Consider the following 57,143-nt stretch of genomic DNA (forward strand, 5'->3'; position numbering starts at 1 on the left):
CCTGCGCGCCGACGCCCTGCCGGACGGCGTCGTGCGCGCCGACGTCCTGCCGGACGACGTCCTGCGCGAGGGCCTGCTGCCGGACGGCGACCTGCCCCGGGACCTGCTCGAGGACGACCGGACGGCCGCCGTCCGCCGGGAGCCGGCGCCGCTCGCCGTCCTGCCCGAGCTCCCGTAGCGCCGGACGCCACCCACACCGGGACCGACGCCCCGCACGATGTGCGGACCGGGCGCGGTACCCGTCAGAGCTTGCGCAGCCGCGCCCGCTGGACGGAGTGGTCCGCGCCCTTGGTGAGCACGAGGGTCGCGCGGCTCCGGGTCGGCAGGATGTTCTGCAGGAGGTTGGGCGCGTTGATGGTGTCCCAGATGCGCTCCGCCCGCTCGACCGCCTCGTCGTCGGACAGGTCCGCGTACCGCCGGAAGTACGACTCGGGCCGGGCGAACGCCGTGCGCCGCAGGGACAGGAACCGGTCCACGTACCACTGCCGCACGTCCGACGTGCGCGCGTCGACGTAGATCGAGAAGTCGAAGAAGTCGCTGACCGCGAGCTCGGACGACCCCTCGCCGGCCGGACGGGCCGGCTGCAGGACGTTGAGGCCCTCGACGATCAGCACGTGCGGCCGCCGGACGACGACCTCCCCGCCGGGGACGATGTCGTAGGTCAGGTGGTCGTAGACGGGGGCGCGGACCTCGGGACGGCCCGCCTTGACCTTCGACAGGAACCGGACCAGCGCCCTGCGGTCGTAGGACTCGGGGAACCCCTTGCGCTGCATGAGGCCGCGGCGCTCGAGCTCGGCGTTCGGGTAGAGGAACCCGTCGGTGGTGATGAGCTCCACGCGCGGGGTCTGCGGCCAGCGGGCGAGCAGCTCGCGCAGGAGCCGCGCCGTCGTCGACTTGCCCACCGCGACCGACCCCGCCACGCCGATGACGAACGGGGTGCCGCCGGAGTCCTCGCCGAGGAACGTGCTGGACGCCTCGTGCAGGTGGTGCGTCGCCTCGACGTACAGGTTGAGGAGCCGGGACAGCGGGCGGTAGACCGCGTCGACCTCCGCCAGGTCGATGGGGTCGCCCAGCCCGCGCAGGTGCTCCACGTCGCCGTCCGTCAGCGGCAGCGGCGTCGAGCCGGACAGCCGGGTCCACGCCTGCCGGTCGAGCTCGACGTACGGGGTGGACGGGGTCAGGTCGAGGCTCGGTGAGGCGGGGACGGGCACGTGGGCAATCCTGCCCGACGGCGGCCGGTGTCGCGGCAGGGGCCGTCGGGGGCGCCGGTAGACTCGGGTCCCATGTGCGGAATCGTCGGGTACGTGGGAAGTCGTCGGGCGGGCGGGCGTCCGCTCGAGGTCGTGCTCGAGGGGCTGCGGCGCCTGGAGTACCGCGGGTACGACTCCGCGGGCGTCGCGCTGGTGTCGCCGGAGGGCGGCGCCGGGCTGGTGACGGCCAAGAAGGCCGGCAAGCTCGCCAACCTGGTCGGGGAGCTGCAGGAGCGCCCGCTGCCGGACGCAACCGCGGCGATCGGGCACACCCGGTGGGCCACGCACGGCGTGCCGAACGACCTCAACGCGCACCCGCACGTCGCGGGGTCCCTCGCGGTCATCCACAACGGCATCGTGGAGAACTTCGCGACCCTCAAGGCCGAGCTGCTCGCCGACGGCGTGGAGTTCCTGTCCCAGACGGACACCGAGGTCGCGGCCCACCTGCTCGCCCGCGCCTACGCCGACAGCGGCGACCTCCCGTCCGCGATGCGCACCGTGGCGCGGCGGCTCGAGGGCACCTTCACGCTGCTCGCCGTGCACGCCGACGTGCCCGACGTCGTCGTCGGCGCGCGGCACGACTCGCCGCTCGTGGTGGGCCTGGGGGACGGCGAGAACTTCCTCGGCAGCGACGTGGCCGCGTTCATCGCCCACACCCGCGACGCCCTGGAGCTCGGCCAGGACCAGGTCGTCACGCTCGGCCCCGACGAGGTGACGGTCACCGACTTCGACGGCGCCCCGGTGCAGCCGCGCCGGTTCACCGTCGACTGGGACGCCGCGGCCGCCGAGAAGGGCGGCTTCGACTCCTTCATGGACAAGGAGATCCACGACCAGCCCCAGGCCGTGGGCGACACCCTGCTCGGCCGGACGGACGTGGACGGCCGGCTCGTGCTCGACGACCTGCGCATCGACGAGGCCGTCCTGCGGTCGATCGACAAGATCGTCGTGGTCGCGTGCGGGACCGCCGCCTACGCGGGCCACGTCGCCAAGTACGCCATCGAGCACTGGTGCCGGATCCCGGTCGAGGTGGAGCTCGCGCACGAGTTCCGCTACCGCGACCCGGTCGTCGGCCCGCGGACCCTCGTCGTCGCGGTCTCCCAGTCCGGGGAGACGATGGACACCCTCATGGCGGTCCGGCACGCGCGCGAGCAGGGCGCCAAGGTGCTCGCCATCTGCAACACGTACGGGTCCACGATCCCGCGCGAGTCCGACGCGGTGCTCTACACCCACGCCGGACCGGAGATCGCCGTCGCGTCCACCAAGGCGTTCCTGTCCCAGATCACCGCGGCGTACCTGCTCGGCCTGTACCTCGCGCAGCTGCGGGGCAACAAGTTCCCCGACGAGATCGTCGAGATCTTCGACCAGCTGCGCGAGATGCCGGGCCGGATCCAGCAGGTCCTGGACCGCGCCGACCACGTCCGCAAGGCGGCCCGCGAGATGTCCGACGTCCCGTCGGTGCTGTTCCTCGGCCGGCACGTCGGGTTCCCGGTCGCGCTCGAGGGCGCGCTGAAGCTCAAGGAGCTGGCGTACATCCACGCCGAGGGCTTCGCGGCCGGCGAGCTCAAGCACGGGCCGATCGCGCTGATCGAGGAGGGGCAGCCGGTGTTCGTCATCGTGCCGTCCCCGCGCGGGCGCGACTCCCTGCACTCGAAGGTCATCTCCAACATCCAGGAGATCCGGGCCCGCGGCGCGCGGACGCTGGTGATCGCCGAGGACGGTGACACCGCGGTCGAGCCGTTCGCGGACGAGGTGTTCTGGGTCCCGCAGTGCCCCACGCTGCTGTCGCCGCTGCTGGCCACCGTGCCGCTGCAGGTGTTCGCGTGCGAGCTGGCGACGGCGCGCGGGCTGGACGTCGACCAGCCCCGCAACCTCGCCAAGTCCGTCACGGTCGAGTAGCGGCCGGCGAGGACCGGTGATCATCGGGGTCGGCATCGACGTCGTGGACGTCGCGCGCTTCATCGCCACCTTGGAGCGCGCGCCGGGGCTGCGCACGCGGCTGTTCACGCCGGACGAGCGGCACCTGCCGCCGGCGTCGCTCGCGGCGCGGTTCGCGGCCAAGGAGGCGATCGCCAAGGCGCTCGGCGCCCCGGCCGGCATGAGCTGGCAGGACGCGACCGTGCGGCGCACCGCGGGCGCCCAGCCGGTGGTCGAGGTGGTCCGCACGGTCGCGGCCCGCGCGCAGGAGCTGGGGGTCGCCCGGTTCCACCTGTCGATATCCCACGACGCCGGGATCGCGTCGGCGGTGGCGATCGCGGAGGGCGACCCCGCGTAGCGACGCGGGGCCGCCCCCTGCTGCCGTCTCCTTCACGCACAGCAGGGACGGCTGGGGCGCAGCGGGTCCGGTCCCGGGCCCGCGGGGCCCGAGCGGGAATCAGCCGCGCAGGGCGGGGATCACCTCGCGCTCGTACAGCTCGATGCCGGACCGGTCGTACGCGGCGTCGGCGAAGTACGAGATCGCGTACGTCATCCCCAGGCCCTCGAGCTCGGTGAGCGTCTCGACGACCTGCTCCGGGGTGCCCACGAGCGGCCCGTTGCGGATGTCCTGGATCACCTCGTCCGCCTTGTCCGGGACGGTGCGGCGGTAGTGGTCGTGGATCCATGCCAGCTTGTCGTCGACGGCGGCCTGGTCCGCTCCGATGACGACGTTGTAGTTGGCCGAGCGGACGATCTGGGAGAAGTCGCGGCCGACGGCCTCGCAGTGCCCGCGCAGCACCTCGGACTTGTGCGTGAACACGTCCGGGGTGCCGGTGAAGTTCGTGTAGGCGGCGTGCTGGGCCGCGATCCGCAGGGTCTTCTTCTCCCCGCCACCGGCGATCCACAGCGGGGGGCCACCGGCCTGCAGGGGCAGCGGCGCCAGCTGGGCGTCCTGCACCTGGTAGTGGCGACCCTCGAACGTGGCCGTCCCCTTCTCCCAGAGCTGGCGGAAGATCTGCACGCCCTCGTCCAGCATGGCGAGGCGCTCGCCGGCGGTGGGGAAGCCGTACCCGTACGCGCGCCACTCGTGCTCGTACCAGCCGGCGCCGATGCCCATCTCGACCCGGCCGCCGCTGATCACGTCAACCGTGGCGGCGACCTTGGCGAGGTAGGCGGGGTTCCGGTACGCCATGCAGGTGCACATCTGGCCGAGCCGGACCCGCCGGGTGCTCGCCGCGTAGGCCGCCATGAGGGTCCAGGCCTCGTGCACGGCCTCGCCGTTCGGCTCCGGGACGGAGTGGAAGTGGTCGTAGACCCAGATGGACTCGAAGGCGTCGCCGTCGTCGGCGTGCTTCGCGAGGCCGTGCATGACGTCCCAGTGGTCCGCGGCGTCGATGCCGGTGAGGTCCTGGCGCCAGCCCTGGGGGATGAAGAGTCCGAATCGCATGCGCCGGAACCTACCCGCGGCCCGGGGCGCGCGCCGGGCGGCGTCCGCCCGCCGGCCGGGAGGTCGCGACGGACGGCACCCGGCATGATGGCCGCGTGATCGTCGGGTACACCGCCGCGCAGGTCCGGGCCGCCGAGCAGCCGCTGCTGGACGCGGGTCCGCCGGGTGCCCTGATGCACCAGGCCGCGTTCGGGCTGGCCGTCCGGGTCGCCCGGCTGCTCACCGACCGGCGCGGCGGCGTGCGGGGGGCGGACGTCGTCGCCCTGGTCGGGCCCGGGAACAACGGCGGCGACGCGCTCCTCGCCGGGGCCGAGCTCGCCCGTCGCGGTGCGGGCGTGACCGTGGTGGCGACGTCCGCGGCCGTGCACGACGGGGGCCTGGCCGCGCTGCGCGCCGCCGGTGGCACCCTCCTGACCGTGGTCGACGGCGGTCCGGGCCGGCGCGTGTGGGTGGGTGACGCGCTCGCGGAGGCGGTCAGCGCCGACGTCGTGGTGGACGGGCTGCTCGGCATCGGCGCCCGGGGCGCAGTCCGCGCGGAGGCGGCCGAGCTGGTCACGCTCCTCGCCGAGCTGCTGGCGCAGGACGTCGCTCCGGCGGTGCCGGACGTCGTGGCGGTCGACGTCCCCAGCGGCATCGGCGTCGACGACGGCGACCTGCCCGGGCCGGTGCTGCCCGCGGACCTCACCGTCACGTTCGGCGCGGTGAAGGCGGGCCTCCTGCTGCCGCCCGCGGCGGGGCTGGCCGGTGACGTGGAGCTCGTCGACCTCGGCCTGGACCTCACGGGCTCCACACCGGCGGCGGCCCGGCTGGAGGTGTCCGACGTCGCGGACCTGTGGCCGGTCCCGGCCGCCGCGTCGCACAAGTACACCCGGGGGGTCGTCGGCGTGGTGGCCGGGACGGCGCTGTACCCCGGGGCGGCGGTGCTCGCGACGACCGCGGCGGTGCTCTCCGGCGCCGGGATGGTGCGGTACGTGGGACCCGCCGCCGTCGGGCACGCGGTCCTGGCGGCGCGCCCGGAGGTCGTCGTGGGGCACGGCCGGGTGCAGGCGTGGGTCGCCGGCCCCGGCGTCGACCCCGCGGACGCGGAGCAGACCGGGCGGGTGCGGGACGTCCTCGCGGAGGCGCTCGCGGCCGGCCTGCCGGTCGTGGCGGACGCCGGTGCGCTGGGGCACCTGCCGGACCACCTGAGCCCGTGGGTGGTCCTCACCCCGCACGCCGGTGAGCTCGCCACCCTGCTGTCCGTGCGCGGCGAAGAGGTCGACCGGGAGCGCGTCGAGGTCGACCCGGTCCTGTGGGCCCGCCGTGCGCAGAGGGTGACCGGGGCCACGGTGCTGCTCAAGGGCCCGACCACGGTCGTCGTGGGCGCCGGTGGGGCGGTGTGGGCGCAGTCCGACGGACCGGCATGGCTGGCGACGGCGGGCTCGGGGGACGTGCTCGCCGGGCTGCTCGGCACGCTGCTCGCGGGGTGCGCCGACGAGGTGCTGGAGGACCCGCCGCTCGTCGCGGCCCTCGCCGCCGCGGCCGCGCTCGTCCACGGGCGGGCGGCGCACCGGTCGAACCCGGGCGGTCCGGTGCACGCCCTGGGCGTCGCGCACGCGCTGCCGGGGACCGTCGCCGATCTGCTGCGCGGCTGACCGTCCGGGCGCGGCGCGGACCCCGGGCTGACCGCGGGGCGGGGTGCAGGGTGGCGCGCGGCGGCAGGCGTCGCTGGTGAAGCGCTGCCGACCCGGTGCGAGACTGGCGCCCGTGAGCCGCTACCCCGCCCGCGCCGTCGTCGACCTCGGCGCGATCCGGTCCAACGTCCGTGCGCTCGCGGCGCACGCGCCCACGGCGCAGGTGATGGCCGTCGTCAAGGCGGACGGGTACGGGCACGGCCTGCTGCCCGTCGCGCGGGCCGCGGTCGACGGCGGGGCGACGTGGCTGGGCGCCGCGCAGGCCGACGAGGCGCTGGCCCTGCGCGCCGACGGTCTGACCTGCCGGGTGCTGACCTGGCTGCACGCGCCCGGCGTGCCGATGGAGGCGCTGCTGCACGCGGACGTGGACGTCGCCGTCGCCGCGCCGTGGGCGCTGGACGCGGTCGTCGCGGCGGCCCGGGCGACCGGCCGGACGGCGCGCGTGCACCTCAAGGTGGACACCGGCCTCGGACGCAACGGGCTGATGCCCGACCAGCTGCCCGCGGTGCTGGACGCGGCGCTGCGCGCGCAGGCCGAGGGGGCGCTGCAGGTGACCGGCGTGTGGTCGCACTTCGCGTTCGCCGACGAGCCGGAGCACCCGACGGTGCGGCGGCAGGCGGAGGTCTTCGCCGACGCCGTCCGGCTGGTCGAGGGCGCCGGGGCGACGCTGGAGGTGCGGCACCTGGCCAACTCGGCGGCGACGCTGACCAACCCGTCCGTGCACTACGACCTGGTGCGCCCGGGGCTCGCGATCTACGGGCTGTCGCCCGTGCCGCAGCTCGGCGGTCCGGGGGCGTACGGGCTCACCCCCGCGATGACGCTCGAGGCCGACCTGGCGACCGTCAAGCGCGTCCCCGGCGGGCACGGCGTCTCCTACGCGCACGCCTACACGACCCCCACCGACACGGTGCTCGGGGTGGTGCCGATCGGCTACGCCGACGGAGTCCCGCGGCACGCGTCGGGCTCCCTGCCCCAGCGACCGGGCGGACCGGTGCGGGTGGGCGGCCGGCGGACCGCGGTGGCCGGCCGGGTGTGCATGGACCAGTTCGTCGTGGACCTCGGGCCGGACGCGCGGGACGCCGCGGGCGACCGGGTGGAGCTGTTCGGCACCGGCGCCGACGGCGGCCCGACCGCGGAGGAGTGGGCGCAGGCGGCGGGCACGATCTCCTACGAGATCGTCACCCGGGTCGGGGCGCGGGTGCCACGGGTGTACGTGGGGGAGCGGGACGGCGGACCCGCCGACGACCGGGCCGGCGCGGTCGCCGCGCAGTCGGCGGGTGGTGCCGCGTGACCGCGGGGACGGTGAGCCGGGTCGAGCTGCCGGACGCCGCCGCGACGCGGGACCTCGGCCGTGCGCTCGCCGCGGTGCTGCGCGCCGGGGACCTGGTCGTCCTGACCGGTGACCTCGGCGCGGGCAAGACCACGCTGACCCAGGGGATCGGCGCGGGGCTCGGGGTGCGCGGCCAGGTCGCGTCGCCGACGTTCATCATCGCCCGCGTGCACCCGTCGGTGTCCGGCGGGACCCCGCTCGTGCACGTGGACGCCTACCGGCTGGGCTCGCTCGACGAGGTCGACGCCCTCGACCTGGACACCGGCCTGGACGAGTCGGTGACGGTCGTGGAGTGGGGCGAGGGCCTGGTGGAGGGCCTGGCGCAGGACCGGCTCGAGGTGACGATGCGCCGTCCGCGGGGCGGGGAGCCGGACCCGGACGACCCGTCCGCGGGGACCCGGGTCGTCGAGGTCCGCGCGGTCGGGGAGCGCTGGGCGCGCGTCGTCCTGCCGGGAGTGCCGGTCGAGCAGCAGGTCGGGGAGCCGGTCGAGGGGCCGGTCGAGCCGCAGGGTGGCCGGTCGTAGGCTGACCGCCGTGCCCGTCCTCGCCCTCGACACGTCCGCGGCCGTCGCCGTCTCGCTCGTCACCGACGACGGCGTCCTGCTCGCCGCACGCTGCGCGAGCGAGGACCGGCGGCACGCGGAGCTCCTCGGCCCGATGATCACCGGCGTGCTGTCCGACGCCGGCGTGGGGCGTCAGGACCTCACCGCGGTGGTCGCCGGCACCGGGCCTGCGCCCTTCACCGGGCTGCGCGTCGGGCTGGTCACCGCACGCACGCTCGCGCTCGCGCTGGGCCTGCCGGTGCTGGGGGTCCCGTGCCTCGACGCGCTCGCGCTGCAGGCCGCCCGGGACCTGCACCTCGCGGCGGGGACGGAGGTGCTCGCCCTCGGCGACGCCCGACGCCGCGAGGTCTACTGGGCGCGGTACCGCGTGACCGGCAGCGCCGGGGCGTCCGCGGACGCCGGGGACCCGGCGGCTGGGCCCGACGGCCCGGACGTGGAGCCGCTCGGGGGGCCGGGGGTCGAGCGTCCGGCGCAGCTCGCCGCGGACGGGACGGCGGACGGCGCCGTCGTCGTCGGTCGCGGCGCGACGCTGTACCCGGACGTCCTGACCGTCGCCCACGGCGCCCCCCTCGACCCCGACCCGGCCGTGCTCGCCCAGCTCGCGCTGCTGCGCCGGGCCCGGGGCCGGGAGCAGCCGTCGGAGCCGCTCTACCTGCGCCGGCCGGACGTGATGGAGCCGGCCGCCCGCAAGCGGGCGAGCGGATGACGGGCCCGACCCCGGCGTCGGCCCGGCTGCGCCCGCTGACGGCCGGGGACCTGCCCCGCGTCGCCGACCTGGAGCGGGAGCTGTTCGGGACGTCGGCGTGGTCGCCGGCGATGCTCGCCGAGGAGCTCGCGGCCGACGGGCGGTCCTACGTCGCCGTCGACGCCGCGATCGAGGGGCGCCGGGCGGACGTCGTCGGCTACGCCGGGCTGTGGTTCGACGGCGAGGACGGCCAGGTGATGACGATCGGCGTCGCGCGGCAGCACCAGGGCACGGGCCTGGGGCGGCTGCTGATGTCCTGGCTCGTGGACCGGGCCCGGGCGGTCGGCGCACGGTCGGTGCTGCTCGAGGTGCGGGTCGACAACGTCCCCGCGCTCGCGCTGTACGAGCGGTCCGGGTTCACGCGGATGGGGCGGCGTCGCGGGTACTACCAGCCGGAGAACGTCGACGCCTGGACCATGCGGCTGGACCTCGCCGCCGGTCCTGCCTCGTCCGTGGGCGCCGGCGGGACGGCGGACGCTGCCGGCGGGACGGCGGTGACCGCGTGAACGACTCGCGTCGCGACGCCGTCCTGGTCGACGCCCACGAGCTCGCCGCCCGGCTCGACGGCGGCGACCCGGTCGTGGTCCTCGACGTGCGGTGGGCGCTGGGCCGGACGGACGGCCGGGAGCAGCACACCGCGGGGCACGTCCCCGGGTCGGTGTACGTCGACCTCGACACCGAGCTCGCCGCGCCGCCGACGCCCGCCGCGGGCCGGCACCCGCTGCCCGACGCCCTGGACCTGCAGGCCGCGGCGCGCCGGTGGGGCGTGCGCGCCGGGGTGCCGGTGGTCGCGCTCGACGCGGTGGGCGGCACGTCGGCGGCGCGGGTCTGGTGGCTGCTGCGGTGGGCGGGGGTGCCCGACGTCCGGATCCTCGACGGCGGCCTGGCCGCCTGGGTCCGCGCCGGCGGTGAGCTGCAGACCGGCGACGTGCGGCCCCCGCCGGGGGACGTCGTCCTGCACCCCGGCGCGCTGCCCACCCTGGACGCCGACGCGGCCGCGGCGCTCGCGGGCTCGGGGGAGGGCGTGCTGCTGGACGCGCGTGCGACCGAGCGGTACCGCGGCGAGGTGGAGCCGGTGGACCCCCGCGCCGGGCACGTGCCGGGTGCGGTGAGCGCGCCGACCACGGCGAACCTGGGGTCCGACGGGCGGTACCTTCCGGCCGACACGCTGCGGTCCCGGTTCACCGCCCTCGGCGTGACCGGCGACGGCACGGTCGGCGTCTACTGCGGGTCGGGGGTCACCGCCGCGCACGAGGTCGCGGCCCTGGCGTCGATCGGCGTCGACGCCGCGCTCTACCCCGGGTCGTGGTCGCAGTGGTCCTCGGACCCGGCGCGACCGGCCGCCACGGGCGCCGAGCCGGGCTGACCCGGACCTGCGGGAGGGCACCGCGGTCCGACGACCGCGGTGCCCTCCCGTCCGTGCCGGCCGCTCAGACCGTCGCGGACACCTGGTCGAACTCCAGGCGCGGCGCGCGCGGCCGGGCGGACTCCGGTCCGGCGGGCGTACCCAGGTTGAGCACCATGAGCGACTTCCAGCCGTTCCCGGCGAAGAACTCGGCATCGATGCCCGCCGCGTCCATGCCGCCCATCGGTCCGACGTGCAGGCCCGCCGCGCGCAGACCCACGATCAGGTAGCCGATCTGCAGCATGGCCGAGGACCGGGCGAGCGCCTCGCGCGCGGCCGGGTCCGGGAACCGGTCGCGCACCCCGGGCAGGTGCGGCACGAGCACGTCGAGGTGCTCGTGGAAGTTCGGGTCGGCGGCCGCGACGACCGTCAGGGGGGCGGCGAGCACGCGGTCGCGGTTGCCCTCCGCCATGTGCGCGGCCAGGCGCTCGCGGCCCTCGCGAGTGCGGACCAGCAGCAGGCGCAGCGGGACGGTGTTCATCATGGTCGGGCCCCAGCGCACCAGGTCGTAGACCGTGCCGACCTGCTCGTCGCTGACGTCGCCGTCGGCGAAGGTGTTGACGCTGCGAGCCTCACGGAAGAGCAGGTCGGCGACGTCGTCGCCGATCGCGAGCCCGCCGGGGGAGAAGTCCAGGTCGTCCAGGGACGTGGTGTCGGTGCTCATGGCTGGTCGAACACGCAACGACCTCCCGCGCGTCCGGTCGGCGGCGTGGGGTGGGTCACACCGGCCCGCAGGGCTCTGGGCGGCGGCCGCCGGCGTCCGTGGCGCGTCGCCGCCCGTGACTACCCTGTCCGCATGACTTCCCCGCTCGTCCTCGGTATCGAGACCTCGTGCGACGAGACGGGCGTCGCACTCGTGCGCGGCGAGGAGCTGCTGGTCGACTCGGTGGCCAGCTCCATGGACGAGCACGCCAGGTACGGCGGGATCATCCCCGAGGTCGCCTCCCGCGCCCACCTCGAGGCCATGGTCCCCACCCTGCGCCGCGCGCTGGAGGTGGCCGACGTCGACCTGGGGCAGGTGGACGCGATCGCCGTGACCGCGGGCCCGGGTCTCGTGGGCCCGCTGACGGTCGGGACCGCGGCCGCGAAGGCGCTGTCGATCGGTCTGGGCGTGCCGCTGTACGGGGTGAACCACGTGATCGGGCACGCCGCGGTCGACGAGCTCGTGCACGGCCGGTTCCCCGACCGCGTGATGGCGCTGGTGGTGTCCGGCGGGCACTCCTCGCTGCTGCTGGTCGACGACATCGCCACCTCGGTGACCGAGCTCGGCTCGACGCTCGACGACGCCGCGGGGGAGGCGTTCGACAAGGTCGGGCGCCTGCTGGGGCTCCCGTACCCCGGCGGTCCGCACATCGACCGGCTCGCGCGCGAGGGGGACCCCGAGGCGATCCGGTTCCCGCGCGGCCTGACCGCCGCCAAGGACCAGGGCAGGCACGCCGACGACTTCTCGTTCTCGGGCCTGAAGACGGCGGTCGCGCGGTGGGTCGAGGCGCGGCAGGACCTCGGCCAGCAGATCCCCGTCCACGACGTCGCCGCGTCGTTCGCGTTCGCGGTCGCCGACGTCCTGACCGCCAAGACGATCGCCGCGTGCCGCCGGCACGACGTCGGCACGCTCGTGGTGGGCGGCGGCTTCTCCGCCAACTCCCAGCTGCGCGACCTCATGGCCGTGCGCTGCGCCGAGGCGGGGATCGAGCTGCGGATCCCGCCGATCCGCTACTGCACGGACAACGGCGCGATGATCGCCGCGCTCGGCGCCGCGGTGGTGCGGCGGGGGCTGCCGCCGTCGGAGCTCGACCTGCCGGTGGACTCGTCGATGCCGCTGACCCGCATCACCGTCTGAGGTCCGACCCGACGCCGTCCCGGCGGACCCCCGGGCCCGTCGGACGCCGGCCGTGCCCGGCGGCGGGGCGCGGCAGGTCCGCGGTGAACCACGCGCGGCCCTGTCCCGTGGACGACATGCGGGCTTAGGGGGCCGGCGCGACGGACGAACGCGACGAGGTGCTGCATGGCGGACGACGAGCTGCGGGTCGAGATCACGGACGCCGACATCCGTACCGCCAAGCGGGCCTGGCTCGCGGCCCGCGACGGTGGCGCACCCGAGGACCGCGTCCAGCGGCTCTTCGACGGGTACGAGCGACTGGTCAACGCCCAGGCGCAGCAGATCGCCGACGACTTCCGCCGTCGCCGCGACTCCCGCTGACCGGGGCGGCACGCGTCCCGGGGGACCGTCCGGGACCGCGCTCGCGGACGCCGGGCCACGGACCGCCGGGACGGCTCGTCACGCAGGCCCGGTCGGGGCCGCCGCCCGTCACGTCCAGTGCCGGTGCGCGTGGACCAGCCGGCGCTCCGCTGCCGCCTCACCCGCCACGTCGCCGCCGACCTCTCCGGTCGACGCGTTGACGACGAGACTCGACAGGGACGGCTCCCCGCGGCGGGCGCAGTCCTCGGAGAGCAGGTCCAGCAGCCGGCCCATCCCCTGCACGAGGTACGGCAGGCCGAGCTCCTCGCGCAGCTCCCCGTACGTGACGGTCTCCCCTGCCCGGGCCGCCTCGACCAGCCGGTCACGCACCCGCGGCAGGCACGCGGACGCGAGCTCGGTGACGGTGACCGTCCGTCCCCGCACGACGACCTTCTCGCCCGTGCGCAGCGTCGACGTCATGCCGGGATCATGGCAGTCGGGCCCGGCCCAGGCGCGGGCCGGGTGCCGGGATGGCCGGTGCAGGGGTGCGGCCGGAGCCGAGCGGTCCGCGCCCGTGCCGGCGCGACGGCGTCTACAGGGGCTTCCCGGCACGCATCTCCGCGACGAGCGACGCCACCACGGCGTCGAGCTCGCCGCCGTGACGCCGCGCGACCGCCCGCTGGCGCTGGTAGGACGCGCCGCGGTCGAGGATCGTGTGGACGCCGTCGAGCTCGTCCGTGCAGCCCAGGCGCGCGGCCGTCGGCTCCAGGTCGGCGAGCAGCTTGCCGACGGCGTCGGTGACGAGCTGCTCCTCGCCGGCCTCGTCCAGGATGATGATCGCGTCCATGCCGTAGCGCGCCGAGCGCCACTTGTTCTCCTGCACGAACCACGGCGGCATGACGGGCAGCTCGCGGCCCTCGTCGAGCATGGTGGAGAAGTGCTCGACCAGGCAGTGCATGAGAGCGGCCAACGCCATCAGCTCGTGCTGGTTCGTCGCGCCGTCGCAGATCCGCATCTCCAGCGTCCCGAACCGGGGCGAGGGCCGCACGTCCCACCGGATCTCGTCGAACTGGTCGATGACGCCGGTGTGCATCATGTCGGCGACGTAGCCCTCGAGCTGCTCCCAGCGCTCGAACTGGAACGGGAGCCCGGCCGTCGGCAGCTGCTGGAACATCAGCGCACGGTTGGACGCGTAGCCGGTGTCCTTGCCGCCCCAGAACGGGCTGGAGGCGGACAGCGACTGCAGGTACGGCAGCGCGGTCAGGATCGCCCGGGAGATCGGCAGGACCTTGTCGCGGTCCTCGATGCCCACGTGCACGTGCACGCCGTAGATGAGCATCTGCCGGCCCCACCACTGCGTGCGGTCGATGAGGGTCTGGTACCGCTGCTTGTCGGTGACCTTCTGGTGGGACCACTGCGCGAACGGGTGCGTGCCCGCGCACATGAGCTCCACCCGGAGCGGGTCGGTGACGGCGCGGACCTCCTCGATGGCCCGCTGCAGGTCCGCGCCGGCCTCGCCGACCGTCCGGCAGACCTTGGAGACGATCTCGACGGTGTTGAGCAGCAGCTCCTGCCGGACATTGGGGTGCTCCCCGCCGTCGGCCGGGCGCAGCGCGTCCAGCACCGTCGCGGCGACCTGGCGCAGGTCACCGGAGTCGGAGTCGACGAGGGCGAGCTCCCACTCGATCCCGACGCTCGAGCGCTCGGAGTGGGCGAACGGGATCTGCATCACGGCACCTCCGGGTTGGTCGTCGGCGGGTCCACCGGCTCCACGACGAGGACCTGCTGGGCCCCGCCGACCCTGGTCAGCACGATCGTGCCCTCCGCGTCGCCGCGCAGGTCGAGCTGCTTGCGCAGCTGCTCGGGGACGACGGCGGTCCCACGCTTCTTGATCGTCAGCCGGCCGACGCCGCGCTCGCGCAGGTACGTGCGCAGGCGCTTGAGCCCGAACGGCAGCGTGTCCAGCACGCGGTACGTCGTCGCCAGCGGGGTGAGGTGCAGGGCGTCGGACGTCACGTACGCGATCGTCGGGTCGATCAGGCGGCCGTCCACCTCGGCCGCGACCTGCGCGACGAGGCCGGCCCGGATGACGGCGCCGTCCGGCTCGAGGAGGTAGGCGCCGACCCGGCCGACCGCGGGTGGGCCGACGTGCTCGTCCTGCACGGCCACGGCGGAGCGGTCGCGCAGCACCAGGGCGCTGCGCCCCGGACCGTCGACCCGCAGCGGCCCGAACCACAGCCCGGCCTCCACCACGTCGCCGTCCATGGAGACCCACTGGGTCTCGGCGTCGGCGGGCAGCGCGCTGTGCGGGATGCCGGGGCCGACCTTGATGCCCAGCGCCGGCACGCGCTCGCGCAGCGCCTGGACGGCGTCCAGCGGCGGCTCGTAGGCGGCGGGGTCGAAGACCCGCTTGCCGGACGACACCCGCCGCGCCGGGTCCGCGTACAGGCCGTCGACGCCCTCCGCGGCGAAGTCGACGGCCAGGCCGTCCGCCTGGCGCACCTCGGCCTCCGGGAAGTGGCGCAGGTTCACCGTCGCCAGTGCCGCGGTCAGCTCGTCGGTGTCGGTCGCGAGCACCGACAGCCCGACGCCCGCGAACGCGAGGGAGTCCGCGCCGATCCCGCAGGTCAGGTCGGCGATCCGGGTGACACCGGCGGAGACGTACCGGCGGGCGTGGTGCGCCGCCACGGTGAGCCGGGTCGCCTGCTCCAGGCCCGAGGGGGTGAACAGCATGCCGTCGGCGAAGGAGTCGAACTTCGCGTGGGCCCGGGCCCGCAGCCGGGACTGGGTCAGCGCCGCCGCGACCAGCTCTGGGTCGACGCCGTCGCGGCGCAGGCGCTCGGACAGCGCCATCGTCCGGCCCTCGTCGTACGGCGGCAGAGCCGACAGCAGCGCCCACCCCTCGGGGCTGAGCAGCTTCGTGAGCCCGGCGGCGTCCATGCGCCGATCCTGCCACGCGGGCAGGGCCCGGACGCGGTGCGGGCTTAGCACTCGCCTTGACCGAGTGCTAACCCGTTCCTAGAGTGACCGGTGGCACTGCGGCGCTCGCGCAGCAGGGCCACGCAACGGCAGGGCGACCGGCACCCGCGACGACGGACCGCCCTGGCGATGCTCCACCGACATCAGAACCACAACGCGAAGGGGAGGTCCGCAGTGTCGGTCTCCATCAAGCCGCTCGAGGACCGCATCGTCGTCAAGACCCTGGAGGCGGAGACGACCACGGCTTCCGGCCTGGTCATCCCGGACAGCGCCAAGGAGAAGCCCCAGGAGGGCGAGGTCCTGGCGGTCGGCCCCGGTCGCATCGACGACAACGGCAACCGCGTCCCGCTGGACGTGGCCGTGGGCGACAAGGTCATCTACAGCAAGTACGGCGGCACCGAGGTCAAGTACTCCGGCGAGGACTACCTGATCCTCTCGGCGCGCGACATCCTCGCCGTCATCGGCTGACAGCTCCGCGACCGCCGGCCCACGACGGCCGGCTCGCACGACGACGCCCCCGCACCCGGTCCGCCGGGCGCGGGGGCGTCGTCGTTCCCGCGTGCTGCCGTCCGCGCGTGCCGTCGTCTCCCCGCGTGCTGTCGCTGCCGTGTGCGCTGGTCCGTGCGTGCTGTTGCCCAGGCGTGCCGTGGTCCCTGCGTGCACTGCCTGGAGACAGCGGCGCCCCCGCGCCTCGGAGGTCCGAGGGGCGGGGGCGCAGAGGCTGGGTGCTGGGGGTCAGACCGCTTCGCGGGCGCTGGCCGGCTTGGCGAGGATCGCGGCGCGCTCGTCCTCGGACAGCCCGCCCCACACGCCGTACGGCTCGCGGACCTTGAGCGACTGCTCGCGGCACTCCTTGATGACGGGGCAGCTGGCGCAGATCGCCTTGGCCGCCTCGGCGCGACGACGGCGCGCCGAGCCTCGCTCGCCCTCGGGGTGGAAGAAGAGCGTGTCGTCCGCTTCGCGGCACGCACCCTCGAACTGCCACTCCCACAGATCCATTACCGGGCCGGGCAGACGCGAGATCTCGGTCACGAGGTCCTCCTAGACGATGCACGGCCGGCCCTGGTGATCCGGGGCTGCGGTCCGCCTTCTTGCCGATACAGGACCAGCCGGTGATGCGCTGGTAAGTCGGAACGCTACAACCGCGCCAGAAGTTGTTCAAGCCCCTGTTCGCCACCAGTTCAGGGTGACGTCGTCGCAGGTCGGACGGGCGAAACCCGGGTCAAACCTGTGGTAGGTGCCCGGGCGGTGCCGCGGGGCTGCTGCGCGTCGGACCGGTGGTGATCGCTTCAGGTGGTCGGCACAATCGATCCATGACCCCCGCCCGTGGCCGTGAGGACGGCGCCGCCGCCACGCGGACGCTGCGCAGCCTCGTGCCGGCGACGGAGGGCCCCGCCCTGACGGTCGCCGCGGTGGCACGTCGCCTCGGCGTCGCTCCCGCGACCCTGCGGACCTGGGACCGGCGCTACGGGCTCGGCCCGTCGGAGCACTCGGCGGGGTCGCACCGGCGCTACACCGGGGACGACGTCGCGCGCCTGCTGGTCATGCGCCGCCTGACCCTGGAGGGCGTGGCGCCGGTCGAGGCGGCACGTGCCGCGCGGGACGCCGATCCCGCCCTCGTCTCCGACGGCGGCGCCGGCATCGTGCAGATCCCCCGCTCGGAGGACGGCGTCCCGGAGGTCGCGACCCCGGCGCTGGTGGTCGACGCCGCCCTGCGCCACGACGAGCCCGGCTGCCGGAGCCTGCTCGCGTCCGCGGCGGGCGACGTCGCCCTCTGGTGGACGGGGCTGGTGGAGCCCGCGCGCGAGAGCCTCGCCGCCCGGACGGTCCTCGCCCGAGCGGGCGAGGACGCCGAGGCGGTCCTGGAGACGGCGGTCCTGGCGGTCCTGCGGGAGCGCCCGATCCCGGCCGAGGTGCTCGCCGCCGTCGGCCAGCGCGTGGTGCTGCTCATCAGCCCCCCGGCGCAGCCGCGACCGCTCGCCCTGCACGCGCTCGCCGCCGCCCTGACCGACCGCGGCGTGGACGCGCGCGTGCTGGCCGGGCCGGTCGGACGGCACCGCGTGCTCGAGCTGGCCGTGATGGTCCGGCCGGTGGCCGTGGTGCTCGTCGGGCAGCAGGCCGCCCCGGACCTGACGATCGTCCGCGAGCTGCACGAGGCCGAGCCCGACCTGCCCATCTTCGTCGGGCTGGTCGACGACGACTCGGCTGCGACGCTGCCCCTGGACCGCTCGGTGCACCGGGCGCGCAGCTTCACCGGGCTTCTGCACGAGGTCCTGGCCGTCAGCGCCGGATGACACACGGACGAGTGAGCATCGGCGACGTTTCACCCGGTGACTAGCACTCATCCGGAGCACCCCGGCGTCGATATTGGTCCTCGAACGAGTCAGTGCCATGAGGCGCGGGCCCCCGAGCCAGGATGGCGAGGGTAGACGGAGAGGATGTCCGATGACAGGAGTCGTGGTCTGCCACGGCTCGCCGGTCGTGCGCGAGCGGCTGGTCGTGGCCGCACAGGGAGTTCCCGCGCTCACGCCGGTGCGCCCCGCGGCGTCCGGCGAGGAGCTGCTGATCCTGGCGCGTCGCCAGCCGCCGAGCGTCGTCCTGCTGGACGCCCACCTGCCCGGGACCGGGCCGGTCGAGGCGATCCGCCGGCTCCGCCTGATGAACATCGGCGCCGCTGTCGTCATGCTGGCGCAGCCGGGCGACGAGATCGCGCTGGACCGGGCGATCGCCCTCGGCGCCCGCGGCTTCGTCGCCCCTGACGTCGGTCGTGCCGAGCTCGCCGCGGTCGCGGCGCACGTGCTCGCGGCCCCGCTGGCCGGACGCACCTCGCTGGGGAACCGGCTGCCCGGGGTCCCGGTGCCGTCGGTCGCGGCGAGCCGTCGCCCTCTGATGCCGGCGCGGGCCGTGCCGGCCGCGGCCGAGCGCGACGTCGAGCAGGCGACCGTCCAGCTGCCCAAGCCCGAGCTCACCAAGCGCGAGATCGAGGTGCTGACCGGGATGAGCAACGGCCGGTCCAACGCGCAGATCGGTGCCGACCTCTTCCTCTCCGAGGACACCGTCAAGACCCACGCCCGTCGGCTGTTCCGCAAGCTCGGGGCGTCCGACCGCGCGCAGGCCGTCGCCATCGGGTTGCGGCGGGGGCTGATCCGCTGAACGTCACACAGGGCGCAGCGGGGCCCGGGCGTAGAATCGGTGGATGACCACCGACCTCGGAAACCCTGGTCCCGCTGTGCTCGCTGTGCCTGTCGCAGCTCCGGCCGACGTGCCCCACGACCCGTTCGGGTTCACCGGGCTCACCTATGACGACGTCCTCCTCCTGCCGGGGGAGAGCGACGTCGTGCCGTCCGAGGTCGACACGACCGCGCGGCTGACCAAGGGCATCACCGTCGCCGTGCCGCTGCTCTCCGCGGCGATGGACACCGTCACCGAGGCGCGGATGGCGATCGCGATGGCGCGCCAGGGCGGGATCGGCGTCCTGCACCGCAACCTCTCCATCGACGACCAGGCCCACCAGGTCGAGCTCGTCAAGCGGTCCGAGTCCGGCATGGTGACCGACCCGGTGACGGTCGGCCCCGAGGCGACGCTGGCCGAGCTCGACGAGCTGTGCGGCACGTACCGGGTGTCCGGGCTGCCCGTCGTCGACGGCGACAACCGGCTGCTGGGCATCATCACCAATCGCGACCTGCGGTTCGTGTCCCCGGGAGACTTCACGGTCCGCCGGGTGCACGAAGTCATGACGCCGATGCCGCTCGTCACCGCGCCGGTCGGCATCCAGCGCGACGACGCGGCGGCGCTGCTCGCCAAGCACAAGATCGAGAAGCTGCCCATCGTCGACGACGAGGGCCGGCTGTCCGGGCTCATCACGGTCAAGGACTTCGTCAAGACCGAGCAGTACCCCAAGGCCACGAAGGACGACGAGGGCCGCCTGCGGGTCGCCGCCGGTGTCGGCTTCTTCGGTGACGCCTGGGACCGGGCCATGTCGCTGGTCGACGCGGGCGTGGACATCATCGTCGTGGACACCGCGCACGGGCACGCCCAGGCGATGCTGGCAATGATCCACCGGCTGAAGACCGACCCCGCCGCCCGCGGCGTCCAGGTGATCGGCGGCAACATCGCCACCCGGGCGGGCGCGCAGGCGCTCGTCGACGCCGGGGTGGACGCCGTCAAGGTCGGCGTCGGCCCGGGCTCCATCTGCACCACCCGCGTCGTGGCCGGCGTGGGCGTCCCGCAGATCACCGCCATCTACGAGGCGTCCAAGGCGGCGCGCCCCGCCGGCGTGCCGGTGATCGGCGACGGCGGCCTGCAGTACTCCGGTGACATCGCCAAGGCGCTCGTCGCCGGCGCGGACACCGTGATGCTGGGCTCCCTGCTCGCGGGCTGCGAGGAGAGCCCCGGCGACCTGGTGTTCGTCAACGGCAAGCAGTACAAGAACTACCGCGGCATGGGGTCGATGGGTGCCATGGCCTCCCGTGGGCGCGTCTCGTACTCCAAGGACCGCTACTTCCAGGCCGACGTCGCCAGCGACGACAACATCGTCCCCGAGGGCATCGAGGGCCAGGTGCCGTACCGCGGGCCGCTGCGTGCGGTCGCGTACCAGCTGGTCGGGGGCCTGCACCAGTCGATGTTCTACGTCGGCGCGCGGACCATCCCCGAGCTGCAGGCGCGCGGCCAGTTCGTCCGGATCACGCCGGCCGGGCTCAAGGAGTCCCACCCGCACGACATCCGGATGACGGTCGAGGCCCCGAACTACGGCGGCGGCCGGTAGGTCCGGCCGCGCGCGGCCCGCGACCGCAGCCGGAGCCGCGCGACCAGCGACCGCAGGCGGCTCGCCAGACGGGTGAGCAGCGGAGCGCTCGCCAGTCGTGCCCGGTCCGCCCGCTCCTTCGCCAGTGCCCGCGCCGCCCGCCGGGCGGCCGCGCCCTCGACCCAGGCCCGGACTGCGGCGATCTGGTGCTGGTGCACGGTCGCCAGGTCGGCGTCGCCGAGGTGCGGGTACCGCCGGACGATCGCCTCCAGCAGGTCCAGGGTCGCGACGACGTCGACCTCCGCCGTGTGCAGGGGCCCGGCGCTGGCCACGCCGTAGTGCGCGCAGAGGTCGCCGAGCCGGCGGGGGCCGTCCCGGGCGCCGTCCTCCGCCCGGTCCAGCACCAGCGGGTCCAGCACCGGCGCCACGTCACGGCCCAGGCGCTCGCGGAGGGTCGGCAGGCCGTGCCGTGCCAGCTCGGCCTCGAGCAGCCCCAGGTCGAAGGAGGCGTTGTAGGCGACCACCGGCACGCCGGCCGTGACGGCGTCGGCCAGCTCGGTGGCGATCTCCTCCAGCGCCTCGGACGGCGGACGACCGTGGCCTCGTGCGTGCTCCGTGCTGATGCCGTGGATGGCGGTGGCCTGCGGCGGGATGTCGACGTCCGGAGCGAGGAGCCACGTGCGCGCGTGGGTCGTCCCCGCGTGGCGTCGCACGAGGGCGGCGGTGACGACCCGGTCCGTGGCGATGTCGACACCGGTGGTCTCGGTGTCGAGCCCCAGCAGCGGTCCGGTGACCCAGGACATCGCGCCTCCCTCCGGCGGTGGGCCCACCCTGGCACGAGGTGCTGACACGGACCGGCGGGCGGTCCTGCCGGCGGTCGCACCGACGCTCCCGCAGACCCGCGCCTCACGACGGTTGCACAGCCGGTGCTCTCGGCCTTGCCCCCGCGCCGCCAGCGGGGCGACCGGCGGGGAACGCCTGGCACCGGCGGTCGGCTCGTGCCCCGTCCGCGGGCGGGGCCGGAGAGCGCCACGCGGTGGGGACGACCGATCCGCCACCGCTGGAGTGGGGGAGCACCCGGTGACCGGGATGAGGGTGCCGGCGTCCTTCCCGGATCGGTGACGGTGACGCGCGTTCGGGGCCCGGGTGCCGTGACGGGCAGCGCGCTGTCGCCGGTCCGCGCCTCGGGATGCGGACCGGCCGGACGCGGGCGAGGGTGGAAGCCGTGTCCAGGCGGCCGATCGCCGCCCAACCGACCTTCCAAGGAGCACCATGGCGCAGCTGTCCGGTACCACCGTCGCCTTTCTGACCAGCAACAAGGGCGTCGAGCAGCCCGAGCTGACCGAGCCGTGGCAGGCCGTGATCGACGCGGGCGGCACCCCCGTCCTGATCGCGCCGGAGCCAGGCCAGGTCGAGACCGTCGTCGGTGACCTCAACCCGGCGAGCACCTACCCGGTCGACCGGACGCTGGCCGACGTCAGCGCCGGCGAGTTCGCCGCCCTGGTCCTGCCGGGCGGCACGGTCAACGCCGACACCCTGCGGATCAACGTCCAGGCGCAGAACCTGGTCCGCGCGTTCGTCGAGCAGCGCAAGCCGGTCGCGGCGATCTGCCACGCCCCGTGGACGCTCATCGAGGCGGACGTCATCGCGCACAAGCGCACGACGTCGTACCCGAGCCTGGCCACCGACCTGCGCAACGCCCGCGCGGAGTGGGTCGACGAGGAGGTCGTGGTCGACTCGTCCCAGGACTGGACGCTGATCACGTCCCGCAACCCCGGCGACCTGCCGGCCTTCAGCAAGGCCCTCGTGGAGGCGCTCTCCTGACGTCGCCCGCACGGTCCCCGTGGGCGGTGGGCGACACCGCCCACGGGGCCGGGCACGGACCAGCACGACGGTCGTGTCGGTGCTCGCCGGTAGCCTGAGGGCGTGAGCAACGAGATCGAGATCGGTCGTGGCAAGCGCGGACGGCGCGCCTTCTCCTTCGACGACGTCGCCGTGGTGCCCTCGCGCCGCACCCGCGACCCCGAGGAGGTCTCGGTCGGCTGGCAGATCGACGCCTACCACTTCGACCTGCCCGTGCTGGCGGCGCCGATGGACTCCGTGGTCAGCCCGGCCACCGCCGTCGCGCTCGGGCAGCTCGGCGGGGTCGGGGTCCTGGACCTCGAGGGTCTGTGGACGCGCTACGAGGACCCCGAGCCGCTGCTCGAGGAGATCGCGCAGCTCGAGGACGCGGGCGCGACCGCGCGCATGCAGGAGCTCTACGGCGCGCCTATCCAGCCCGAGCTCATCACCCAGCGCCTCAAGGAGGTGCGCGCGGCCGGTGTGACCGTCGCCGGCGCGCTCTCCCCGCAGCGCACCAAGGAGTTCTCGCAGGTCGTCGTGGACGCCGGCGTGGACCTGTTCCTCATCCGCGGCACCACCGTCTCCGCCGAGCACGTGTCGGGACGCGCGGAGCCGCTGAACCTCAAGCGGTTCATCTACGAGCTCGACGTCCCGGTCGTGGTCGGTGGGGCCGCGACCTATAGCGCCGCGCTGCACCTCATGCGCACCGGAGCGGCCGGCGTGCTGGTCGGCTTCGGCGGTGGCGCCGCGCACACCACCCGCGTCTCGCTCGGCATCCACGCCCCCATGGCGACCGCGGTGGCGGACGTCGCCGCGGCCCGGCGGGACTACCTGGACGAGTCCGGCGGCCGGTACGTGCACGTCATCGCCGACGGCGGTGTGGGCCGGTCCGGCGACCTGGTCAAGGCGATCGGCTGCGGCGCCGACGCCGTCATGCTCGGCGCCGCGCTCGCCCGCGCGTCCGAGGCGCCCGGGCGCGGGTGGCACTGGGGTCCGGAGGCGCACCACCCGCAGCTGCCGCGGGGCGAGCGCGTCCACGTCGGCACGGCGGGCACCCTGCAGGAGATCTTCTTCGGGCCCGGTCGCACCGCCGACGGCAGCCTGAACCTCATCGGCGCGCTCAAGCGCGCCATGGCGACCACCGGGTACTCGGACGTGAAGGAGTTCCAGCGCGTCGAGGTCGTCGTCTCGCCGTACCAGCCGCGCTGACGTGTCCCGGACGCCGTGGCGGACGCCGTGCCGGACCGCAGGCCCACGGTGACGGGCCCGACGAGTTCCTCCCTCGGCGGCGCGCCCGCCACCGGGGCGCCCGGGGGAGCGTCCCGGTCCGCCCTGCCGCAGGGGCTCGCCGAGGCACTCCTGCCGCGCGTCGTCGCGGGCGGGCGCGGCGGGTCGGTCACCGTGCTCGCACCGTTCACCGGGCTGCCCCTCGTCGACGTGCCGCTGTCCACCACGGACGACGTCGCCGAGGCGGCGTCCCGGGCCCGCGCCGCGCAGGTCGGGTGGGCGGCGATGCCGGTCGCGCGGCGAGCCGCCGTCCTGCTCGCCTTCCACGACCGGGTGCTCGGCTCGATGGACGAGATCCTCGACCTCGTCCAGCTCGAGTGCGGCAAGGCGCGCCTCAGTGCCGTCGAGGAGGTGGGCGACGTCGCGCAGATCGCCCGGCACCACGCGCGCCGCGCCGCCCGGTACCTCGCGCCGCGGCGCGTGCCGTCGCTCGTGCCCGTGCTGACCACGGCCGAGGTGCGGCGTCACCCGCTCGGGCTGATCGGCGTCGTGGCGCCGTTCAACTACCCGTTCACGCTCTCGGTCGGCGACGCGCTGCCGGCCCTGGTCGCCGGCAACGCGGTCCTGGTCAAGCCGGACACCCGCACGGTGCTCAGCGCCCTGTGGGGCGTCGCGCAGCTCGAGGCCGCGGGTCTGCCCCGCGGGCTCGTCCAGGTCGTCGTCGGCGAGGCCGAGGTGGGCGCGGCCGTGGTCGCCGCCGTCGACCACGTCGTCTTCACCGGCTCCACGGCCACCGGGCGGGAGGTCGCGGCGCAGGCGGGGCGACGGCTGATCGGCGCCACGCTGGAGCTCGGCGGCAAGAACCCGCTCTACGTCGCCGACGACGTCGACGTGGAGGTCGCGGCCGAGGGTGCGGTACGCGCGTGCTTCGCCGGGACCGGTCAGCTGTGCGTGTCGGTCGAGCGGCTGTACGTGCACGAGCGGGTCGCGGACGACTTCCAGGCCGCGTTCGTCCGCCGCACGCGGGCGCTCACCCTCGGACCCGCCCTCGACTTCAGCGCCGACGTCGGCACCCTCACCTCACCGGCTCAGCTCGCCAAGGTCACCGGTCACGTCACCGACGCGGTCGCGCGCGGGGCGACGGTGCTCGCCGGTGGGCGCGCGCGACCCGACCTCGGGCCGCTGTTCTTCGAGCCGACCGTGCTGGCCGACGTCCCGGACGAGGCGGCGGTCGCCCGGGAGGAGACGTTCGGCCCGGTCGTGTCGATCCGCACGGTGCGCTCGGACGACGAGGCGGTGGCCGCGATGAACGACACCCGGTACGGCCTCAACGCCAGCGTCTGGACGCGGTCCGTCGCCCGAGGCCGTGCGCTCGCGGCCCGGGTCGAGGCGGGGACGGTCAACGTCAACGACGGCTACGTGACCGCGTGGGCGGCGGGTGGCGCGCCGCAGGGCGGCGTGAAGGACTCCGGCATCGGTGCCCGGCACGGCGCCGCGAGCATCGCCGCGGTGACCCGGACGCAGACGATCGGGGTCCAGCGCGCCGTCCACGGGCCGCGGTGGGCAGCAGGGCTCGCCGGTGGAGGCGGGCTCGGGTTCGGGCGGATGTACGCGGGGCCCGGCGAGCGCACCGCGCGCCTGCTGACCACGATGCTGCGGGTCAGCAAGGCCGTCCACCGGGCGTGACGCTCGCGGCGGGTGAGGTCACGCCAGGCCGTCGTCCTCGCCTGCGGAGACCGCGGCGTCGGGGTCCTCGCCCCGCACCGCCGCGACCGACTGCCGCGCGATGGCGAGCTCCTCGTTGGTCGGGACGACCATGACCACCGTCGACGTCCACGGCGGGGAGATGATCGTCGGCCCGTCGCCCGCGTTCTCGTTGCGCTCGGGGTCGATTGCGATCCCCAGCCCCTCGAGCCCGGCGACCGCCTGCGCCCGGACCGCGGCGTTGTTCTCCCCGACCCCGGCCGTGAACGACAGCACGTCGAGGCGGCCGAGCACGGCGAGGTAGGCGCCGATGTACTTGCGCAGCCGGTGGAGGTAGACGTCCATCGCGAGCCGGGCGCCGGCGTCACCCTCGGCCACGAGGCGGCCGAGCTCGCGGAAGTCGTTCTCCCCGGACAGGCCCTTGACCCCGGACCGGCGGTTGAACAGCTCGTCGATCTCGTCGACGGACATCCCGGCGTTGCGGTGCAGGTGGAAGACGACGGCCGGGTCGATGTCCCCGGTCCGGGTGCCCATCACCAGGCCCTCGAGCGGGGTGAGCCCCATCGACGTCTCCACCGCGACCCCGCCGCGGACGGCCGAGGCCGAGGCGCCGTTGCCCAGGTGCAGGACGATCTGGTTCAGGTCCGCCAGGCGGCGCCCCAGGACGCGGGCGACCTTCCCGGACACGTACTGGTGCGACGTGCCGTGGAACCCGTACCGGCGGATCGCGTGCTCTTCGGCGACCTCGCGGTCCAGGGCGTACGTCGACGCGGCGTCGGGCAGCGTCTGGAAGAACGCGGTGTCGAAGACGGCGACGTGCGGGACGTCGGGCAGCAGCGACCGGGCGACCTCGATCCCGCGCAGGTTCGCCGGGTTGTGCAGCGGGGCCAGCGGTGCGAGCTCCGCGATCGCGCGCAGGACGTCGTCGTCCACCAGGGCCGGGGCGGAGAACAGTGACCCGCCGTGCACCACGCGGTGCCCGACGGCGATCACCTGCGCCTCGGCGAGGTCCGGCCCCACCTCGCCGAACAAGTCGAGCGCCGTGCGCAGCGCGTCGCCGTGGTCCGCGACCCGGCCGGTACGCCGCGTGGTGTTGCCCCCGAAGGTGTGCTTGAACGCCCCGTCGGCCTCGCCGATCCGCTCCACGAGCCCCGAGGCGATCGCCTCCCCGCCGACCGGGTTGACGAGCTGGTACTTCAGGGACGAGGAACCGGAGTTGATGACGAGCACGCTGCCGTGGGCGCCGAACGCGCTGTGCGGGCTCGGCCGGTCGCCGGCGCCGGGGGTGAGGGTCATGCGTGGCCCTTCTGGTCGGTCGTGCTCGTGGCGGCGGTGTCGGTGGCGGCGGCGGCCGCGGCGGGCCCGAGGGCCTGCGCCTGGATGGCGGTGATCGCGACGGTGTTGACGATGTCCTGCACGAGCGCGCCGCGCGACAGGTCGTTGACCGGCTTGCGCAGGCCCTGCAGCACGGGACCGACCGCGACCGCCCCGGCGGACCGCTGCACGGCCTTGTAGGTGTTGTTGCCGGTGTTGAGGTCCGGGAAGACGAACACCGTCGCGCGTCCGGCGACCTCCGAGCCGGGCAGCTTGGTCCGGGCGACGGACGCGTCGACGGCGGCGTCGTACTGGATCGGACCCTCGACGCTCAGCTCGGGACGACGGCTGCGGACGAGCTCGGTCGCGGTGCGGACCTTGTCGACGTCGGCCCCGGACCCCGACTCCCCGGTCGAGTAGGACAGCATCGCGACCCGCGGCTCGATGGCGAACTGCGCCGCGGTCGCCGCCGACGAGATCGCGATGTCCGCGAGCTGCTCCGCGGTCGGGTCGGGGTTGACGGCGCAGTCGCCGTAGACGAGCACGCGGTCGTCGAGGCACATGAGGAACACGCTGGAGACGATCGAGACCCCGGGGACGGTCTTGATGATCTCGAACGACGGCTTGATGGTGTGCGCCGTGGTGTGCATGGCCCCGGAGACCATCCCGTCCGCCAGGCCGAGGTGGACCATCATCGTGCCGAAGTACGACACCGAGGAGACGATCTCCCGGGCCTGCTCGACGGTCATCCCCTTGTGCGCCCGCAGGGCGGTGTACTCGTGCGCGAACCGCTCGTGCAGCTCGCCACCGGTCGGGTCGACCACGTGCGCGTCGTCCAGGGCGAGACCGAGCTCGGTGGCGCGGGCCCGGATGGCCGCCTCGTCGCCGAGGATGGTCAGCTCGGCGACGCCGCGCTGCAGCAGCGTGCTGGCCGCGCGCAGGATCCGGTCGTCCGCGCCCTCGGGCAGGACGATGTGCCGGCGGTCCGCGCGGGCGCGGTCGAGCAGGTCGTACTCGAACATCAGCGGCGTGACGACGTGCGGCCGGGGGAGCTCCAGGCGCGAGGAGAGCGCGTCGACGTCGACGTGCTGCTCGAACAGCCCCAGCGCGGTGTCGATCTTGCGCTGGGAGTCCGTGGACAGCCGGCCGCGGGTGGCGGCTGCGGCGCTGGCGCTGCGGAACGTGCCCAGGTCGGTGCGGATGATGGGCACCCGCGGTCCGAGGCCCTCGACGAGCCGGCCCAGCGACCCCTGCGGGTAGAAGCCGCCGTTGAGGATGATGCCCGCCAGCGACGGGAAGCCCTGCGCCGCGTGCGCGGTGAGCAGCCCGAGCAGGACGTCGATGCGGTCCCCGGGGGTGATCACGACGGCGCCGTCGGAGAGCCGGTCCAGCAGGTGCTCGAAGGACATCGCCCCGACCAGCACGTCCAGGGCCTCGCGCGCGAGCAGCTCCTCGTCGCCGACGACGAGACGTCCGCCGACCGCCTCCATGAGCGCCCGCACGGTCGGCGCGACGAGGAACGGCTCCTCCGGCATGGTCCAGGCGGGTATGTCACCGCCGCCGCCTCCTGCGAGCGCCTCCCGGACCTCGGCGAGGTCCCCGGTGCACCGGTTCGCGACCACGCCGATGACCTGGGCGTGATTGGTCGTGAGCTCCCCGATGGACACCTCGGCGACCTGCCGGACCTCGGCCGGGGTGCGCCCGTTGCCGCTCACCACGAGCAGGACGGGAGCCCCCAGGTTCGCCGCGATCCGGGCGTTGTAGGCCAGCTCGGTCGGTCCCGCGACGTCGGTGTAGTCGCTGCCGACCACCACGACGACGTCGCAGCGGCGCGCGACCTCGTGGTACCGGGCCACGATCCGGGCGAGCGCCGCCTCGGGATCGGCGTGCACCTGCTCGTAGGTCACGCCCAGGCACAGGTCGTAGTCGAGGTCGACGCCGTCCTGGGCGAGGAGGAGCTCGAGCACGTAGTCCGGGTCGTGCGTGGACCGGGCGATCGGCCGGAACACCCCCACCCGCTGCGCACGGCGGGTGAGCAGCTCCAGCACACCGAGCGCGACGGTGGACTTGCCTGTCTCACCCTCGGGGGAGGTGACGTACACGCTCGTCACGGGCTGCGTCGTGGCGCTCACTCGTTGTCACCCCCGGTGGCCGTCGCGCCGGCGGTCTGCCCGCTGTACGCGGGCCCGGAGCCCTCGGTCCCGGTCTCCCCGACGTCCGGCCACACCCAGTCGCGCACCTCGGGGACGTCCTCCCCGTGCAGGCGGGTGTACTCGCGGGCGTGGATGCGGGCGTCGACCATCCGCTGCCGCAGGCGCGCGGCCCTGGAGCCGAGGTGCGGGACGCGGTCGATGACGTCGATGACCAGGTGGAAGCGGTCGAGGTCGTTGAGCATGACCATGTCGAACGGTGTCGTCGTCGTCCCCTCCTCCTTGTACCCGCGCACGTGCAGGTTGGCGTGGCCCGTGCGGCGGTAGGTGAGGCGGTGGATCAGCCACGGGTAGCCGTGGTAGGCGAACACGACGGGCTTCGTCGTGGTGAACAGGGTGTCGAAGTCGCGGTCGCTGAGCCCGTGCGGGTGCTCGGCCGCGTCCTGCAGGCGCATGAGGTCGACGACGTTGACGAAGCGGACCCGCAGGTCGGGCAGCTCGCGCTTGAGGATGTCCGCCGCCGCCAGCGCCTCGAGGGTGGGGACGTCACCGGCGCACGCCAGGACGACGTCGGGGTCGTCGTCCGTGGTCTCCGAGCCGGCCCACTCCCAGATCCCGAGCCCGCGCGTGCAGTGCGCGACGGCCTCGTCCATCGTGAGGAAGTTCGGGGACGGCTGCTTGCCGGCGACCACCACGTTGACGTAGTCGCGGCTGCGCAGGCAGTGGTCGTAGGTCGACAGGAGCGTGTTGGCGTCCGGCGGCAGGTAGACGCGGACGATCTCGGCCTTCTTGTTGACGACGTGGTCGATGAACCCCGGGTCCTGGTGGCTGAAGCCGTTGTGGTCCTGGCGCCAGACGTGGCTCGACAGCAGGTAGTTGAGCGACGCGACCGGCCGCCGCCAGGGGATGTGGCGGGTGACCTTGAGCCACTTGGCGTGCTGGTTGAACATCGAGTCGATGATGTGGATGAACGCCTCGTAGCAGTTGAACATCCCGTGGCGTCCGGTCAGCAGGTAGCCCTCGAGCCAGCCCTGGCACTGGTGCTCGGACAGCATCTCCATGACGCGGCCGGCGCGGGCCAGGTGCTCGTCCACCTCCGGGCCGAGGAGCTCGGCGTTCCACTGCTTGTCGGTCGCCTCGAAGACGGCCTGCAGGCGGTTGGAGGCGGTCTCGTCGGGGCCGAAGATGCGGAAGTTGTCGGGGTTGCGGCGGATGACCTCGGTGAGCCACTGGCCGAGCACACGGGTGGACTCGCTCATGGACCCGGCGGGTCGCGGCACGTCGACCGCGAACTCGCGGAAGTCCGGCAGGCGCAGGTCCCGCAGCAGCAGGCCGCCGTTGGTGTGCGGGTTGTCGCTCATCCGCAGCGGTCCGGCCGGTGCCAGGGTCGCCACGTCGGGGTCCAGGGCGCCGTCGGCGGTGAACAGCTCCTCGGCGCGGTAGGACCGCAGCCAGCCCTCCAGGACCCGCAGGTGCTCCTCGGTGTCCCGTGCGCTGGACAGCGGCACCTGGTGCGAGCGCCAGGAGTTCTCCACCTGCTTGCCGTCGATGACCGGCGGGCAGGTCCACCCCTTCGGGGTGCGCAGGACGATCATCGGCCAGCGCGGGCGGCTGTCGTCCCCGGCGGCGGCGCGCGCCTTGATGTCGGCGATCTCGTCCAGCACCGTGTCCAGCAGCTCGGCGAAGCGGCGGTGCACCGCCGCGTGGTCCTCGCCGTCGAAGCCGCCGCTGAACAGGTACGGGTGGTGGCCGTACCCCCGCATGAGGTCGAGCAGCTCGTCCTCGCCGATGCGCGCCAGCAGGGTGGGGTTGGCGATCTTGTACCCGTTGAGGTGCAGGATCGGCAGCACGACCCCGTCCCTGGTCGGGTCGACGAACTTGTTGGAGTGCCAGCTCGTGGCCAGCGGCCCGGTCTCCGCCTCGCCGTCGCCGACGACGGCTGCGACGAGCAGGTCCGGGTTGTCGAAGGCGGCCCCGTACGCGTGCGACAGCACGTAGCCGAGCTCGCCGCCCTCGTGGATGGACCCGGGGGTCTCCGGCGCGACGTGGCTGGGGATCCCGCCGGGGAAGGAGAACTGCCGGAACAGCCGCCGGATGCCCTCGGCGTCCGTCGTGATGTCGGAGTAGGTCTCCGAGTACGTGCCGTCCAGGTAGGCGTTGGCCACCAGGCCCGGACCGCCGTGCCCCGGGCCGGTGAGGTAGATGGTCGACTGCCCGCGCTCGGCGATCGTCCGGTTGAGGTGGGCGTACAGGAAGTTGAGGCCCGGCGTGGTGCCCCAGTGGCCGAGCAGGCGCGGCTTGACGTGCTCGGTCGTCAGCGGCTCGCGCAGCAGGGGGTTGTCGAGGAGGTAGATCTGCCCCACCGACAGGTAGTTGGCCGCGCGCCACCAGGCGTCGACGCGGGTGAGCGTCTCGTCGCTGAGGGCCTCGTCGGGTCGTCGGGCCCAGGCCGCAGGTGCTGCCGTACCGGTCGTCTGCGTGCTCAATCGACACCCCTCGGGGACGTGGCTCGGTCGACGGCACAGGTGGGCCGCCGGCTTCCGTGCGCCGCTGCCCGTCATTCTCATCACATCCCGTGCGGGCGTGCACCCAGGCCGTCGGGCCGCCGGGACGGGGCGCGGCGGTGCTCCGGGTAGCGTCGACGGGGTGGAGGACCGGGAGCCGACGTCGTTGCTGCGTGCCGCCGTCCGGCCACGCATGCTCGTGCTGCTCGTGGTGCTGCTGGTCGCCGCCGCGCTCTGCGCGCGGCTGGGCGTGTGGCAGCTGGACCGCGCGCACGTGCGGGCGCAGGCCGGGCAGGCGGCCGGTCAGGAGGCGCCGGGACCCGTCCCGCTCGACGAGGTGCTGGCGCCGCAGACGACGTTCGACGGCGGCGTCCAGACCCGCCCGGTCACCGCCACCGGGACCTACGAGGCGGACCGGCAGCTCGTGGTGGAGGGGCGGGTGGTCGACGGGCGTCCGGCGTACCTCGTGCTGACCCCGCTGCGGGTCGACGGGGCGGTGCTGCCCGTCGTCCGCGGCTGGGTGTCCTCGCCCGACGACGACGCCGCGCTCGCGGTGCCCGACGGCGAGGTGGTGGTGACCGGGTACCTGCGGGCGTCGGAGCAGTCGGGCACGCTCGACCCGGGCGCCGGCACGACCGACGCGATCAGCTCGGCCCAGCTCGTCAACGTCTGGGGCGGGCCGATCTACTCGGGGTACCTGGCGCTGACGGACGCGCAGCCCGCGCAGCCGTCCGGCCCCACGCCGCTGCCGCCGCCGGTCGCGGACGAGGGCGGCTGGGACCTGCGGAACCTCGGCTACGCGGCGCAGTGGTGGATCTTCGGGCTGTTCGCCCTGGGCCTGTGGGTCCGGATGGTGCGGGACGAGGCGCGGGGCGACGTGCAGGACGAGCCGGTCGTCACGACGCCGACGGGCGCCGACGCATCTCCTTGACCGCGCGCCGCCGGCGCTCGGTGTCGGCGCGGCGCACGCGGGACGCCCGGCTGGGCCGCGCGGCGCGACGTGGGGGCGGCGAGGGAGCGAGGGCGTCGTCCAGCGTCGCGACGAGCCGGTCGACCGCCGCCTGCCGGTTGCGCAGCTGGGACCGGTGCTCCGACGCCGCGATGGTCAGGACGCCGCGGACGAGCCGGCCGCCCAGGCGCCGGACGACGAGCTCGCGCTGCTCCGGCGCGAGCACCGTGGTCGCGGCGACGTCCCAGGACAGCTCGGCGCGGGAGTCGGCGGTGTTCACGGACTGACCGCCCGGGCCGCTCGACCGGGAGAAGCGCCAGACGAGCTCGTCGTCCGGGACGACGAGCCCACCGCGCAGCGTCACCGGGCCGACCATGGCACCAGGGTGACATCCCGGCCGCCGACCGGGCAGGGTCGCCCCCATGCAAATCCTCGTGGTGGGCGGCACCGGCTGGCTCGGTGGGACGGTGGTGCGGGCGGCGCTGGAGCGCGGCCACGAGGTCGCGGCCCTGAGCCGGGGGCGCAGCGGGCGGCCCGCGGACGGCGTCGTGGCGCTCACCGCGGACCGGGATCACGCCGAGGACCTGGGTCGTGCGCTCGCGGGACGGCGGTTCGACGCGGTCGTGGACACGTCCGGCTACACGGTCGCGGGTGCCCGCTCGACGGCCGAGCACCTGGCCGACGTCGGCGCGTACGCCTACGTCAGCAGCCTCAACGCCTACCGCGACTTCCCGCCGGGCCCGGTCACCGGGACGGACGGCCCGACCTGGGACGAGGAGTCCGACGAGTACGGGCCGATGAAGGCGGCGTCCGAGCGGGTGCTCGGCGCGGCCCTGGACGGACGGCTGCTGGTCGCCCGCGCGGGCCTGATCATCGGACCGGGCGACCCGACCGGACGGCTGGGGTGGTGGCTGCGCCGGATGCAGCGCGGCGGGCGGGTCGTGGTGCCCGCCGAGTCGCGCGACGTGCCGGTCGCGTTCGTCGACGTCCGGGACCTGGCCGGGTGGCTGGTCGGGTCGGTCGAGGCCGGCCGCTCCGGCGCCGTCAACGCGACCGGCGACGCCGGGATGACGACGTACGGGGGGCTGCTCGACCTGTGCCGCGACGTCGTCGGGGACGACGCCGCGGAGCCGGTGCGGTTCGTCGAGCGGGACGACGCCGCCCTGCTGGCCGCGGGCGTCCAGGAGTGGACCGACCTGCCGTTCTGGCTGCCGGTCGCCCAGGCCCGGACCCTCTGGCGGGTCGACACCACGACCGCCCGGGCGGCCGGGCTGCCCAGTCGCCCCGTCGAGAGGTCCGTCAGGGACCTGTGGGCGTGGCTGCGCGAGCGACCGGCCGGCGCCGACGTGGCCGGCGCCGGCCGGGCCCGCCCGCCGGTCGGTCTGCCGGACGACGTCGAGCGCGCGCTGCTGGGCCCGGCGGGGCGCTGACCGAGGTCACTCCCGCTGCCACGAGCGCCACAGCGCGGCGTAGTCGCCGCCCGCCGTGACCAGCTCGTCGTGCGCGCCGATCTCGGTGATCCGCCCGGCGTCGACCACTGCGACGCGGTCGGCGTCGTGCGCGGTGTGCAGCCGGTGCGCGATCGCGACGACCGTGCGCCCCTCGAGCACCGCGGACAGCGACCGTTCCAGGTGCCGGGCGGCCCGCGGGTCGAGCAGCGACGTCGCCTCGTCCAGCACGAGGGTGTGCGGGTCCAGCAGCACCAGCCGGGCCAGGGCGAGCTGCTGGGCCTGCGCCGGGGTGAGCGCGGTCCCGCCGGAGCCGACCGGGGTCGCGAGCCCGTCCGGCAGCGCTCCGACCCAGCCCCAGGCGTCGACCGCCTCCAGCGCCCGGACCAGCTCGGCGTCGTCCGCGCCCACCTTGGCCAGGCGCAGGTTGTCCGCGATCGTGCCCACGAACACGTGGTGCTCCTGGGTGACCAGGGCGACGTGACCGCGCAGGTCGTCCAGCGGCAGGTCGACCAGCGGGACGCCGCCGACGGTGACCGTGCCGCCGGTGGGCGGGTGGATGCCGGCGAGCATCCGCCCGAGCGTGGACTTGCCGGCCCCGGACGGGCCGACGACGGCGAGCCGCTCGCCGACCCGGAGCTCCAGGTCGATCCCGTGCAGCACGTCGTGGCCCGTGCGGTACGCGTACCGCACGCCGTGGGCCACCACCTGCTCGTGCGCGGGGCGCCGGTCGCCGGCCGTGCGGTCGGCCGGGACGTCCTGGACGCCGACGATCCGCGCCAGCGCGCTGCCGCCGACCTGGATCTCGTCCAGCCAGAAGATCAGCTCGCCGATGACCGGGATGACCTGGACGGCGTACAGGGTCACGGTGGTGACCGCGCCGACCGTCGCGGAGCCGGTGGAGATCAGGTAGGCGCCCCAGATCAGCACCCCGACGACCGGCATGAGGAACGCGACGTCCACGCCGGGGAACAGGATGGTCCGCAGCGCCAGCGTGTACCGCTCGGCGTCGAACGCCTCGCGCAGGTCCGCGTCGACGCGCTCGCGGCGGCGCGCACCCAGCCCCAGGGCGTCCACCGTGCGTGCACCCTCGACCGACTCGGTGATCGTCCCGTTGAGCGTGGAGTACGCGGCGGACTCGCGCAGGTAGGCCGGGGTCGCCCGGCGCAGGTACCAGCGGGTGATCGTCACCAGCAGCGGCGTCCCGGCGAGCAGCCCGAGCGCCACCGCGGGGTCGGTGAGCGCCGCCGCCACCAGGGTGAGCGCGACCGTGGCGGTGGTCACCAGGAGCCGCGGGACCCCGAACCGGACCGTGTACTGCACGCGGTCGACGTCGTTGGTCATCCGCGCGACCAGGTCCCCGGTGCCCGCCCGCTCGACGGTGGACAGGGGCAGCCGCGTCACCGTCGCCACGAACTCCTCGCGCAGGCGGGCGAACACGGTCTCGCCCAGCACCATCGCCTGGCGCCGGGCGAACCGGGTCAGCACCGCCTGGGCGAGGACGGCGACGGTGAGCATCAGCACCGCGCGGTCGATCCCGCCGCGGGTGGCCGACCCCGTGGTCACCCCGTCGACCAGGCGGCCGAGCAGCCACGGACCGGCCAGCCCGGCGAGCGCCGCGAGGCCGTGCAGCACGACGGACACCGTGAGCCCGCCCCGGTACCGGCGCAGCAGCGCCCGGGTGTGGCGGCGCAGGGCCGTCGGGTCAGCGACCGGCAGCTGCACGGCTCTCCTCCTCCTCGTTCTCGGCGGCGGCGCGGGACACGACTGCCCGGTAGGCGGTCGCGGCCTCGTCGTCGCGGTCCATGAGGTCGCGGTGCCGGCCGGTGACCCGCACGCGTCCGTCCACCACGAGGGCGACCTCGTCGACGACGTCGAGCACGAGCGGGCTGGCCGTCACCACGACGGTGGTCCGGCCGCGGCGCAGGTCGGCGAGCCGGGTCGCGATGCGGGCCTCGGTGTGGGCGTCGACCGCGCTCGTCGGCTCGACGAGCACCAGGACCTCCGCGTCGGTGAGCAGCGCCCGGGCCAGGGCGACCCGCTGCCGCTGCCCGCCGGACAGCGACCGGCCCTTCTCGGCGAGCTCACCCTCCAGACCACCGGGCAGTGAGTCCAGGACGTCCCCGGCGTCGGCCGTGTGCAGCGCCCGGCTCAGGTCGTCCGGTGTCGCGCGGCCACGCACGTCCAGCTCGTCCGCCAGCCGCCCGGTGAACAGGCTCGGGGTCGACTCCGCGACCACCACGCGCTCGCGGACGTCGGACAGCCGCAGCTCGGACAGCAGCGTGCGACCCCAGCGCACGCCGGCGACGCTCTCGCCGCCGAACCGGCCCAGGCGCAGCGCCAGCCCGGCCGTCTCGTCCGGGTCCGCGCTGACCAGCGCCAGCATGCGGCCGGGCCGCACCACCAGACCGCTCACCTCGTCGACCAGCGGCTCACCCGGCTCGACGACGGCGGGCGTCGCGGGGTCCGCGGCGTCCGTGGTGGGCACGCGCAGCACCTGCAGGATCTTGCGGGCGCCCACCGCGGCCCGGGTGGTGATGCGCAGCGCCTCGGTGGCCGTCCACAGCGGCTCGGTGAGGAACGCGGCGAACCCGTAGAAGGCGACGAGCTGTCCCGGCGTGATGTCGCCGGCCACCGCCAGGCGCGCTCCGACCCACACCACCGCGGCCAGGAACAGGCCGGGCAGCAGCGTCTGCAGCGCGTCCAGCAGCGACTGGGTCTGCGCCACCCGCACGCCGGTCTCCCGGACGACCCGGGACTGCGCCCGGTAGCGGCCGGCGAAGACGTCCTCACCGCCGATCCCGCGCAGGATCCGCAGCCCCGAGACGGTGTCCGCACCGAGCGTGGTGAGCCGCCCGGCCGCCTCGCGCTGGGCCGCCTGGCGTCCCTGCAGCGGCTTGACCAGCAGCGACAGCACCGCCACCACCACCGGCAGGCCGACCAGGACGAGCGCGCCGAGCACGGCGGAGGTGCGCATGAGGACGACGGCGATGGTCGCGTACGCCGCCACCCCGCCCAGGAACCGCGGCGCGATCACGTACACCTCGCCGGTGCGCAGCGCGTCGCTCGCGACCGTGGCGACCACCTCGCCGGTGGGCAGCTCGGCGGTCACCGCGTCGCCGGTGCGCGTCACGTGGCGGCCGATCAGCTGCGACGAGGTGAACGCCGACCGCAGCCAGTTCTCGACCTCCAGGCGGTGGCCGACCACGTTCGCGAGCACCTGCACCATGCCGACGCCGAGCAGCGCGGCGCACCCCGCCAGGAGGGACCGCGACACGCCGTCGTCCAGGCCGCCGTCGACGATCCGCCCGAGCATGTAGGGCAGCAGGGCACCGGCGACGTTGCCGGCGACGGCGACCAGCACGGCGGCGAGCGCGATCCCGCGCTGGCGTCGACCGAGCCACCACAGGAAGGCGTGCGGCGAGGTCAGCGGCGGGGTGCCGGGATCGGCGAGGGGGAGGGGACGCACAGGGACCCACGCTAGGCGCAGGGTGGGGCGCCGGCCGAACCGTTTTCCGCGGGTGCGGCCGGGTCCGCCCGCGGGTTCGGGCCGCACGCCGGTGTGGGGGATGATCGGCGCAGCGACCGGCGCACCTGGCCGGCGACCCGGACGACGACAGGACCGCTCGTGACCAGCTCCGCCTCCCGCGTGCCCGCGGGCACCGTCCCCTCCGTGCGCGAGCCGCGCAAGGCGCGCGCCGCCCTCTGGCGCTACCGCGTGATGGCGTGGGTGACCGGTGTGATGCTGCTGGTCCTGACCGTGGAGATCGTCCTCAAGTACGTCGTGGGGGCGCCGGACAGCGTCCTGCGGTGGATGGAGTGGGTCCCGTTCGCGCACGGCTGGGTCTACGTCGTCTACCTCGTCACCGTGCTGGACCTCTGGTCGAAGATGCGCTGGGGCTTCGGGCGGCTGGTCGGCATGGTGCTCGCCGGCGTCGTGCCGGTGCTGTCCTTCGTGGTCGAGCGGCGCGTGCACGCCGACGCCGAGGCGCGCCTGGGCCGCTGACGGCGTGACGTCGCGGGAGCAGACTCCGCTGCTCGGCCGCCGCACGAGCCGGCACGCACCGGCTACTACCCTGGGGCCGTGACCTCCACCCCTGCCCAGCCGCCGCACCGGCCCGTCCTGGTCGTGGACTTCGGCGCCCAGTACGCCCAGCTGATCGCCCGGCGGGTGCGCGAGGCGAACGTGTACTCCGAGATCGTGCCGCACACCGCCACGGTCGAGTCGATGCTGGCGAGGGAGCCGGCGGCGATCATCCTGTCCGGCGGGCCGGCCAGCGTGTACGCCGAGGACGCCCCCGGCGTCGACCCCGCACTGTTCGAGGCGGGTGTCCCGGTGCTCGGCATCTGCTACGGCTTCCAGGCGATGGCGCAGGCGCTCGGCGGGACGGTCGCGCGGACCGGCCGCAGCGAGTTCGGCGGCACGTCCGTCGCCGTCGAGCACTCCGGCGACCTGCTGCAGGGCTCACCCGCGCAGCAGGCCGTGTGGATGAGCCACGGCGACGCCGTGCACGAGGCACCCGAGGGCTTCGAGGTCCTCGCGACGTCGCCCGGGTCCCCGGTGGCCGCGTTCGAGGACCGCGAGCGTCGCCTGTACGGGGTGCAGTGGCACCCGGAGGTCAGGCACTCCCCGATGGGGCAGCGGGCGCTGGAGAACTTCCTGTACGAGGGCGCGCGCCTGGCGCCCGACTGGAACCCCGGCAACGTGGTCGCGGAGCAGGTCGCCGCGATCCGGGCGCAGGTCGGCGACGCCCGCGTGATCTGCGGGCTGTCCGGCGGGGTGGACTCCTCGGTCGCCGCGGCGCTTGTGCAGCAGGCCGTCGGGGACCAGCTGACCTGCGTGTTCGTCGACCACGGGCTGCTGCGCGCGGGCGAGGCTGAGCAGGTCGAGGAGGACTTCGTCGCCGCGACCGGCGTGCAGCTGAAGGTCGTGGACGCGCGCGAGCGGTTCCTCGGCGCGCTGGCGGGCGTCACCGACCCCGAGACCAAGCGCAAGATCATCGGCCGCGAGTTCATCCGGGTCTTCGAGGACGCCGCCCGCGAGGTCGTCGCCGACGCCGGCGCGCACGGTGAGGAGGTCAGGTTCCTGGTCCAGGGCACCCTGTACCCCGACGTGGTGGAGTCCGGCGGCGGCGAGGGCGCGGCCAGCATCAAGAGCCACCACAACGTCGGCGGCCTCCCCGACGACCTGCAGTTCAGCCTCGTCGAGCCGCTGCGGACCCTGTTCAAGGACGAGGTCCGCGCGGTCGGCCTCGAGCTCGGCGTGCCGGAGGCCATCGTCTGGCGCCAGCCGTTCCCGGGCCCCGGCCTGGGCATCCGCATCATCGGGGAGGTGACCGCCGAGCGCCTGGAGGTGCTCCGCGCCGCCGACGCCATCGCCCGCGAGGAGCTCACCCGCGCCGGTCTGGACCGGGAGATCTGGCAGTGCCCGGTGGTGCTGCTCGGCGACGTCCGGTCGGTCGGCGTCCAGGGGGACGGGCGCACCTACGGCCACCCGGTCGTGCTGCGCCCGGTGTCCTCCGAGGACGCCATGACGGCGGACTGGACGCGCCTGCCGTACGAGGTGCTGGCGACCATCTCGACGCGCATCACCAACGAGGTCCGCGAGGTCAACCGCGTCGTGCTCGACGTGACGAGCAAGCCGCCGGGCACCATCGAGTGGGAGTGACCGCGGCCACCGCGTCCCTCACGCCACGCCTCCCGCGCGGACGACACCGGCCGGCCACCTGGTGAGGTGACCGGCCGGTGGTCCGTCGTGACCCGGCCCTCCGGGCTGCGGGTCAGGCGTGCGTCACCGCACGGTGCAGGGCTTGCCGTCCAGGAGGAACAGCAGCGACTCGCTCTGCGGGGCCCCGGTGCCGAGGAACCCGAACGAGGCCGTCCTGCCCGGACGCAGGTCCGACCTGTAGGACGGGCTGCTCGCGGTCACCACGTCCCCGGTGCGGGACAGGTCCGCGCTCCAGCTGCTGGTCACCGCCTGGTCGCCCGACAGCGCGAACCGCAGGGACCAGTCCGGCAGCGTCGTGGTGCCGGTGTTGCGGACCTTGACCCGGGTCAGGTAGCCGCCCTGCCAGGTCTTGACGGTCTGCGTGACCTCGCAGGTGGGACGGCTGATCGGGGGCTGGGCGAGAGCGATCAGCTCGGCCGCCTGCTCGGCGAACCACTGGCCGGCGGGCGGGTCCTGCATGCCGCGCTCGGGGTCGAGCGGCCCGCCGGTGCCGCGGTAGCACTGGCCGTCGGACTCGCCGGGCACCTTGATCCACAGGTACGCGTCGATCACCGGGTTGGTGCTGGCGGTGGTGGGGGTCCGGCCCAGGCCGCGCTGGGGCGGGTTGCACCAGACCTCGGGGTCGCTGTACTTGCCGGCCGGCGCGGTCCACGGGCCCTGGCCGTTGCGGCTGGTGTCCAGGACGGCGTGCTTCTGGTTCGCGCGGTCGCGGACCAGGCCCGTGTCGGCGAAGGCCTTGTCGTACGCCGCGTCGGTCAGCGGCCAGGTGCTGATGTCACCGGGCGTGGCCGGGAAGTACTGGCTGGCGCAGAAGCTCGGGTCCCACCACGCCGCGGACGCCGCGGTCGACGTGGACAGCGCGAGGCAGTCCGAGACCCAGCCGGCGTAGTACTCGAGCTTGGCGGTCTCCTCGTAGTTGGACACGTTGAGGAAGAAGCCGTCGGCACGCTCCACGCCGGCCTTGATCAGCCGGTCGGTGATGTCGCCGACGCCGAGCCAGCCGGTGTGGGTGCCGTCCAGGTACACGGACGTCGAGGGCAGGGTGGTCAGGGCGTCGACCGCGTGGTTGAGCTGGGTGAACCGGTCGGCGGCCGCCGTGGCGGAGTCGAGCTCGGCGGGCTGGCACCACTCCGGTGCGGAGCCCCCGGCGGGGGTGTACCAGGGGATGATCCCCAGGCCGTCCGGCTCCAGGACGACGATCGCCTCGCGGTCGCCGATGCCGGCCGCGACGCCGTCGACCCAGGCGTTGTACTCGGCGGTGTTCGCCGCACCGCCGGACGAGTACTGCGCGCAGTCCCGGAACGGCAGGTTGTAGACGACGATCGTGGGGATCGCGCCCTCGGCGGCCGCCGCCGTGGCGACGCGGTCGGCCTCGGCCTGGGCCTCGGCCGGCGTGCCCGAGGTGATCCAGGTGGCCGCCGGGAAGCTCGCGAGCAGCAGGGCGTCGTCGCGCGCCGCCCCCTCGAGCCCGGCGGCGTGCTCCAGCGTGGAGCTCTGCCAGTCGACGAACAGGCGCGACGTGGGGTCGACGACGTCGTTGGCGGCGGACGCCGGGAGGGCGGCGAGCACCGACCCGGCGAGGCCGAGACAGGCTGCGGCGGTGATCGACCGCGACAGCCGGCGGGACGTGGAATGCATGGAAGCGCTCCCATCTCGAGGCTGCACCGCGTGCGCTCCGATGCAGCCGTGGTTGGTGACCAGCAGGCCTCGTCGCCTCGACGCCCCGCAGGACGCGCCGGTCGGGGCACACCGTCACCCGAGATCCGGCGTGTGTCAAGGCGAGACGCCGTCCGACCTAGGTCCCGGACCGCCCCACCGTGCTCTCCCGCGCGACCAACGACGGGCGGAGGACGACGTCGCGGTGCTCGTGGTCGTCGCCCGCGGACAGCTCCTCCAGCAGCAGGTCGACGCCCGCCCGGCCCATGTCCTGCCCGCGCATCCGGACGCTGGTCAGCGGGATGGTCCCGCCCCAGGCGTTGGAGTTGTAGTCGCACCCCATGACGGCGACGTCGCCGGGCACGGACAGCCCGTGCCGCCCGATCGCCTGGATGATCGCCATCCCGAGCAGGTCGGTGACGGCGATGACGCCGTCGGGCCGGGTGGCGGCGGGCTGGTCGGCGATCTGCTCGCCGGCCTGGTCGCCGTCCGGAGCCTCGAGGTTCTCGGTCGCGAGCTCGACCAGCGTGGTGCCCGGGCTCTCGGCGACGGCGCGACGCACGCCGGTGCGCCGGTCGTGGACCGGCTGCAGCTCGTCCCGGCCGCCGACGAAGGCCAGGCGCCGACGGCCCAGCTCGATGAGGTGGCGCCCGGCGAGGTAGCCCGCCTCCTCGTTGTCGATCAGCACGGAGCAGTGGTCGTCGTGCTGGGAGCGGTAGTTCAGGACGACGACGGCGGTCCCCAGCCGCCGGGCCCGGTCCAGGGCGAGGTGGGGGTCGCGCATGGGCGCCAGCAGCACGCCCGCGAGCCGGGCGGAGTTGAAGAAGTCGAGGTGACGGTCCTGCAGCGCGTCGTCGTTGTCGCTGTTGGCCAGGAGCAGGCTCATGGTCTCGTGGCCCACCCGGTGCTGCGCGCCGCGGGCGATGTCGACGAACAGGCTGTTGCCGATGTCGATGACGATCAGGCCGATCGTCCGGTTCTCCCCAGCTGCCAGGAAGCTCGCGTTGGAGTTGCGCACGAAGCCGAGCTGGTCGATGGCGCCCAGCACCCGCAGGCGGGTCGCCTCGCGCACCCGGTCGGGGTGGTTGAGCACGTGCGAGACGGTCCCGACCGAGACCCCGGCGGTCCGGGCGACGTCCGCCATGCTGGCGCTCACGCGCCGCGGCGCGCGCCGGTGCGTGGACGACATGGCGCGACTGTAGTCGAGCCTGCCCGGGCCACCGGCGCTCGTAGCGGATGTGTGAGCGCAAACATTTGATGCGATTCAAAATCGTGACCTCCAAGCGGTTGACCGCTGTCGGCGGCGTCCGTACGGTGGATGTTGAAGCGCTTCAAAGGCGCACACCATGTCAAGGAGGATGTGATGGCCGGATACCCGCGCTCGATTCGTCGTGCGATGTCCCTGCCCGCGGTCGTGGGCGTCACTGCCCTCGCGCTCACGGCCTGCAGCGGCGGCGGTGACGACGCCGGCGGTGACTCGGGCGGTGGCTCGGAGTTCTCCGTCCTGTCGGTGAACGAGAACACGACGGTGTCGGCGGTCCTCGAAGCCCTGGCCGCCGACCAGTGCGCGACCCAGAACGAGGCGATGCCGCTTGCGGTGGAGAATCTCCCGCAGGCCCAGCTCGGTCAGCAGCTCCAGCTGCTGGCCGGTCAGGACGCGCTCCCCATGATGTTCGGCGCGGACAACCCGACGCTGACGAAGGAGCTGGCGGAGGCCGGGCAGGTGCTGGACCTCGAGGGGACCGGCGCCGCCGACAACTTCGAGCCGGCCGCGGTCGCCACGATCGAGAACCTGTACGACGGCCTGTGGGTGCTGCCGACCGAGTTCAACATCGAGGGCATCTGGTACAACGAGCAGGTCTTCGCGGACAACGGCGTCGAGGTCCCCGCGACCTGGGACGACCTGGTCGCCGCCGCAGAGACCCTCTCCGCCGCCGGCGTGCAGCCGTTCTCCGCCTCCGGCGAGCAGGGTTGGCCGCTGACCCGTCTCATCAGCGGCTACCTCTACCGCGACCTCGGCCCGGAGGCGCTGCAGGCCGTCGTCGACGGCGACGCGAAGCTCACCGATCCGGAGTACGTCGCGGGCGCCCAGGCGGTCGCCGATCTCGGTGCGGAGGGCTGGTTCGGCCAAGGCGTGGGGAGCATCGACTACGACACCGCGCTGAACACCTTCCTGACCGGTGACGCCGCGATGCTGTACATGGGCAGCTGGGCGCTGTCGAACTTCGCCAACCCGGAGCAGAACCAGATCGGGGAGGACAACATCGGGTTCATGCCGTTCCCGGACGTCGAGGGCGGCTCGGGCAGCGCGGACCAGTACCCGGCCAACGTCGGGCTGCCTTTCGCGGTGTCCGCCAAGGCCACCAGCGACGACGCGCAGGCCTGGCTCGACTGCATCGCCGAGAACTACGGCACCCAGGCGCTGACCGAGGCCAACCAGATCACCGGCTTCACGGTCAACGAGGAGGTCGAGGTCGGCGAGCTGACCGCGACCGTCCAGGAGGCGATCGCGGCGACCGAGCAGAGCGTGCTGTGGCTGGAGGCCCCCTTCTCGCCGCAGTTCCAGACGGTCAGCACCACCAACGCCGCTCCGTTGGTCACCGGTGGGGTCACACCGGAGGACTTCATGAGCCAGCTCCAGGCAGCCATCGACGCTGCGTGACCGTTCGCGGGGGGCCCGGCGCGATGCCGGGCACCCCGCGGCCTAGGGAGGGCTGGACCTGACATGAACGACGTCCTGGGCGACAAGAAGGCCATCGCCGTGCTCATCGGGCCGGCGCTGCTGATCTACTCGCTGGTCATGCTGCTGCCGATCGTGTGGTCGCTGGGCTACACCTTCTTCGACGGCAACGCCATCAGCGGCTTCACCTTCATCGGTACCGACAACCTGGCTCGTCTGTTCACGGACGAGAACGTGCGCCAGGCGCTGGGCTTCACGCTCAAGTACGCGGTGGTCGTCACGATCGGGCAGGTGGCTCTGGGATACGGGCTCTCGCTGCTGTACGTGTTCGTGCTGAAGAACAGGTCGGGGCTCGTGCGCACGCTCGTGTTCTTCCCGGTCGTGGTCCCGACCGTCGCGGTGGCTCTGCTCTTCCAGAAGATGTTCGAGATCGCCCCGCAGAACGGCCTGGTCAACTCGCTGATCGAGCTGACCGGCGGTCAGGCGGTCGACTGGTTCGGTGGCGCCAACACGTCGTTCCTCGTCCTGGTGCTGCTGGACCTGTGGCGATCCATGGGCTTCTACGCCGTGCTGCTGTTCACCGGCCTCCTGGACATCCCGGAGGAGGTCCTCGAAGCAGCCCGCATCGACGGAGCGACCGGGGCGACGATGGTCGCCCGCATCGTGCTGCCGCTGTCGTTGCCCGTCCTGCTGTCGTCGTTGATCTTCAGCATCAACGGCACGCTGAAGGTCTTCGACTCCATCGTCGCGCTCACCAACGGCGGCCCCGGCGACGCCACGACGCCACTGACCCTGTACATGTACAACACCGCGTTCCGGTTCGGCGACTACGGCTTCGGCAGCGCCATCGCGCTGCTGCTGACGCTGATCTGCCTGCTGGTCACCGTGTTCATCTTCCGGTCCACCCGCCGCGACCTGTCGGAGTCCTGATGTCCTCCACCCTCTCCGGCGCACAGCGCACCGCCGGCGTCACCCTCGTCCCCGGCACCCGGCCCGCCCGGCGGCGCCCCGCCCGGAAGCGCGCCGCCGGCCTCGTCGGCAAGGTCACCACCTGGCTGCTCGTCGCGGTGCTCGTCGTCGTGGTGTGCTACCCGCTGCTGTGGCTGCTGCTGGGGTCGTTCAAGACCCAGCAGGAGTTCCTCAACGAGCCGTTCTGGTCGCTGCCGTCGTCCTTGGCCCTCGGCAACTACGTCGACGCCTGGACCACCGGCAACATCGCGCTCTACCTGCGCAACAGCCTCGTCGTCGTGCTCCCGTCCCTGGCGCTGGTCATCGTGATCGGCGTCGCGGCCGGCTTCGCGCTGGAGATCCTGGTGTGGAAGGGCCGCGGCACGGTGCTGCTGCTGTTCCTGGCCGGGATCATGGTGCCCGGGCAGATGATCCTGCTGCCACTGTTCAGCGCCTACTTCGAGCTCGGCCTGACCGGCACGCTGTGGCCGCTGATCATCACCTACACGGCCACGGCGCTGCCGCTGACCGTCTTCATGATGGCCACCTACTTCCGGGCGGTGCCGCGCGAGATCTTCGAGGCGGCCTCGATCGACGGCGCCTCGGTCCTGCGCTCGTTCACGGCGGTGGGGTTCCCGATGGTGCGCAACGCCGTCTTCACGGTCGCTCTCGTGCAGTTCTTCTTCATGTGGAATGACCTGCTCATCGCCCTGACGTTCACCAGCTCGGACGAGCTGCGCACGGTCCAGGTGGGGCTGCTCAACTTCACAGGGCAGTTCGGGGCCACTCAGTACGGACCCCTGTTCGCCGCGATCTGCCTCAACGTCTTCCCCCTGTTCGTCATCTACCTCGTGCTGAACCAGCGCATCATGACCGGCCTCGCCGGCGGGGCCGTGAAGGGCTGACGCCCGGACCTCGGGCCTGCTGCCGACCTCCTCCCCACACCGCTGTCCGCGGCCGCGTCGCGGTCCGTCCTCAGAAAGGCGCTCTGTGCCAGTCGTCCCCTCGGCCGTGACGTTCGAGCATCACCGGTGCCCGCTCGGGATCGGTGAGCCCCGTCCGCGGATCTCCTGGAAGACCGTGGCTCGGCAGGGCTGGGCCCCCGCCGCGTACGAGCTCGAGGTGACCCGTCGGGGGGCCTCGGCGCGAACCGGTCGACTCGCCTCGGCGGACTCGGTCCTGGTGCCCTGGCCAGGTGAGCCGCTCGCCTCCCGGGAGGTCGCCCGCGTGCGCGTCCGGGTGTGGGGAGAGGGGGAGGCGGCTCCGTCCGGGTGGTCGCCGATGTCCGATGTCGAAGCGGGGCTCCTGGACCCCTCGCAGTGGGTGGCGCTCGCCGTCGGTGCGCCGTCGGGGTGGGGCGACGACGACGCGGGCGACGAGCGCCGGCCTCCGCTCGTCCGTCACGAGTTCACGCTGCCCCGGCCCGTGGTGCGGGCACGGCTGTACGCCACGGCGCACGGGCTCTACGAAGTGGAGATCAACGGCAGGCGGGTCGGGGACGACGTGCTGTCGCCCGGGTGGACCGAGTACGCCGAGCGCCTGCGCTACTACACGTACGACGTGACCGACCTCCTGCAGCCGGGCGCGAACGCGGTCGGCGCCTGGCTGGGCGACGGCTGGTACCGCGGGCGGATCGGCTTCGACGGCGGCTACCGCGACCTGTACGGGGACGACCTCGCGCTCGTCGCACAGCTGCACGTCACCTTCGACGACGGCACCGAGCAGGTCGTGGCCACCGACGGCCGGTGGCGTGCCGGACGCGGACCGGTCCTCTTCTCCGGCCTCTACGAGGGCGAGCGGTACGACGCCCGCGAGGAGGTCCCCGGATGGTCCCGGCCGGGCTTCGACGACTGCGCCTGGAGCGCCGTCCGGGCCCGGTCGGTCGAGGCGTCCGTGCTCGTGGCCCCCCAGGGCCCACCTGTGCGGTGCACGCAGGAGATCGAGCCGGTCGCCGTGATCACCACGCCGTCCGGCGCGACGGTGCTCGACTTCGGGCAGAACTTCTCCGGGCGCGTGCGGCTGCGGGTGAGCGGACCGGCCGGCACGACGGTCACCGTCCGGCACGCCGAGGTGCTCGAGCACGGCGAGCTGGGCACCCGCCCGCTGCGCGGGGCCGAGTCGCGCGACACCTACACGCTCGCCGGCCGGGAGGTCGAGGAGTGGGAGCCACGCTTTACGATGCACGGCTTCCGGTACGTCCAGGTGGACGGCTGGCCGGCCGAGCTGCGCCCCGGTGACGTGGTGGCGCGCGTGCACCACACCGACCTCGAGCGCACGGGCTGGTTCGGCTGCTCCGACCCGCTCGTCGAGCGCCTGCACGAGAACGTCCTGTGGTCCATGCGGAGCAACTTCGTCGACATCCCGACCGACTGCCCGCAGCGTGACGAGCGGCTGGGCTGGACCGGGGACATCCAGGTCTTCGCCCCGACCGCGGCGTTCCTCTACGACACCACCGGCATGCTCTCGTCCTGGCTGCGGGACGTGGCGGTCGCCCAGCTGCCCGACGGCACGGTGCCCTGGTACGTGCCGGTCATCCCCGGTGGCTCCTCGTGGACGCCGATCCGGCCCGGCGCGGGCTGGGGCGACGCCGCCGTGCTGACCCCCTGGACGCTGTACGAGCGGACCGGCGACCGCGGCGTGCTCGACGCGCAGTACGACAGCGCCCGCGCGTGGGTCGACCTCGTCGAGCGCCTCGCCGGGCACGATCGGCTCTGGGACACCGGCTTCCAGCTCGGTGACTGGCTCGACCCGGCCGCCCCGCCGGACGACCCGGCGGGCGCGCGCACCGACCGCTACCTGGTGGCCACCGCGTACTTCGCCCGGTCCGCCCGGCACCTGGCGATGACGGCCGGGGTGCTCGGCCACGACGAGGACGCCGAGCGGTACGGGCGCCTCGCGGACGAGGTCCGGGCGGCGTTCCAGGGCGCGTACCTCATGTCCGACGGACGGATGACCAGCGACGCCCAGACCGCGTACGCGCTGGCCATCGAGTTCGACCTGCTGCCCCCGGGCGCGGTCGCCGGTGCCGGGCGGCGCCTCGCCGAGCTGGTCCGGGCCGCGGGCAGCCGCATCGCGACCGGGTTCGCGGGCACGCCGGTGATCTGCGACGCGCTCACCCGCACCGGCCACCTGGACGAGGCCTACGCGCTCCTGCTGCAGCGTGAGTGCCCGTCGTGGCTCTACACGGTGCTGTCCGGCGGGACGACGATCTGGGAGCGGTGGGACAGCCTGCAGCCGGACGGCACCGTCAACCCCGGCGGGATGACGTCGTTCAACCACTACGCGCTGGGCTCCGTGGCGGACTGGCTGCACCGCGTCGTCGCGGGCCTCGCGCCGGGCGAGCCCGGGTACCGCTCGGTCGTCTTCCAGCCGCGTCCAGGGGGCGGGCTGACGTCGGCGTCGGCGCGCCACGACACCCCGTACGGGACGGCCTCGATCAGCTGGCAGGTCCGGGACGGTGCCCTGGACGTGACCGTGGAGGTCCCGACCGGGGCGACGGGCCGCGTGGTCCTGCCCGGTGACCGGACCGAGCATGTGGGCTCCGGGACGCACCGGTTCGTCACCGCGGCCTCGCTCGCAGCCTGACCGTCCGGGCCGGCGTCGTCGACGCCGGCCCGGGGACCCCATCGACCCCCGACGAGAAAGGGAGTGGCAGGACTGCTTGAAGCGCTTCAGAACAAGGCGCTCCGGCACAGCATGCACACGCGGTCGCGCGACGGCGCCCGACCGCGGCGAGCCTGACGGCGCCCGGGACACGGGGCGTCGCCTCACCACGGCCGCGACGGTGCGGCCCACCGAAAGGCAGACACGGATGACGACCTCTCACCCCTCCACCCCCGCCCCGGGCGCGACGGACCCTCGGCCACGCCGCCGCGCCCGGGCCGTCGCGCCCGTCCTCGCGCTGACGCTCCTCGTGCCGGCCGCCGTGACGCTGACCGCCCTGGGTGCCGCGGCGAGCCCGGATCGTGGCTCCCATGCCGCCGTCCCGGCCGGCTGCCCGTGGATGGACACGCGCCTGTCCCCGGACGAGCGGGCCCGGCTGCTGCTGGACGCGTCCAGCCTCCAGCAGAAGATGCGCTGGCTCGTCGAGCAGCCGGCGAACAGCCCGACGCAGACGGACTTCTCGGGCGTGAGCTACCCCGCGCAGCTGCCCTGCACACCGACGGTCGTCTACACCGACGGCCCGGACGGCGTCCGCTTCACCGAGGGCGTCACCGCGTTCCCCGCGCCGATCGCGCTGGCGGCGACCTGGGACACCGAGCTGGCCTACGACAAGGGCGCCGCCCAGGCGGCCGAGGCGTTCGACAAGGGGAAGAACGTCGTGCTCGGCCCGGGCATCGCCGCCGGGCGCACCCCGCTGTCCGGCCGCACCCCGGAGTACCTGGGGGAGGACCCGGTGCTCATGGGCGCCCTGGGCGCCGCGGTCACGCGGGGTATCCAGCAGGGCGACCCGGCGCGGCCGGTGCTGGCCAACATCAAGCACTACGTCGGCAACGAGCAGGAGCTCGACCGGCAGACCAGCAACTCCGTCATCGACCAGCGCACGCTGCGCGAGCTCTACGACCTGCCGTTCGAGATCATCGTCGCCGAGGGCGAGCCCGAGAGCATCATGTGCTCCTACAACCAGGTCAACGGCGCCTACGGGTGCGAGAACACGATCCTGCGTGAGGTGCTCAAGGACGAGCTCGGGTTCGACGGGTACGTCATGTCGGACTTCCGGGCGGTGCACTCCACGGCGCCGTCGCTGAACGCCGGGCTGGACCAGGAGCTGAACCGTCCGGTCTTCTTCACCCCGGCCGCGCTGGAGGAGGCGCTCGCCGCCGGCACCATCACCGCGCAGCGCATCGACGAGGCGGCCTTCCGGGTGGTGCGCTCGTACATCCGCGGCGGCCTGTTCGACCGTCCGCTGCCGGCCACCCCGGTGGCCGACGCCTCCACCCCCGAGCACAAGGCGATCGCCCGCCGCATGGCGGCCGAGGGCACCGTGCTGCTGAAGAACGACGGCGTGCTCCCGCTCGCCGGGGACGGCCTGGACGTCGCCCTCATCGGCCCGACCGCGTCGAGCACGCCGACGAACGGCGTCGACGCCCGGACCGCGTGCAGCATGACCTGGCGGTTCGGCGGCAACACGCTGCTCTGCGAGGACGTCGTCTCCGCCGAGACGGCGCTCGCGGCGAGGCTGGCCGAGCTGGGCGGGACGCTCACCTTCGACGACGGCTCGGACCCGGCGGCCGCCGCGCGCACCGCCGCCGCGGCCGACGTCGCCGTCGTCGTGGGCTACCGGACGATGGGGGAGTTCGCCGACCTAGCCGACCTTTCGCTGGAGAACGGCGGCGACGCGCTGGTCTCCGCCGTCGCGGCCGCCAACCCGAGCACCGTCGTCGTCCTGCAGACCGGCAGCGCGACGGACATGCCGTGGCTCGACGACGTCTCTGCCGTCCTGCAGACCTGGTACCCGGGCGAGCAGCAGGGGCCGGCGCTGGCCGACGTCCTGTGGGGCGACACGAACCCGTCCGGCAAGCTGCCGATGACGTTCCCGCGGTCCCTGGCGGACACGCCGACCCGCACGCCCGAGCAGTATCCGGGCGTCTTCGCCGACGGCACGACCACCCGGACCGACGCCGCCGCGATCCGGCAGGTCCGCTTCAGCGAGGGCCGGCAGGTCGGGTACCGCTGGTACGAGGCGCAGGGCATCGACCCGCTGTTCGCGTTCGGCCACGGCCTGTCGTACACGACGTTCGGCTACGACAGCCTGCACGTGACCCCGAAGATCGTCGACGGCGAGCGCAAGATGCAGGTGCACGTCCGCGTCACGAACACCGGCGAGCGTGCCGGCACCGAGATCGCGCAGGTGTACCTGGACCTGCCGGCCGAGGCCGGGCAGCCGTCCCGGCGCCTGGTCGCGTGGCAGCGCGTGCAGCTCGAGCCCGGTGAGCGCGAGTACGTGCACCTCACGTTGAGCGCGGACGAGCTGCGTGACCGTCACCTGCTGCAGTACTGGAGCCAGTCCGCGGGCGACTGGGTCACGCCGCGCGGCACCTTCTCGGTCCACGTCGGCGGGTCGTCCGACCGCACGGCCCGGAGCGCGGCCTTCCGGGTGCGCTGAGCCGGGACCGGCGTGCGCGTACCCTCCACCGGACGAGCACCGAGCCCGACGACGACGCGAGGTCCATGCCATGACGGTCGACGACCAGTCCCTCACGACGCAGCTCACCGCCCAGGGCGAGGAGCGCGTGCGTGCCCTCATGGGGGAGATGACGCTCGAGGAGAAGCTCGCCCAGCTCGTGGGCCTCTGGGAGGGCCGCGGCGGGTCCGGCGAGGGCGGCGACGTCGCCCCGATGCAGGACGCCATGCAGGCCGAGGTCGACGAGCTCGAGGGGTACGCCACCCACGGCCTGGGGCAGCTGACCCGCGTGTTCGGGACCACCCCGGTGGAGCCGGCCGACCAGGCCCGCGCCCTGGCCCGCAAGCAGCAGTGGCTGCAGCAGAACACCCGGCTGGGCATCCCGGCCCTCGTGCACGAGGAGTGCCTGACCGGCCTCGCCGCCTGGAAGGCGACCACCTTCCCCGCGCCGCCGTCGTGGGGCGCCTCGTTCCACCCCGAGCTCGTGGAGGAGATGGGCCGCGCGATCGGCGACTCCATGCGGAGCCTGGGCGTGCACCAGGGGCTCGCCCCCGTGCTCGACGTCGTCCGCGACGCCCGGTGGGGGCGGGTGGAGGAGTGCATCTCGGAGGACCCCTACCTCGTCGGCACCGTCGCCACCGCCTACGTGCGCGGGGTGCAGAGCGCGGGCGTCGTCGCGACCCTCAAGCACTTCGTCGGGTACTCGAACTCGCGCGCCGGGCGCAACCTCGCCCCGGTGCACGCCGGGCAGCGCGAGATCGCCGACGTCTTCCTGCCGCCGTTCGAGATGGCGGTCCGCGACGGCGGCGTCGACTCCGTCATGAACTCCTACGCCGAGGTCGACGGCATCCCGGTCGCGGCGGACGCCGAGCTGCTCACCACCCTGCTGCGGGACCGCTGGGGGTTCACCGGCACGGTCGTCGCCGACTACTTCTCGGTCGCGTTCCTGCACACGCTGCACGGGGTCGCCGGCGATCTCGGCGAGGCGGCCGCGCAGGCGCTGGTCGCGGGCATCGACGTCGAGCTGCCGACCGGCACCGCCTACCTCGAGCCGCTGGCCGACCTCGTGCGCTCCGGCGTCGTGGCCGAGTCGGTCGTGGACCGCGCGCTGCACCGCGTCCTCGCGCAGAAGGAGCGCCTGGGCCTGCTGGACGCCACCTTCGACCCCGACGCCGTCGGCGACGTCGACCTGGACCCGCAGCCGCACCGCGAGCTCGCTGCCCGCATCGCCGAGGAGTCGGTGATCCTGCTGACGAACGACGGTTCGCTGCCCCTGGCGGCGGGGCGGAAGGTCGCCGTCGTCGGGCCCAACGCCGACGTCACCAACGCGCTGTTCGGGTGCTACAGCTTCGCCAACCACGTGCTGGCGCAGCACCCGTCCTTCGAGCTCGGGCTCGAGGTGGCGACGCTGCGCGAGGCGCTGGGCACCGAGCTCGGCGAGGTGACCTACGCGAAGGGCTGCGACGTGCTGGGCGACGACACGTCCGGATTCGCGGCCGCCGTGGCCGCCGCGGACGACGCCGACGTCGTCGTGGCCGTCATGGGCGACCTGGCCGGCCTGTTCGGGCGGGGGACGTCCGGCGAGGGCTGCGACGCCGACTCCCTGGAGCTGCCCGGCGTGCAGCGCGGGCTCGTCGAGGCGCTGCTCGGGACGGGCACGCCGGTCGTCCTGGTGCTGCTCACCGGTCGCCCGTACGCCGTCGACTGGGCGGTCGAGCGGTGCGCCGCCGTCGTGCAGGCGTTCTTCCCGGGTCAGGAGGGCGCCCAGGCGGTGGCCGGCGTGCTGAGCGGCCGGGTGAACCCGTCCGGCCACCTGCCCGTCACCATGCCGCGGTCCGTGGGTGCGCAGCCGTACAGCTACCTGCACCCGCGCCTCGGCGGGGCGAGCTCGGTGAGCAACCTCGACACCGCGCCGGTCCTGCCGTTCGGGCACGGCCTGTCGTACACCACCTTCGAGCACACCGACCTGCGGCTGGGGAGCGCCTCGGTGCCGACGTCCGGGGCGATCACCGCCACGGTCACCGTGCGCAACACCGGCACGCGCGACGGCGCGGACGTGGTCCAGCTCTACGGGCAGGACGTCGTCGCCTCGGTGACCCGGCCCGTCATCCAGCTGCTGGGCTACGCCCGGGTGGAGCTCGCGGCGGGGGAGAGCGCCGAGGTCACCTTCGACGTGCCGACCACCCGGCTCGCGTTCAGCGACCGCCGGCTGGTCCGCGTCGTCGAGCCCGGCGAGGTGCTGGTGTCCGTCGGGGCGTCCTGCGCGGACCTCGCCGCGACCGAGGCCGTCTCCCTGACCGGGGACGTGCACGAGGTCGGGCCCGACGACCGCCGCGTCGTCGACGTGACCGTCCGGCGGCTGGGGCGTGGCTAGCCTGGCCCGGTGCTGATCGCCCACGTCTCGGACTGTTACCTGCCCCGGACCGGGGGGATCGAGTCGCAGGTCAGCGACCTGGCGGCGCGGCAGGCCGCCGCCGGGCACGAGGTGCACGTGCTGACCGCGACGCTGGGCGCCGGCGGCGAGCGGGGCGGGGTCGTGGACGTCGAGCGCGGCGTCCACGTCCACCGCCTCGGGGCGCGGATGCCGTTCGACCTGCCGGTCAACCCGGTGCAGGCGCGGCTCGTGGACGCCGCGCTCGCCCGGGTCCGGCCGGACGTCGTGCACGTCCACGCCGGGGTGCTGTCGCCGTTCGCGTTCGACGGCGCGCGGGTCGCGCTGCGCCGCGGGCTGCCGCTGGCGATCACCTGGCACTGCATGCTGGACGGGGTCGTCCCGGCGCTGCGGCTGGGCGCGCGCGTCACGGGGTGGGCGGGTGCGCCGGTCGCGCTGAGCGCGGTGAGCGGGGTCGCGGCCTCCCGGGTGCGGGACGCGTTCGGCGCGCCGGTCGCCGTGGTGCCCAACGGGCTCGACCTCGCCGGGTGGGCGCCGGCCGGCCCACCGTCCGGTCCGTCCGGTCCGGCCGGTCCGTCCGCCGGGGACGAGCCGGGGCCGGTGCGGCTGGTGGCCACCATGCGGCTCGCGCCGCGCAAGCGCGCCGTGCCTCTGGTCGAGCTCGTGGCGCGCGCGGTCGACGCCCTGCCGCCGGGCAGCGTCCGGCTCGACGTCATCGGCGCCGGCCCGGACCGGGCGCGCGTCGGCGCACGGGTCGAGCGGCACGGCCTGGGCTCCGTCGTCCGGCTCCGCGGGCGGCTCGCCCGCGACGAGGTCCGCGCCGCGTACGCGGACGCCGACGTCTTCCTCGCCCCCGCCGAGCTGGAGGCGTTCGGCATCGCGGCGCTCGAGGCCCGCGCAGCCGGTCTGGCGGTGGTCGCCCGGCGCGGCACCGGCATCGAGGAGTTCGTCACCGACGGCGTGGACGGGCTGCTGGTGGCCGACGACGCCGCGATGGCCGGCGCCGTCGTCCGCCTGACGACCGACCGTGCGCTGCTCGACAACATCCGCGCGCACAACGCGGCGGTGCTGCCCGACCAGGGGTGGGACCGGGTGCTGCGGGAGGCGGGGGAGCAGTACGACCGCGCGCGTGCCCTGCGCGGGCTCGTCCCGCCGGGCTGATCCGGCCGGGCGAGCCTCGGCACGCACGAGGACGGCCGCACCCCAGCGTGGCTGGCGGTGCGGCCGTCGTCGGTGCTCGGACGCCTCAGGGCGGGTCAGTGCCGCCGGCGCAGGCTGACCGCCATCGACCCCGCGACGAGCGCGACGCCCGCCAGGGCAAGCAGCCCGATGAGGACGAGCTCGACGTCGAACCGGGCACCCGCGGCGACCGCGATGAAGCCCACCCCGATGATGGCGATGATCAGGCCCCACACGACCGTGCCGACGCGCAGCGACCGGTCGACCGGCCGGTCCGCCGCCGTGGTCGGCGTAGTCGGCGTGGCCGTCGTGGCCGTCGTGGCGCCGGCGGTCGGCCCACCGGCGGCCTCGGCGTCGCGGGCGACGCCACCGGCCGGGTCGGTGGCGCGGGCCTCGCCGGCACCGCCGGCCGCCACCGGCGCGGCAGAGCCGGTCGGCAGCGCCGTGGTGGCGGGCCCGCCGGTCGGCAGCGCCTGCGTGCGGGGCCCCGTCGTCGGCACCGGCCGGGTCGGCGCCCCGGTCGGCAGCGCCTCGGTGGCCGCAGCGCCCGGTCCCGGCCCGGGCCGGGCGCCGGACGTCTCGACCACCTGCGTCGGGTCCTCGCTGCGGCCGGCGCGGGGGATCGGCGTCGTCGGCTGGTCGCCGGCGTCCGTCTGGTCGTTGCTCATCAGTCCTCCTCCACGACGCGGACGTCGCCCGCGCCTGCTCGGATCTCGAGGGCGAGCTCCACGGGGCCCGAGGCCGCCTCGTCGCTGCCGTACTGCTCGGACGTGCCCCCGGAGAACCCGGCGGTCCGCGACTCGCCGTCCACGTCCCACACCGCCTGCCCGGCGGTCACGCCGATGTCGCCGGTGACCGCGATGCCCTCGGGCACGGTGACCGTCAGGTCGCCGGCGCCGAGACTGATCGGGACCCGGACCGTCCCGCCGTCCAGCGGCACGTCGGTGAGGTCCACGTCCACGTCCCCGAACGAGACCGAGATGCCGCGGGCGGCCTCCTCGACCGTCGTGGGACGCCACGTGCTGCCCGACGCGACGTCGATGCGGTCGCCGTCACCGAAGAAGATGCCCTCGTCCTGCGTGGTCAGCACGGAGGTCGGGACGGCCGCGACGATCCCGACGATCGCGAGGAACCCGAGGGTCCCGCTCGACCGGCCGCGCAGTCCCGAGACGATGATCGCCAGGCCGGCGAGCACGATGCCGATCCCGAGTGCCGTGAGGGCCACCGGGACGGCGAGCACGCCCTCGCGGTCGGCCACCAGCAGGCCGGCCAGCGCCAGCAGGGTCAGGCCCACGACCGCCCCGACGGCGCCGACGCCCGGGCCCTGCACGCGCGGCTTGGGCGGCGGTGGCGGAGTGGGCGTCCAGCCGGACCAGCCACCCGGTCCGCCGGCGGACGGGCCCCCGGCGGACGGGTCGCCGGGCGCGCTGCCCCAGGACGCGGTGCCCGCGGGCGGCGGCGGGTAGCCGGCGGGCGGCGGCGGGACGGGTGCCCCGCCGACCGGCGCGGTGAGCGGGACCGCCCCGTAGCCGGGGTGCGGGACCGTGCGGCCGGTGCGACCGGGCGAGGTGCCGGGCGTCGTGCCGGGCGTCATCGCGGTCGCCCCGCCGGTACCGCCGGCCCACGGCGGCGCCCCGGGCGGGACGTCGGTGCCGGTCGCCGTCGTCCCGGGTGCGGGCGCCCACGTCGTGGTCGCCTGGCCTCCCTGCGGACGCCGGTTGTTGACCGCGGTCACGATCATGGCGACGACCGCGGCCACCGCGGCGAGCCACAGCAGGCCGTTGACCCAGCCGAAGCCGCGCTCGTCCCACCACCCGAGCCAGCCGTCGCCGCGGCTGAGGCCGACGACCACCGCGGCGACCGCACCCAGCAGCGCGGCGTCGAACCGGCCCTGGATGGTCTCCTGCAGGTGGATCCGGCCGTCCCGCTCCTCCGGGAGCAGCGCCCATCCCAAGCCGTAGACGACGAGCCCCGCGCCGCCCAGCAGCACGGTGACGCCGAGGATGCCCCGCACGAGGAGCGGGTCGATGCCGAACCGGCGGGCGATGCCGCCGGCCACGCCGCCGATCCAGCGGTCCTGCGTGCGGACCAGGCCCGTGCGCCGGATCGAGGTGAAGAAGCCGTCGTCGCCGCGCGCAGCGGGCCGCGGTCCAGGTGCCGGGGGGAACGGCTGGTCCGCGCCCGGAGCTGTCGTCTGTTCCATGGGTCGATCGTCGTGCCGGGGCGGGCCGCCCCGGAATCGGGAACCCCCCTGACGCCACCCTGAAAGGGTGACCTCGGACCCCTGGTCCCGGGCTGACGGTGCCCCTGATCAGGGGTGGGACGTGTGACGATCGGGGGGTGCACACCCCTGCGGAGCCGGTGACGCCGGACGGAGGCCGGTCGTCCGGCGGGCCGTCGGTGCCCGCCGGTCAGCCCCCGGCCGCTGCGCCCCTCGATGCGCGCGTGAGCCCGCACGTCACCACTGCTGCGGTCGCCGCTCCCGCCGCTGCGGGGTCGCCTGCACCGGCCGCCCCCGCCGGGCCCGCCCCCACCTCGGTGCTTCCGGCGCCGGTGCCGCCGGGGCCGTACCCGGGGCCGCCGGCGTCCTCCACGCCGCTGCCCTACCCCGCGCCGCCGCCGTCCTCGGCGCCGCCGGCGTCCTCCGGCTCGCTGCCGTACCCCGGCCCGCCGGCGTACCCCGGGCCGGCACCGTGGTCCGCCCCGAGCGGGCGGCTGCCGCTGCGCCGCCCACCGCAGGGCCGGTGGCTGGCCGGGGTCGGGGCCGGGCTCGCGGCGCACCTCGGACTGCCGGTGGGCGTCGTCCGGCTGCTGCTGCTGATCGGCGTCCTCGCGGCGGGCGCGGGCTTCGTGCTCTACGTGTTCCTGTGGGTCACCGTGCCCTCCGGCGACCCGCAGAGGGCTGCGGTCGAGGAGCGTCCGGCCGCCCTGACCCGTCTGGCCCCGCGGCTGACCACCCGCGCCGGCGCGCTGCCGGTGACCGACATCGCCGTGGGGATGCTGCTGCTCGCCGGCGCCGGGCTGCTCGTCGCCGTCCGCAACGGCGTGGACGTCCAGCTGTCGTGGGTC

The 57,143-nt window shown here is 74.6% G+C and carries 47 protein-coding genes (1 of these 47 running past the window's edge); 29 read left to right on the plus strand and 18 right to left on the minus strand.

From position 1 onward, the window contains the following. Positions 1–242: 242 nt before the first annotated feature. Positions 243–1,211, minus strand: coding sequence for a type I pantothenate kinase (coaA, locus tag CAE01nite_RS03260; RefSeq protein WP_146899920.1), 969 nt, complete (start codon positions 1,209–1,211; stop codon positions 243–245). Between the two features lie 72 nt (positions 1,212–1,283). Between coaA and glmS the strand changes: the two genes are divergently transcribed. Both glmS and CAE01nite_RS03270 read left to right on the plus strand, forming a co-directional pair. Beyond that, entirely contained in the window at positions 1,284–3,146 is a 1,863-nt protein-coding gene (glmS, locus tag CAE01nite_RS03265) for a glutamine--fructose-6-phosphate transaminase (isomerizing) (RefSeq protein WP_146899923.1), read from the plus strand. Between the two features lie 16 nt (positions 3,147–3,162). Further along, positions 3,163–3,522, plus strand: coding sequence for a holo-ACP synthase (locus tag CAE01nite_RS03270; RefSeq protein WP_146899926.1), 360 nt, complete (start codon positions 3,163–3,165; stop codon positions 3,520–3,522). A gap of 99 nt (positions 3,523–3,621) precedes the next feature. Here CAE01nite_RS03270 and CAE01nite_RS03275 read toward each other — a convergent pair whose 3' ends face one another. Continuing rightward, positions 3,622–4,611, minus strand: coding sequence for an LLM class F420-dependent oxidoreductase (locus CAE01nite_RS03275; protein WP_146899929.1), 990 nt, complete (start codon positions 4,609–4,611; stop codon positions 3,622–3,624). A gap of 95 nt (positions 4,612–4,706) precedes the next feature. On the opposite strand from CAE01nite_RS03275, the gene CAE01nite_RS03280 reads away from it, so the two are divergent. The 6 genes from CAE01nite_RS03280 to CAE01nite_RS03305 all read left to right on the plus strand — a co-directional run bounded on the left by CAE01nite_RS03280 (position 4,707) and on the right by CAE01nite_RS03305 (position 10,288). Then, entirely contained in the window at positions 4,707–6,245 is a 1,539-nt protein-coding gene (locus CAE01nite_RS03280) for a bifunctional ADP-dependent NAD(P)H-hydrate dehydratase/NAD(P)H-hydrate epimerase (RefSeq protein WP_146899932.1), read from the plus strand. A gap of 112 nt (positions 6,246–6,357) precedes the next feature. Continuing rightward, complete coding sequence (gene alr / locus CAE01nite_RS03285) at positions 6,358–7,575, plus strand: alanine racemase (protein WP_146899934.1); 1,218 nt, start codon at positions 6,358–6,360, stop codon at positions 7,573–7,575. Then, positions 7,572–8,138: a tRNA (adenosine(37)-N6)-threonylcarbamoyltransferase complex ATPase subunit type 1 TsaE gene (gene tsaE, locus CAE01nite_RS03290; RefSeq protein ID WP_146899937.1), complete on the plus strand. Its 567-nt coding sequence runs from the start codon at positions 7,572–7,574 to the stop codon at positions 8,136–8,138. Before alr ends, tsaE begins: the two co-directional genes overlap by 4 nt. Before the next feature lie 10 nt (positions 8,139–8,148). Then, the gene (tsaB, locus tag CAE01nite_RS03295; protein WP_146899940.1) at positions 8,149–8,883 is read left to right on the plus strand and encodes a tRNA (adenosine(37)-N6)-threonylcarbamoyltransferase complex dimerization subunit type 1 TsaB; all 735 of its coding nucleotides are present in this window, start codon (positions 8,149–8,151) and stop codon (positions 8,881–8,883) included. After that, complete coding sequence (gene rimI / locus CAE01nite_RS03300; protein ID WP_146899943.1) at positions 8,880–9,428, plus strand: ribosomal protein S18-alanine N-acetyltransferase; 549 nt, start codon at positions 8,880–8,882, stop codon at positions 9,426–9,428. Before tsaB ends, rimI begins: the two co-directional genes overlap by 4 nt. Next, positions 9,425–10,288, plus strand: coding sequence for a sulfurtransferase (locus tag CAE01nite_RS03305; protein WP_186816396.1), 864 nt, complete (start codon positions 9,425–9,427; stop codon positions 10,286–10,288). Before rimI ends, CAE01nite_RS03305 begins: the two co-directional genes overlap by 4 nt. Positions 10,289–10,352: 64 nt before the next feature. Here the strand turns inward: CAE01nite_RS03305 and CAE01nite_RS03310 are convergent, their stop codons facing one another. Next, positions 10,353–10,991, minus strand: coding sequence for a malonic semialdehyde reductase (locus CAE01nite_RS03310; protein ID WP_146899945.1), 639 nt, complete (start codon positions 10,989–10,991; stop codon positions 10,353–10,355). A 132-nt stretch (positions 10,992–11,123) separates the two neighbouring features. Here CAE01nite_RS03310 and tsaD point away from each other — a divergent pair, with 132 nt between their 5' ends. Together tsaD and CAE01nite_RS03320 are read left to right on the plus strand one after the other, a co-directional pair. Beyond that, positions 11,124–12,167, plus strand: a complete 1,044-nt coding sequence (gene tsaD, locus CAE01nite_RS03315) for a tRNA (adenosine(37)-N6)-threonylcarbamoyltransferase complex transferase subunit TsaD (RefSeq protein WP_146899948.1) — start codon at positions 11,124–11,126, stop codon at positions 12,165–12,167. Between the two features lie 165 nt (positions 12,168–12,332). Next, positions 12,333–12,527, plus strand: a complete 195-nt coding sequence (locus tag CAE01nite_RS03320; protein WP_146899951.1) for a hypothetical protein — start codon at positions 12,333–12,335, stop codon at positions 12,525–12,527. Between the two features lie 108 nt (positions 12,528–12,635). On the opposite strand, the gene CAE01nite_RS03325 is transcribed toward CAE01nite_RS03320, so the two are convergent. The 3 genes from CAE01nite_RS03325 to CAE01nite_RS03335 form a co-directional block, all read right to left on the minus strand. Next, positions 12,636–12,986, minus strand: a complete 351-nt coding sequence (locus tag CAE01nite_RS03325) for a hypothetical protein (protein ID WP_146899954.1) — start codon at positions 12,984–12,986, stop codon at positions 12,636–12,638. 112 nt (positions 12,987–13,098) lie between these two features. Beyond that, positions 13,099–14,235 (minus strand): glutamate--cysteine ligase, encoded by a 1,137-nt coding sequence (locus tag CAE01nite_RS03330; RefSeq protein ID WP_146899957.1) that lies wholly within the window; start codon positions 14,233–14,235, stop codon positions 13,099–13,101. Then, positions 14,235–15,446: a class I SAM-dependent methyltransferase gene (locus CAE01nite_RS03335; RefSeq protein ID WP_146899960.1), complete on the minus strand. Its 1,212-nt coding sequence runs from the start codon at positions 15,444–15,446 to the stop codon at positions 14,235–14,237. The genes CAE01nite_RS03330 and CAE01nite_RS03335 overlap by 1 nt, the downstream gene beginning before the upstream one ends. A gap of 213 nt (positions 15,447–15,659) precedes the next feature. On the opposite strand from CAE01nite_RS03335, the gene groES reads away from it, so the two are divergent. Then, entirely contained in the window at positions 15,660–15,953 is a 294-nt protein-coding gene (gene groES / locus CAE01nite_RS03340; RefSeq protein WP_146899963.1) for a co-chaperone GroES, read from the plus strand. A gap of 267 nt (positions 15,954–16,220) precedes the next feature. Here the strand turns inward: groES and CAE01nite_RS03345 are convergent, their stop codons facing one another. Then, entirely contained in the window at positions 16,221–16,517 is a 297-nt protein-coding gene (locus CAE01nite_RS03345) for a WhiB family transcriptional regulator (protein ID WP_146899966.1), read from the minus strand. A gap of 281 nt (positions 16,518–16,798) precedes the next feature. Between CAE01nite_RS03345 and CAE01nite_RS03350 the strand changes: the two genes are divergently transcribed. The 3 genes from CAE01nite_RS03350 (at position 16,799) to guaB (ending at position 20,250) form a co-directional block, all read left to right on the plus strand. Next, positions 16,799–17,779, plus strand: coding sequence for a MerR family transcriptional regulator (locus tag CAE01nite_RS03350; RefSeq protein WP_146899969.1), 981 nt, complete (start codon positions 16,799–16,801; stop codon positions 17,777–17,779). 151 nt (positions 17,780–17,930) lie between these two features. Further along, positions 17,931–18,638 (plus strand): response regulator transcription factor, encoded by a 708-nt coding sequence (locus tag CAE01nite_RS03355; RefSeq protein WP_146899971.1) that lies wholly within the window; start codon positions 17,931–17,933, stop codon positions 18,636–18,638. A 43-nt stretch (positions 18,639–18,681) separates the two neighbouring features. Beyond that, positions 18,682–20,250, plus strand: a complete 1,569-nt coding sequence (guaB, locus tag CAE01nite_RS03360) for an IMP dehydrogenase (RefSeq protein ID WP_146899974.1) — start codon at positions 18,682–18,684, stop codon at positions 20,248–20,250. On the opposite strand, the gene CAE01nite_RS03365 is transcribed toward guaB, so the two are convergent. Further along, positions 20,232–21,032: an exonuclease domain-containing protein gene (locus CAE01nite_RS03365; RefSeq protein ID WP_146899977.1), complete on the minus strand. Its 801-nt coding sequence runs from the start codon at positions 21,030–21,032 to the stop codon at positions 20,232–20,234. The two genes, guaB and CAE01nite_RS03365, sit on opposite strands and share 19 nt — an antisense overlap. A gap of 469 nt (positions 21,033–21,501) precedes the next feature. Here CAE01nite_RS03365 and CAE01nite_RS03370 point away from each other — a divergent pair, with 469 nt between their 5' ends. The 3 genes from CAE01nite_RS03370 (at position 21,502) to CAE01nite_RS03380 (ending at position 24,984) form a co-directional block, all read left to right on the plus strand. Then, complete coding sequence (locus tag CAE01nite_RS03370) at positions 21,502–22,053, plus strand: type 1 glutamine amidotransferase domain-containing protein (RefSeq protein ID WP_146899979.1); 552 nt, start codon at positions 21,502–21,504, stop codon at positions 22,051–22,053. Between the two features lie 102 nt (positions 22,054–22,155). Then, positions 22,156–23,280 (plus strand): GuaB3 family IMP dehydrogenase-related protein, encoded by a 1,125-nt coding sequence (locus CAE01nite_RS03375; RefSeq protein WP_146899982.1) that lies wholly within the window; start codon positions 22,156–22,158, stop codon positions 23,278–23,280. Between the two features lie 15 nt (positions 23,281–23,295). Then, on the plus strand, positions 23,296–24,984 hold the full coding sequence (locus CAE01nite_RS03380; protein WP_246130979.1) for a succinic semialdehyde dehydrogenase: 1,689 nt from the start codon (positions 23,296–23,298) through the stop codon (positions 24,982–24,984). Between the two features lie 18 nt (positions 24,985–25,002). On the opposite strand, the gene CAE01nite_RS03385 is transcribed toward CAE01nite_RS03380, so the two are convergent. From CAE01nite_RS03385 to CAE01nite_RS03395, 3 genes are read right to left on the minus strand one after another with little or no spacing between them, the layout of a single operon-like run. Further along, on the minus strand, positions 25,003–26,298 hold the full coding sequence (locus CAE01nite_RS03385; RefSeq protein ID WP_146899985.1) for an acetate kinase: 1,296 nt from the start codon (positions 26,296–26,298) through the stop codon (positions 25,003–25,005). Continuing rightward, positions 26,295–28,448, minus strand: a complete 2,154-nt coding sequence (pta, locus tag CAE01nite_RS03390; RefSeq protein WP_146899988.1) for a phosphate acetyltransferase — start codon at positions 28,446–28,448, stop codon at positions 26,295–26,297. The genes CAE01nite_RS03385 and pta overlap by 4 nt, the downstream gene beginning before the upstream one ends. Beyond that, positions 28,445–30,952: a phosphoketolase family protein gene (locus tag CAE01nite_RS03395; RefSeq protein WP_246130980.1), complete on the minus strand. Its 2,508-nt coding sequence runs from the start codon at positions 30,950–30,952 to the stop codon at positions 28,445–28,447. The genes pta and CAE01nite_RS03395 overlap by 4 nt, the downstream gene beginning before the upstream one ends. 160 nt (positions 30,953–31,112) lie before the next feature. Between CAE01nite_RS03395 and CAE01nite_RS03400 the strand changes: the two genes are divergently transcribed. Next, complete coding sequence (locus tag CAE01nite_RS03400) at positions 31,113–31,901, plus strand: SURF1 family protein (protein WP_246130981.1); 789 nt, start codon at positions 31,113–31,115, stop codon at positions 31,899–31,901. Here CAE01nite_RS03400 and arfB read toward each other — a convergent pair. Beyond that, positions 31,867–32,295, minus strand: coding sequence for an alternative ribosome rescue aminoacyl-tRNA hydrolase ArfB (gene arfB, locus CAE01nite_RS03405; RefSeq protein ID WP_146899993.1), 429 nt, complete (start codon positions 32,293–32,295; stop codon positions 31,867–31,869). The genes CAE01nite_RS03400 and arfB overlap by 35 nt on opposite strands. A 46-nt stretch (positions 32,296–32,341) precedes the next feature. Here arfB and CAE01nite_RS03410 point away from each other — a divergent pair, with 46 nt between their 5' ends. Continuing rightward, a complete protein-coding gene (locus CAE01nite_RS03410; protein WP_146899996.1) occupies positions 32,342–33,349 on the plus strand; it encodes an NAD-dependent epimerase/dehydratase family protein in 1,008 nt (335 codons plus the stop codon). A gap of 6 nt (positions 33,350–33,355) precedes the next feature. On the opposite strand, the gene CAE01nite_RS03415 is transcribed toward CAE01nite_RS03410, so the two are convergent. Next, a complete protein-coding gene (locus tag CAE01nite_RS03415; protein ID WP_146899999.1) occupies positions 33,356–35,092 on the minus strand; it encodes an ABC transporter ATP-binding protein in 1,737 nt (578 codons plus the stop codon). Then, on the minus strand, positions 35,073–36,836 hold the full coding sequence (locus CAE01nite_RS03420) for an ABC transporter transmembrane domain-containing protein (protein ID WP_146900002.1): 1,764 nt from the start codon (positions 36,834–36,836) through the stop codon (positions 35,073–35,075). Before CAE01nite_RS03420 ends, CAE01nite_RS03415 begins: the two co-directional genes overlap by 20 nt. A gap of 159 nt (positions 36,837–36,995) precedes the next feature. Between CAE01nite_RS03420 and CAE01nite_RS03425 the strand changes: the two genes are divergently transcribed. Then, the gene (locus tag CAE01nite_RS03425) at positions 36,996–37,373 is read left to right on the plus strand and encodes a DUF3817 domain-containing protein (protein WP_246130982.1); all 378 of its coding nucleotides are present in this window, start codon (positions 36,996–36,998) and stop codon (positions 37,371–37,373) included. Between the two features lie 78 nt (positions 37,374–37,451). After that, complete coding sequence (guaA, locus tag CAE01nite_RS03430; protein WP_146900005.1) at positions 37,452–39,035, plus strand: glutamine-hydrolyzing GMP synthase; 1,584 nt, start codon at positions 37,452–37,454, stop codon at positions 39,033–39,035. A 123-nt stretch (positions 39,036–39,158) separates the two neighbouring features. Here guaA and CAE01nite_RS03435 read toward each other — a convergent pair whose 3' ends face one another. Both CAE01nite_RS03435 and CAE01nite_RS03440 read right to left on the minus strand, forming a co-directional pair. Beyond that, the gene (locus CAE01nite_RS03435) at positions 39,159–40,733 is read right to left on the minus strand and encodes a glycoside hydrolase family 6 protein (protein WP_146900008.1); all 1,575 of its coding nucleotides are present in this window, start codon (positions 40,731–40,733) and stop codon (positions 39,159–39,161) included. A gap of 157 nt (positions 40,734–40,890) precedes the next feature. Continuing rightward, complete coding sequence (locus CAE01nite_RS03440) at positions 40,891–41,940, minus strand: LacI family DNA-binding transcriptional regulator (RefSeq protein WP_146900010.1); 1,050 nt, start codon at positions 41,938–41,940, stop codon at positions 40,891–40,893. Positions 41,941–42,114: 174 nt separating this feature from the next. Here CAE01nite_RS03440 and CAE01nite_RS03445 point away from each other — a divergent pair, with 174 nt between their 5' ends. The 7 genes from CAE01nite_RS03445 (at position 42,115) to CAE01nite_RS03475 (ending at position 54,056) form a co-directional block, all read left to right on the plus strand. Continuing rightward, the gene (locus CAE01nite_RS03445) at positions 42,115–43,413 is read left to right on the plus strand and encodes an ABC transporter substrate-binding protein (protein ID WP_146900013.1); all 1,299 of its coding nucleotides are present in this window, start codon (positions 42,115–42,117) and stop codon (positions 43,411–43,413) included. 63 nt (positions 43,414–43,476) lie between these two features. Next, a complete protein-coding gene (locus tag CAE01nite_RS03450) occupies positions 43,477–44,361 on the plus strand; it encodes a carbohydrate ABC transporter permease (RefSeq protein ID WP_146900016.1) in 885 nt (294 codons plus the stop codon). Further along, complete coding sequence (locus CAE01nite_RS03455; protein WP_146900019.1) at positions 44,361–45,284, plus strand: carbohydrate ABC transporter permease; 924 nt, start codon at positions 44,361–44,363, stop codon at positions 45,282–45,284. Before CAE01nite_RS03450 ends, CAE01nite_RS03455 begins: the two co-directional genes overlap by 1 nt. Positions 45,285–45,390: 106 nt before the next feature. Next, positions 45,391–47,964, plus strand: a complete 2,574-nt coding sequence (locus tag CAE01nite_RS03460; protein ID WP_443092690.1) for a family 78 glycoside hydrolase catalytic domain — start codon at positions 45,391–45,393, stop codon at positions 47,962–47,964. A 226-nt stretch (positions 47,965–48,190) separates the two neighbouring features. Further along, on the plus strand, positions 48,191–50,485 hold the full coding sequence (locus CAE01nite_RS03465; RefSeq protein WP_186816397.1) for a beta-glucosidase: 2,295 nt from the start codon (positions 48,191–48,193) through the stop codon (positions 50,483–50,485). Between the two features lie 70 nt (positions 50,486–50,555). Next, positions 50,556–52,877, plus strand: coding sequence for a beta-xylosidase/alpha-l-arabinosidase (locus CAE01nite_RS03470; protein WP_146900025.1), 2,322 nt, complete (start codon positions 50,556–50,558; stop codon positions 52,875–52,877). Positions 52,878–52,886: 9 nt separating this feature from the next. Continuing rightward, positions 52,887–54,056 (plus strand): glycosyltransferase family 4 protein, encoded by a 1,170-nt coding sequence (locus CAE01nite_RS03475; protein WP_146900028.1) that lies wholly within the window; start codon positions 52,887–52,889, stop codon positions 54,054–54,056. A 95-nt stretch (positions 54,057–54,151) separates the two neighbouring features. On the opposite strand, the gene CAE01nite_RS03480 is transcribed toward CAE01nite_RS03475, so the two are convergent. Both CAE01nite_RS03480 and CAE01nite_RS03485 read right to left on the minus strand, forming a co-directional pair. Continuing rightward, on the minus strand, positions 54,152–54,742 hold the full coding sequence (locus CAE01nite_RS03480) for a hypothetical protein (RefSeq protein WP_146900031.1): 591 nt from the start codon (positions 54,740–54,742) through the stop codon (positions 54,152–54,154). Then, positions 54,742–56,277 carry a PspC domain-containing protein gene (locus tag CAE01nite_RS03485; protein WP_146900034.1) on the minus strand — a complete coding sequence of 512 codons (1,536 nt, stop codon included), beginning with the start codon at positions 56,275–56,277 and terminating at the stop codon, positions 54,742–54,744. Before CAE01nite_RS03485 ends, CAE01nite_RS03480 begins: the two co-directional genes overlap by 1 nt. Positions 56,278–56,789: 512 nt before the next feature. Here CAE01nite_RS03485 and CAE01nite_RS03490 point away from each other — a divergent pair. Continuing rightward, positions 56,790–57,143, plus strand: partial view of an ATP-binding protein gene (locus CAE01nite_RS03490; RefSeq protein ID WP_246130997.1) — the beginning only. 903 nt of this gene lie beyond the right edge of the window; only the first 354 of its 1,257 coding nucleotides appear in the window; its start codon is at positions 56,790–56,792; the stop codon falls past the right edge of the window.

The sequence above is a fragment of the Cellulomonas aerilata genome (genome assembly GCF_007991755.1).
Taxonomy (GTDB): domain Bacteria; phylum Actinomycetota; class Actinomycetes; order Actinomycetales; family Cellulomonadaceae; genus Pengzhenrongella; species Pengzhenrongella aerilata.

What these genes read in the sequence shown, in the direction of transcription:
- CAE01nite_RS03450 (WP_146900016.1), top strand. Translation starts at nt 43,477, where the DNA reads ATGAACGACGTCCTGGGCGACAAGAAGGCCATCGCCGTGCTCATCGGG.
- CAE01nite_RS03470 (WP_146900025.1), top strand. Translation starts at nt 50,556, where the DNA reads ATGACGGTCGACGACCAGTCCCTCACGACGCAGCTCACCGCCCAGGGC.
- tsaD (WP_146899948.1), top strand. Translation starts at nt 11,124, where the DNA reads ATGACTTCCCCGCTCGTCCTCGGTATCGAGACCTCGTGCGACGAGACG.
- CAE01nite_RS03385 (WP_146899985.1), bottom strand. Translation starts at nt 26,298, where the DNA reads ATGACCCTCACCCCCGGCGCCGGCGACCGGCCGAGCCCGCACAGCGCG.
- CAE01nite_RS03435 (WP_146900008.1), bottom strand. Translation starts at nt 40,733, where the DNA reads ATGCATTCCACGTCCCGCCGGCTGTCGCGGTCGATCACCGCCGCAGCC.
- CAE01nite_RS03310 (WP_146899945.1), bottom strand. Translation starts at nt 10,991, where the DNA reads ATGAGCACCGACACCACGTCCCTGGACGACCTGGACTTCTCCCCCGGC.
- CAE01nite_RS03275 (WP_146899929.1), bottom strand. Translation starts at nt 4,611, where the DNA reads ATGCGATTCGGACTCTTCATCCCCCAGGGCTGGCGCCAGGACCTCACC.
- CAE01nite_RS03330 (WP_146899957.1), bottom strand. Translation starts at nt 14,235, where the DNA reads ATGCAGATCCCGTTCGCCCACTCCGAGCGCTCGAGCGTCGGGATCGAG.
- CAE01nite_RS03465 (WP_186816397.1), top strand. Translation starts at nt 48,191, where the DNA reads ATGACGACCTCTCACCCCTCCACCCCCGCCCCGGGCGCGACGGACCCT.
- CAE01nite_RS03355 (WP_146899971.1), top strand. Translation starts at nt 17,931, where the DNA reads ATGACAGGAGTCGTGGTCTGCCACGGCTCGCCGGTCGTGCGCGAGCGG.
- arfB (WP_146899993.1), bottom strand. Translation starts at nt 32,295, where the DNA reads ATGGTCGGCCCGGTGACGCTGCGCGGTGGGCTCGTCGTCCCGGACGAC.
- CAE01nite_RS03485 (WP_146900034.1), bottom strand. Translation starts at nt 56,277, where the DNA reads ATGGAACAGACGACAGCTCCGGGCGCGGACCAGCCGTTCCCCCCGGCA.
- CAE01nite_RS03325 (WP_146899954.1), bottom strand. Translation starts at nt 12,986, where the DNA reads ATGACGTCGACGCTGCGCACGGGCGAGAAGGTCGTCGTGCGGGGACGG.
- rimI (WP_146899943.1), top strand. Translation starts at nt 8,880, where the DNA reads ATGACGGGCCCGACCCCGGCGTCGGCCCGGCTGCGCCCGCTGACGGCC.
- CAE01nite_RS03365 (WP_146899977.1), bottom strand. Translation starts at nt 21,032, where the DNA reads ATGTCCTGGGTCACCGGACCGCTGCTGGGGCTCGACACCGAGACCACC.
- CAE01nite_RS03410 (WP_146899996.1), top strand. Translation starts at nt 32,342, where the DNA reads ATGCAAATCCTCGTGGTGGGCGGCACCGGCTGGCTCGGTGGGACGGTG.
- CAE01nite_RS03480 (WP_146900031.1), bottom strand. Translation starts at nt 54,742, where the DNA reads ATGAGCAACGACCAGACGGACGCCGGCGACCAGCCGACGACGCCGATC.
- CAE01nite_RS03320 (WP_146899951.1), top strand. Translation starts at nt 12,333, where the DNA reads ATGGCGGACGACGAGCTGCGGGTCGAGATCACGGACGCCGACATCCGT.
- CAE01nite_RS03445 (WP_146900013.1), top strand. Translation starts at nt 42,115, where the DNA reads ATGGCCGGATACCCGCGCTCGATTCGTCGTGCGATGTCCCTGCCCGCG.
- CAE01nite_RS03370 (WP_146899979.1), top strand. Translation starts at nt 21,502, where the DNA reads ATGGCGCAGCTGTCCGGTACCACCGTCGCCTTTCTGACCAGCAACAAG.
- CAE01nite_RS03455 (WP_146900019.1), top strand. Translation starts at nt 44,361, where the DNA reads ATGTCCTCCACCCTCTCCGGCGCACAGCGCACCGCCGGCGTCACCCTC.
- CAE01nite_RS03335 (WP_146899960.1), bottom strand. Translation starts at nt 15,446, where the DNA reads ATGGACGCCGCCGGGCTCACGAAGCTGCTCAGCCCCGAGGGGTGGGCG.
- CAE01nite_RS03440 (WP_146900010.1), bottom strand. Translation starts at nt 41,940, where the DNA reads ATGTCGTCCACGCACCGGCGCGCGCCGCGGCGCGTGAGCGCCAGCATG.
- guaB (WP_146899974.1), top strand. Translation starts at nt 18,682, where the DNA reads ATGACCACCGACCTCGGAAACCCTGGTCCCGCTGTGCTCGCTGTGCCT.
- glmS (WP_146899923.1), top strand. Translation starts at nt 1,284, where the DNA reads ATGTGCGGAATCGTCGGGTACGTGGGAAGTCGTCGGGCGGGCGGGCGT.
- CAE01nite_RS03350 (WP_146899969.1), top strand. Translation starts at nt 16,799, where the DNA reads ATGACCCCCGCCCGTGGCCGTGAGGACGGCGCCGCCGCCACGCGGACG.